57 protein-coding genes and 3 pseudogenes (1 of these 60 only partly in view) are annotated in these 55,758 nt (G+C 59.1%); 36 read left to right on the top strand and 24 right to left on the bottom strand.

Annotation, left to right across the window (positions count from 1 at the left end; genetic code table 11):
* The first annotated feature begins 21 nt into the window (after positions 1-21).
* From BB934_RS41705 to BB934_RS41685, 4 genes are all read left to right on the top strand, one after another.
* The gene (locus BB934_RS41705) at positions 22-219 is read left to right on the top strand and encodes a hypothetical protein (protein WP_175608906.1); all 198 of its coding nucleotides are present in this window, start codon (positions 22-24) and stop codon (positions 217-219) included.
* Positions 220-761: 542 nt separating this feature from the next.
* Complete coding sequence (locus BB934_RS41695; RefSeq protein ID WP_099515443.1) at positions 762-1,742, top strand: P-loop NTPase family protein; 981 nt, start codon at positions 762-764, stop codon at positions 1,740-1,742.
* Between the two features lie 4 nt (positions 1,743-1,746).
* Positions 1,747-2,241, top strand: coding sequence for a hypothetical protein (locus BB934_RS41690; RefSeq protein ID WP_175608905.1), 495 nt, complete (start codon positions 1,747-1,749; stop codon positions 2,239-2,241).
* A 520-nt stretch (positions 2,242-2,761) separates the two neighbouring features.
* Positions 2,762-3,346 carry an IS630 transposase-related protein gene (locus tag BB934_RS41685; protein WP_237050678.1) on the top strand — a complete coding sequence of 195 codons (585 nt, stop codon included), beginning with the start codon at positions 2,762-2,764 and terminating at the stop codon, positions 3,344-3,346.
* Here the strand turns inward: BB934_RS41685 and BB934_RS41680 are convergent.
* Positions 3,341-4,087 carry a hypothetical protein gene (locus BB934_RS41680; RefSeq protein WP_099515442.1) on the bottom strand — a complete coding sequence of 249 codons (747 nt, stop codon included), beginning with the start codon at positions 4,085-4,087 and terminating at the stop codon, positions 3,341-3,343. The genes BB934_RS41685 and BB934_RS41680 overlap by 6 nt on opposite strands.
* Before the next feature lie 99 nt (positions 4,088-4,186).
* Here BB934_RS41680 and BB934_RS51510 point away from each other — a divergent pair, with 99 nt between their 5' ends.
* The 3 genes from BB934_RS51510 (at position 4,187) to BB934_RS41670 (ending at position 5,819) form a co-directional block, all read left to right on the top strand.
* Positions 4,187-4,432, top strand: a complete 246-nt coding sequence (locus tag BB934_RS51510; RefSeq protein ID WP_472436450.1) for a sunset domain-containing protein — start codon at positions 4,187-4,189, stop codon at positions 4,430-4,432.
* Between the two features lie 10 nt (positions 4,433-4,442).
* Complete coding sequence (locus BB934_RS41675) at positions 4,443-4,730, top strand: excalibur calcium-binding domain-containing protein (protein ID WP_099515670.1); 288 nt, start codon at positions 4,443-4,445, stop codon at positions 4,728-4,730.
* Between the two features lie 276 nt (positions 4,731-5,006).
* The gene (locus BB934_RS41670; protein ID WP_157934655.1) at positions 5,007-5,819 is read left to right on the top strand and encodes a calcium-binding protein; all 813 of its coding nucleotides are present in this window, start codon (positions 5,007-5,009) and stop codon (positions 5,817-5,819) included.
* Positions 5,820-6,090: 271 nt separating this feature from the next.
* On the opposite strand, the pseudogene BB934_RS49935 reads toward BB934_RS41670, so the two are convergent.
* The 4 genes and pseudogenes from BB934_RS49935 to BB934_RS48095 form a co-directional block, all read right to left on the bottom strand.
* A pseudogene (locus BB934_RS49935) lies at positions 6,091-6,156 on the bottom strand (hypothetical protein); the annotation flags it as partial.
* A 38-nt stretch (positions 6,157-6,194) separates the two neighbouring features.
* Positions 6,195-6,386 carry a hypothetical protein gene (locus BB934_RS49930; RefSeq protein ID WP_099515440.1) on the bottom strand — a complete coding sequence of 64 codons (192 nt, stop codon included), beginning with the start codon at positions 6,384-6,386 and terminating at the stop codon, positions 6,195-6,197.
* A gap of 1 nt (position 6,387) precedes the next feature.
* A complete protein-coding gene (locus BB934_RS41660) occupies positions 6,388-7,038 on the bottom strand; it encodes an SOS response-associated peptidase (RefSeq protein WP_099515439.1) in 651 nt (216 codons plus the stop codon).
* Positions 7,039-7,112: 74 nt separating this feature from the next.
* Positions 7,113-7,484 carry a hypothetical protein gene (locus BB934_RS48095; RefSeq protein WP_157934654.1) on the bottom strand — a complete coding sequence of 124 codons (372 nt, stop codon included), beginning with the start codon at positions 7,482-7,484 and terminating at the stop codon, positions 7,113-7,115.
* Between the two features lie 58 nt (positions 7,485-7,542).
* Between BB934_RS48095 and BB934_RS48500 the strand changes: the two are divergent.
* The 3 genes and pseudogenes from BB934_RS48500 to BB934_RS41650 form a co-directional block, all read left to right on the top strand.
* Positions 7,543-7,857 (top strand): annotated as a pseudogene (locus BB934_RS48500) (transposase); the annotation flags it as partial.
* Positions 7,858-7,929: 72 nt separating this feature from the next.
* Complete coding sequence (locus BB934_RS41655; RefSeq protein WP_162299261.1) at positions 7,930-8,388, top strand: hypothetical protein; 459 nt, start codon at positions 7,930-7,932, stop codon at positions 8,386-8,388.
* A gap of 552 nt (positions 8,389-8,940) precedes the next feature.
* Positions 8,941-10,104 carry a Fic family protein gene (locus tag BB934_RS41650; RefSeq protein ID WP_099515438.1) on the top strand — a complete coding sequence of 388 codons (1,164 nt, stop codon included), beginning with the start codon at positions 8,941-8,943 and terminating at the stop codon, positions 10,102-10,104.
* A gap of 320 nt (positions 10,105-10,424) precedes the next feature.
* Here BB934_RS41650 and BB934_RS41645 read toward each other — a convergent pair whose 3' ends face one another.
* Genes BB934_RS41645 through BB934_RS41635 form a run of 3 tightly spaced genes read right to left on the bottom strand, consistent with a single transcriptional unit; the run spans position 10,425 to position 12,431 of the window.
* Complete coding sequence (locus tag BB934_RS41645) at positions 10,425-11,084, bottom strand: hypothetical protein (protein ID WP_099515437.1); 660 nt, start codon at positions 11,082-11,084, stop codon at positions 10,425-10,427.
* Positions 11,085-11,143: 59 nt separating this feature from the next.
* Positions 11,144-11,977: a P-loop NTPase family protein gene (locus tag BB934_RS41640; protein ID WP_099515436.1), complete on the bottom strand. Its 834-nt coding sequence runs from the start codon at positions 11,975-11,977 to the stop codon at positions 11,144-11,146.
* A 37-nt stretch (positions 11,978-12,014) separates the two neighbouring features.
* Complete coding sequence (locus tag BB934_RS41635) at positions 12,015-12,431, bottom strand: hypothetical protein (RefSeq protein WP_099515435.1); 417 nt, start codon at positions 12,429-12,431, stop codon at positions 12,015-12,017.
* A 253-nt stretch (positions 12,432-12,684) separates the two neighbouring features.
* Between BB934_RS41635 and BB934_RS41630 the strand changes: the two genes are divergently transcribed.
* The 4 genes from BB934_RS41630 to BB934_RS48090 all read left to right on the top strand — a co-directional run bounded on the left by BB934_RS41630 (position 12,685) and on the right by BB934_RS48090 (position 18,836).
* Positions 12,685-12,975, top strand: a complete 291-nt coding sequence (locus tag BB934_RS41630; RefSeq protein ID WP_099515434.1) for a hypothetical protein — start codon at positions 12,685-12,687, stop codon at positions 12,973-12,975.
* A 123-nt stretch (positions 12,976-13,098) separates the two neighbouring features.
* Positions 13,099-16,779 carry a MobF family relaxase gene (mobF, locus tag BB934_RS41625; RefSeq protein ID WP_162299277.1) on the top strand — a complete coding sequence of 1,227 codons (3,681 nt, stop codon included), beginning with the start codon at positions 13,099-13,101 and terminating at the stop codon, positions 16,777-16,779.
* Positions 16,780-16,924: 145 nt separating this feature from the next.
* Positions 16,925-18,079 (top strand): hypothetical protein, encoded by a 1,155-nt coding sequence (locus tag BB934_RS41620; RefSeq protein WP_099515432.1) that lies wholly within the window; start codon positions 16,925-16,927, stop codon positions 18,077-18,079.
* 613 nt (positions 18,080-18,692) lie between these two features.
* A complete protein-coding gene (locus tag BB934_RS48090) occupies positions 18,693-18,836 on the top strand; it encodes a hypothetical protein (RefSeq protein WP_157934653.1) in 144 nt (47 codons plus the stop codon).
* A 500-nt stretch (positions 18,837-19,336) separates the two neighbouring features.
* Here BB934_RS48090 and BB934_RS41605 read toward each other — a convergent pair whose 3' ends face one another.
* The 3 genes from BB934_RS41605 to BB934_RS41595 form a co-directional block, all read right to left on the bottom strand.
* Entirely contained in the window at positions 19,337-19,888 is a 552-nt protein-coding gene (locus BB934_RS41605; protein ID WP_099515430.1) for a hypothetical protein, read from the bottom strand.
* Positions 19,889-20,116: 228 nt separating this feature from the next.
* On the bottom strand, positions 20,117-21,415 hold the full coding sequence (locus tag BB934_RS41600; RefSeq protein WP_099515429.1) for an ISNCY family transposase: 1,299 nt from the start codon (positions 21,413-21,415) through the stop codon (positions 20,117-20,119).
* Positions 21,416-21,707: 292 nt separating this feature from the next.
* Positions 21,708-22,055 carry a hypothetical protein gene (locus BB934_RS41595; RefSeq protein ID WP_099515428.1) on the bottom strand — a complete coding sequence of 116 codons (348 nt, stop codon included), beginning with the start codon at positions 22,053-22,055 and terminating at the stop codon, positions 21,708-21,710.
* 45 nt (positions 22,056-22,100) lie between these two features.
* Between BB934_RS41595 and BB934_RS48085 the strand changes: the two genes are divergently transcribed.
* The gene (locus BB934_RS48085) at positions 22,101-22,952 is read left to right on the top strand and encodes a hypothetical protein (protein WP_157934652.1); all 852 of its coding nucleotides are present in this window, start codon (positions 22,101-22,103) and stop codon (positions 22,950-22,952) included.
* A 334-nt stretch (positions 22,953-23,286) separates the two neighbouring features.
* Here BB934_RS48085 and BB934_RS48080 read toward each other — a convergent pair whose 3' ends face one another.
* Entirely contained in the window at positions 23,287-23,469 is a 183-nt protein-coding gene (locus tag BB934_RS48080) for a hypothetical protein (protein WP_157934651.1), read from the bottom strand.
* Positions 23,470-23,888: 419 nt separating this feature from the next.
* On the opposite strand from BB934_RS48080, the gene BB934_RS41585 reads away from it, so the two are divergent.
* On the top strand, positions 23,889-24,098 hold the full coding sequence (locus tag BB934_RS41585; RefSeq protein WP_099515426.1) for a cold-shock protein: 210 nt from the start codon (positions 23,889-23,891) through the stop codon (positions 24,096-24,098).
* Between the two features lie 99 nt (positions 24,099-24,197).
* Here the strand turns inward: BB934_RS41585 and BB934_RS41580 are convergent, their stop codons facing one another.
* Positions 24,198-24,410 (bottom strand): hypothetical protein, encoded by a 213-nt coding sequence (locus tag BB934_RS41580; protein WP_099515425.1) that lies wholly within the window; start codon positions 24,408-24,410, stop codon positions 24,198-24,200.
* 159 nt (positions 24,411-24,569) lie between these two features.
* On the opposite strand from BB934_RS41580, the gene BB934_RS41575 reads away from it, so the two are divergent.
* The 3 genes from BB934_RS41575 to BB934_RS41565 all read left to right on the top strand — a co-directional run bounded on the left by BB934_RS41575 (position 24,570) and on the right by BB934_RS41565 (position 26,071).
* The gene (locus BB934_RS41575; RefSeq protein ID WP_237050677.1) at positions 24,570-24,818 is read left to right on the top strand and encodes a hypothetical protein; all 249 of its coding nucleotides are present in this window, start codon (positions 24,570-24,572) and stop codon (positions 24,816-24,818) included.
* A gap of 47 nt (positions 24,819-24,865) precedes the next feature.
* A complete protein-coding gene (locus tag BB934_RS41570; RefSeq protein ID WP_099515423.1) occupies positions 24,866-25,684 on the top strand; it encodes a transglutaminase-like domain-containing protein in 819 nt (272 codons plus the stop codon).
* Positions 25,685-25,867: 183 nt separating this feature from the next.
* Entirely contained in the window at positions 25,868-26,071 is a 204-nt protein-coding gene (locus BB934_RS41565) for a hypothetical protein (protein WP_036349065.1), read from the top strand.
* A gap of 336 nt (positions 26,072-26,407) precedes the next feature.
* On the opposite strand, the gene BB934_RS41560 is transcribed toward BB934_RS41565, so the two are convergent.
* Complete coding sequence (locus BB934_RS41560; protein ID WP_237050676.1) at positions 26,408-27,406, bottom strand: PQQ-dependent sugar dehydrogenase; 999 nt, start codon at positions 27,404-27,406, stop codon at positions 26,408-26,410.
* 330 nt (positions 27,407-27,736) lie between these two features.
* Between BB934_RS41560 and BB934_RS41555 the strand changes: the two genes are divergently transcribed.
* Entirely contained in the window at positions 27,737-28,558 is an 822-nt protein-coding gene (locus tag BB934_RS41555; RefSeq protein ID WP_099515654.1) for an SHOCT domain-containing protein, read from the top strand.
* Between the two features lie 229 nt (positions 28,559-28,787).
* On the opposite strand, the gene BB934_RS41550 is transcribed toward BB934_RS41555, so the two are convergent.
* Positions 28,788-29,036, bottom strand: a complete 249-nt coding sequence (locus BB934_RS41550) for a ParB N-terminal domain-containing protein (protein ID WP_099515249.1) — start codon at positions 29,034-29,036, stop codon at positions 28,788-28,790.
* A gap of 156 nt (positions 29,037-29,192) precedes the next feature.
* On the opposite strand from BB934_RS41550, the gene BB934_RS41545 reads away from it, so the two are divergent.
* A complete protein-coding gene (locus tag BB934_RS41545) occupies positions 29,193-29,396 on the top strand; it encodes a hypothetical protein (protein WP_099515248.1) in 204 nt (67 codons plus the stop codon).
* Between the two features lie 127 nt (positions 29,397-29,523).
* Here BB934_RS41545 and BB934_RS41540 read toward each other — a convergent pair whose 3' ends face one another.
* Positions 29,524-29,793: a DUF6894 family protein gene (locus BB934_RS41540; RefSeq protein ID WP_099515247.1), complete on the bottom strand. Its 270-nt coding sequence runs from the start codon at positions 29,791-29,793 to the stop codon at positions 29,524-29,526.
* A 423-nt stretch (positions 29,794-30,216) separates the two neighbouring features.
* Between BB934_RS41540 and BB934_RS51345 the strand changes: the two genes are divergently transcribed.
* Complete coding sequence (locus BB934_RS51345) at positions 30,217-30,507, top strand: hypothetical protein (protein WP_418294840.1); 291 nt, start codon at positions 30,217-30,219, stop codon at positions 30,505-30,507.
* Between the two features lie 153 nt (positions 30,508-30,660).
* On the opposite strand, the gene BB934_RS41530 is transcribed toward BB934_RS51345, so the two are convergent.
* Entirely contained in the window at positions 30,661-31,956 is a 1,296-nt protein-coding gene (locus BB934_RS41530; protein ID WP_099515422.1) for an ISNCY family transposase, read from the bottom strand.
* Between the two features lie 329 nt (positions 31,957-32,285).
* Between BB934_RS41530 and BB934_RS41525 the strand changes: the two genes are divergently transcribed.
* Positions 32,286-32,951, top strand: coding sequence for a ParA family protein (locus tag BB934_RS41525; protein WP_099515421.1), 666 nt, complete (start codon positions 32,286-32,288; stop codon positions 32,949-32,951).
* Between the two features lie 243 nt (positions 32,952-33,194).
* Positions 33,195-33,422: a DUF6504 family protein gene (locus BB934_RS41520; RefSeq protein ID WP_099515420.1), complete on the top strand. Its 228-nt coding sequence runs from the start codon at positions 33,195-33,197 to the stop codon at positions 33,420-33,422.
* A gap of 107 nt (positions 33,423-33,529) precedes the next feature.
* Here BB934_RS41520 and BB934_RS41515 read toward each other — a convergent pair whose 3' ends face one another.
* Positions 33,530-34,561, bottom strand: coding sequence for a Gfo/Idh/MocA family protein (locus BB934_RS41515; RefSeq protein ID WP_099515419.1), 1,032 nt, complete (start codon positions 34,559-34,561; stop codon positions 33,530-33,532).
* A gap of 372 nt (positions 34,562-34,933) precedes the next feature.
* Here BB934_RS41515 and BB934_RS41510 point away from each other — a divergent pair, with 372 nt between their 5' ends.
* The 4 genes from BB934_RS41510 to BB934_RS41495 all read left to right on the top strand — a co-directional run bounded on the left by BB934_RS41510 (position 34,934) and on the right by BB934_RS41495 (position 39,332).
* Positions 34,934-35,152 carry a hypothetical protein gene (locus BB934_RS41510; protein WP_099515418.1) on the top strand — a complete coding sequence of 73 codons (219 nt, stop codon included), beginning with the start codon at positions 34,934-34,936 and terminating at the stop codon, positions 35,150-35,152.
* Positions 35,153-35,319: 167 nt separating this feature from the next.
* Positions 35,320-36,507, top strand: a complete 1,188-nt coding sequence (locus BB934_RS41505; protein WP_099515417.1) for a D-alanyl-D-alanine carboxypeptidase/D-alanyl-D-alanine-endopeptidase — start codon at positions 35,320-35,322, stop codon at positions 36,505-36,507.
* 543 nt (positions 36,508-37,050) lie between these two features.
* A complete protein-coding gene (locus BB934_RS41500) occupies positions 37,051-37,557 on the top strand; it encodes a 3'-5' exonuclease (protein WP_099515416.1) in 507 nt (168 codons plus the stop codon).
* 1,085 nt (positions 37,558-38,642) lie between these two features.
* Positions 38,643-39,332, top strand: coding sequence for a site-2 protease family protein (locus tag BB934_RS41495; protein ID WP_099515415.1), 690 nt, complete (start codon positions 38,643-38,645; stop codon positions 39,330-39,332).
* 266 nt (positions 39,333-39,598) lie between these two features.
* Here the strand turns inward: BB934_RS41495 and BB934_RS41490 are convergent, their stop codons facing one another.
* Complete coding sequence (locus BB934_RS41490) at positions 39,599-40,483, bottom strand: lytic transglycosylase domain-containing protein (protein WP_237050675.1); 885 nt, start codon at positions 40,481-40,483, stop codon at positions 39,599-39,601.
* Positions 40,484-40,712: 229 nt separating this feature from the next.
* Between BB934_RS41490 and BB934_RS41485 the strand changes: the two genes are divergently transcribed.
* Together BB934_RS41485 and BB934_RS41480 are read left to right on the top strand one after the other, a co-directional pair.
* Positions 40,713-41,330 (top strand): hypothetical protein, encoded by a 618-nt coding sequence (locus BB934_RS41485; RefSeq protein WP_099515414.1) that lies wholly within the window; start codon positions 40,713-40,715, stop codon positions 41,328-41,330.
* Positions 41,331-41,683: 353 nt separating this feature from the next.
* The gene (locus tag BB934_RS41480) at positions 41,684-42,124 is read left to right on the top strand and encodes a hypothetical protein (RefSeq protein WP_099515413.1); all 441 of its coding nucleotides are present in this window, start codon (positions 41,684-41,686) and stop codon (positions 42,122-42,124) included.
* Between the two features lie 417 nt (positions 42,125-42,541).
* On the opposite strand, the gene BB934_RS41475 is transcribed toward BB934_RS41480, so the two are convergent.
* On the bottom strand, positions 42,542-45,286 hold the full coding sequence (locus BB934_RS41475) for a DNA translocase FtsK (protein ID WP_237050671.1): 2,745 nt from the start codon (positions 45,284-45,286) through the stop codon (positions 42,542-42,544).
* A gap of 597 nt (positions 45,287-45,883) precedes the next feature.
* Here BB934_RS41475 and BB934_RS41465 point away from each other — a divergent pair.
* The 4 genes and pseudogenes from BB934_RS41465 to BB934_RS41450 form a co-directional block, all read left to right on the top strand.
* Positions 45,884-46,654: an outer membrane protein gene (locus BB934_RS41465; protein ID WP_099515411.1), complete on the top strand. Its 771-nt coding sequence runs from the start codon at positions 45,884-45,886 to the stop codon at positions 46,652-46,654.
* 147 nt (positions 46,655-46,801) lie between these two features.
* The gene (locus BB934_RS41460; protein ID WP_099515410.1) at positions 46,802-47,086 is read left to right on the top strand and encodes a DUF6894 family protein; all 285 of its coding nucleotides are present in this window, start codon (positions 46,802-46,804) and stop codon (positions 47,084-47,086) included.
* A 1,095-nt stretch (positions 47,087-48,181) separates the two neighbouring features.
* The gene (locus BB934_RS41455; protein WP_099515409.1) at positions 48,182-48,814 is read left to right on the top strand and encodes a S24 family peptidase; all 633 of its coding nucleotides are present in this window, start codon (positions 48,182-48,184) and stop codon (positions 48,812-48,814) included.
* A gap of 414 nt (positions 48,815-49,228) precedes the next feature.
* Positions 49,229-49,808 (top strand): annotated as a pseudogene (locus BB934_RS41450) (transposase); the annotation flags it as partial.
* Between the two features lie 141 nt (positions 49,809-49,949).
* Here BB934_RS41450 and BB934_RS41445 read toward each other — a convergent pair.
* The gene (locus tag BB934_RS41445) at positions 49,950-51,515 is read right to left on the bottom strand and encodes a hypothetical protein (protein ID WP_099515408.1); all 1,566 of its coding nucleotides are present in this window, start codon (positions 51,513-51,515) and stop codon (positions 49,950-49,952) included.
* A gap of 817 nt (positions 51,516-52,332) precedes the next feature.
* Positions 52,333-52,539 (bottom strand): hypothetical protein, encoded by a 207-nt coding sequence (locus BB934_RS41440; RefSeq protein ID WP_099515407.1) that lies wholly within the window; start codon positions 52,537-52,539, stop codon positions 52,333-52,335.
* Between the two features lie 480 nt (positions 52,540-53,019).
* Here BB934_RS41440 and hfq point away from each other — a divergent pair, with 480 nt between their 5' ends.
* On the top strand, positions 53,020-53,262 hold the full coding sequence (gene hfq, locus BB934_RS41435; RefSeq protein ID WP_099515406.1) for an RNA chaperone Hfq: 243 nt from the start codon (positions 53,020-53,022) through the stop codon (positions 53,260-53,262).
* A gap of 542 nt (positions 53,263-53,804) precedes the next feature.
* Here hfq and BB934_RS41430 read toward each other — a convergent pair.
* Positions 53,805-55,073 (bottom strand): IS701 family transposase, encoded by a 1,269-nt coding sequence (locus BB934_RS41430; RefSeq protein ID WP_237050059.1) that lies wholly within the window; start codon positions 55,071-55,073, stop codon positions 53,805-53,807.
* A 278-nt stretch (positions 55,074-55,351) separates the two neighbouring features.
* On the bottom strand, positions 55,352-55,516 hold the full coding sequence (locus tag BB934_RS41425) for a hypothetical protein (RefSeq protein ID WP_157934650.1): 165 nt from the start codon (positions 55,514-55,516) through the stop codon (positions 55,352-55,354).
* Between the two features lie 201 nt (positions 55,517-55,717).
* Here BB934_RS41425 and BB934_RS41420 point away from each other — a divergent pair, with 201 nt between their 5' ends.
* Positions 55,718-55,758, top strand: the beginning of a protein-coding gene (locus BB934_RS41420; RefSeq protein ID WP_099515404.1) for a Crp/Fnr family transcriptional regulator. Its footprint extends 712 nt past the window's final position; the window shows 41 of its 753 coding nt (coding positions 1-41); its start codon is at positions 55,718-55,720; its stop codon lies beyond the right edge, outside the window.

Here is a 55,758-nt window from a genome sequence, read left to right as displayed (position 1 = left end):
AAGCCGGGGCGCTCCGAGCGTTTGCTGCTGACGACAGCGCTCGGGGAGGCGTTGCTGTTCGATATCGCCGCCGCTGACGTCGTCGTTGCCGCCGTGCCCGATACGCCTGTCTTCCGTACGCTCGCCGAGACTTGGCGGCGCCGACCACTGGTCAGGCGTGTCAGTGTCCGGATTGCCCTCGTCGCGCGCGACGGCGCAGTAACGGGATTGGGCCCCTAGGCCGTCCCTATTTGCAGAGGATCATCACACTCATCGCCGTCGCGTGATCCACAGAGTCCGCTGACGCGAGAGCCGCATTGGCGCCTTTCGTTTCCACGCGAGGAAACTTGTGGTGAGCGTCTCTTCGCCCGACCAGAGCCGGGGTCCGCAGCTGAGCCACTGATGCGGCTGCGGTCATCGTAACCCTGAGATCCAGCGGCGCGGCCATCCTCAGCAACTCGCGAGGATCTCAAAGAGCAACGCACTGTCGCATGTCCCTGCCGATCATCGGACCGGCGGCTTGCCTTCGACTGGGTCGGTGTGTGCCGGGCACGTCACGAGGAAAGGTGAAACAATCCCAGGAGAGAATGACGGGAAGAGTATCGGACGGGTGAAGGATAGAAGGGAAAAATCCCAAAAAGGACCCCTCACGCCTTGCTGAAAGGCCGGCCCGAAGCGGCGCAGCGCCTGAGACGAGAGTGACATTGTCGATCCTTCGACGGGCGGCCCGCACAACGCAGGCCATCCCACACTCATCATCAACCCTCATTGAGACCTATTCCATGTCCACACCACAAGAAGATCCTGCACAAGTCAAACGCGGCCTCGTCGCACTCACCAGGAAACGTATCCTCGGCCAGGATGCCGCTGTCGAGGTCTTCGCCCTGGAGGCCTACAGCCACATCGCGCTCGGCCCCCTGCAGCGCCGGCCTGGCGTCTTCCTTATTGCCGGCCCGAATGTCGAAGGAGACCATCTCGATCTGGTCGTTGGCCTCGTTCAATCCCTGAAGAGAATGGGCGGCCTGTACAAGCTGGCTGGCAATCCAGGCGAGGATATCGCTCATATCTTCTCGTCTTCCCCCGCAACAGAAGGGTCCTCGTTGCTGCAGGTCCTGAAGGACAGCCCTGACGGCGTGTTCGTGCTTCAGGATATCGATCGAGCCCACCCGAACCTGCGCACGCACCTCGAGCAGATGTGGAGCTATGGTTACATTGTCGATGAAGCCGGCAAGTTGTGTTCCCTGGCTGATGCGATCTTCATCCTGACGACGGAAGTGGCTCAGGACGAAATCGGTGAGATCGCCCGCACCGACCCGGATCCGGCCCGCTTGCATGTCGAGTGCCTCAAGGCGCTCGTCGATGCCGGCTTTCCAGCCTCGCTCCTCAGACACGTCGACTTCACCATTAGCCTGAAGCGTCTCACGGGAGGTGAACTGGCGCGTGCGTACTACAATCGCCTTGCCGCTCTGGTGGCTTCGCATGGGCTGGTTCTGGAGGAGGGCGGGCTCGACGCGCGCATCCTTCTCCAGGTCATAGACCCGACGGCTGAGCCCACCGTCCCGGATATCATGTTGCCGTGGGATACCCTCTCTGATCGCCTGGCGCAGGCCAAAGCCGCCGGCGTTGGTACGGTCAGGCTCATCCTGGACGATGAGCTGATCCGCATCGTGCCGGTCGAAAGGGGGACGCCGCAGTGGCTGATAGACGCGTTCGCCGCTGTCGATCCGGGGCCCTCCGCTGACGGGGAGGCCACCGATGAGTAAGGGCATGAGCGATCAAGACCTTCCGATGGAGGCGCGGCTCGAGGCGCATGCATTGCTCGATCGCCTGACGAGGGATGGGCAGACCTTCGCCCGTGATGACGCCCGGCGCTTAATCGCTCTGATCCCGGTCACGCCGCGGCGGCGCTTCACGTTCACGGGCCTGTTCCAGGGCCGTGGGCCTGGCTTTCGCGGCCGAGCGGCGGGAATCGGTGATGTGGAGCTGGACGGCGAGGGCAGGCAAAAGCAGGTGACCTGGAACGCTCCACCGGTTCACCGGATCGGCGGCTACCTGGTGACTCATACGCCGGGGCAGGTTGTGATCGACCTCCTGTGGATCGCGACACGTGAGGACCTAACCGGGCAATCCTGCCAGTTGCTCTATGATAGCGAGACGGACGAACCGCGAGCGATGGAAATTTCCGTTCAGAAAACTCTGACGCTGCTGTTCATCCGTCTGGCCTACATCTCCTATGCGCCCTGGAAGGTGCCAGAGGGGTGACGAGCAGGGGAGGGTTGACCGCTCCGGCGACGGCGGGCCAGATTCTTGACAAAAGACAGCTGGGCCCGCGGATCCAACGATTAGAAAGCTCTTACTGATCTTGGCTCTGTCAAACGGGGCGGCGTTCTTGCTGCGCCGCCCTAAAGCCTTACTCGCCGGATTTCTTAGACAGCCTGCCGCGCTTCGGCTTTGTTACCTCAACTGGCATCATGACTTGCTGATCCAAAACGCCAACGAACGGCAGCGGTGGGCAAGTTGTGCGGTCATTGGTCGAAGGCCAAAGCTGGACGAGCGGAAGCTATTATCGCAATAGACGGGATCCGATTTGGTCTGTAGACAGCGAGTCGAATTCTGCTTTCTGCTTCCACCCACCACTGATGAATCTTCCTAGAATGAAGCCTTTCGTTGGCGCCTTTGCGCTGTGCATTTCCGTGACCACTAGAGCATCGGACAGGAACGCGGATTCAACGGGTTCACTTTGGGCGGGAGCTATGATTCCCTTCTGACCAGGAGGTGGATCATGACCCAGAGCTACTCTCTCGATCTACGCGTGCGCGTGGTGGCGTTTGTGGAAGCGGGTCACTCTTGCCGGGCCGCGGCGCGCCACTTTGGGGTCAGCGACAGCTTCGCCATCAAGCTGCTTCAGCGCCAGAAGACGTCCGGATCGCCCACTCCGGCGCGACAGGGCCGTCCACCCGGACGCCGGAGGCTTTCGCCCTACGAGACGTTTCTGATCCAAGCCGTCGAGGCCAAGCCGGACATCACCATGCCCGAACTCGCGGCTCGGCTGCTGGAGGAGCATGGGATCGTCGCCGCCCCGGCCACTCTCTCGCGGCTGCTGTGCCGGCACGGCTTCACCTATAAAAAAGCCCAGTTGGCCGCGGAATGCGCACGCGCCGACGTGCGTGAGGAGCGCCGGGTCTGGCACACGCAGCGTCAGCCGCGGATGCGCCAGCAGCCATATCGGTTGGTGTTCTTGGATGAGACCTACGTCAATACCAAGATGACGCGCCTGCGAGGCCGGAGCCGCAGAGGTCAGCGCTTGCGCGCTGCAGCCCCCTTTGGCCACTGGAAGACCCACACCTTTCTGAAGGTGCTTTCATGATGCCTCCTTTTTTGGTCGTCTGGTGCGTTGCAGCCGAGCCCGCAGGTCACGGATCTGATCGTCTGCCAGATCAATCTGCCAAGGCTGTCCTTTGCGTAACTGGCGGCCGGTCAGCAACCCATCGGCCAGATACGTGAGGACCGTTTGCGTCGTCACGTCCAAGGCTACGGCCGCACCCTGAACCGAGAAGCTCCCATCCGGCCAGCGCGGCGGATTGGCCGCAATGCCATTGATCTTCGCCGGAGCGATGCCCCAACGGGTGCGCAATAGCCAGACAGTCTCACCTTGGAAGCGACAGCCACACGCCGCTGTGAAGCCTTCCTGATTGAGAACCTGCGCAACCTCCTTGTCCATCGTGCCGGCGGCATTCAGCTGCGTGATCCGCTGCCGCAGCTGATCGAGATCGGCGTAGTCGTTGTAGGTGTGAACACGGCGCTGCACAGTATGCTCGCTGGTTGCACCGGGTTGCCAGACGATCTTGAGCCAGACATGACCTTTGAGCTTCGTCTGGTCGAGGATCACCTCGCGCATGATGAAGCGCAGCATGCGCTTGCGGTCGGCGGCCGTCGTCGTGATGGCGTGCCACACCTGCGGCAGGTTCTGGCCGAGAGCCCAAAGGGCATCGCGATCGTCGTCACCTAACACCAGGGGCTGCTCACGGCACCAACGGTCGTAATCCTGCTCGACCTGCTCCACGACGCGCAACTTCTCCTCCCAGGCCCGCTCCAGGGAGCGCGCCACCAGCCGGTTCTCGGGCTCGACGGTATCGTATTGGCGCCGGGCGCGCTCGGCCTCATAGCGGGCGTCGATGAGGCTGAGGCGCGCAAAGCCAAGCGAGGAATGTGGGCCGGAAAGTTCGTGGAACCCTGGGATTGGCGCCGAGGTGAACGCCTAACATCTGAGGCGTCCACGGGTTCTGACCGCAAGTGTGCCATCAAAGGCAACATCTCGAGCTCAGGCAAGATCTATCACATGCCGGGCAGCAGGAGCTACGCGAAGACCAACGTCGACGAGTCCAGCGGTGAGCGCTGGTTCTGTACTGAAGAAGAAGCAAGAGCGGCCGGCTGGCGCGCTGCAAGAAGCTAAGGGGCCTTTCATGAGAAAAGTACTGATCGCGGCATTTGCCGCAATGATGATCACTGGACCAGTAGGCGCAGCGGGAGTCCTCTCGGATCCGCCGGCGAAGGCGAGCGTCGAGCAGGTGAAGGAGTTCATGGTAGCTCAGCGTCAGAGCTGCAAGGCAGCCAGCTCGTGCCAAGAGGCTGTGGAGATGTGGTGCGGCGGGTACAGCCGGGCAGATGGTGATGGCGACGGCGTCCCGTGCGAGAATGTCTGCCGGTCCAAGTCTCAGGTCGATACGATCAAGCAGCGGATTGGCTGCTGATTCCATCCTGCGACGCTTGTTTCTCGCGGGCTTGGGTCCGCCATTGCACGCAAACACACGCGTGCGCGCCTAGCGTCGGTTGGCCCGAGCGCCCTCAAGCTTCTGCATGGGTGCCTTGATCTGTTCGGCAGCCTTGGGCTCTTGGATCCCAACCGGCCCGCGGCTTTTTGGTCTTACCTCGCTTCATCAGAGGTATTGTGATCGTAAGCCGCTCAAAGATATATGCTCACTCCACCATCAGTCATTCCGCCCCCACCCTTCACCAGGACACCAGCCATGGCCACGTTCATCCTTCCGGTCTACGGAACCCCAATGGCTGACTACATCATTGGAGATGACGCCCTGGATTTCATCCATGGCGAGGGAGGGAATGACACGATTTACGGAGCTGGAGGGAGAGACCGGCTTTTCGGGGGAGATGGAAACGACAGGCTATGGGGCGGCGTTGACAGAGACCTGCTCTATGGCAGCATCGGGAACGACGTCCTGCGAGGCGGGAATGGAGCCGATTCCATTCATGGGGGAGAGGGGAACGACATCCTGTATGGAGATGCTGGCAAGGATGTTCTGTACGGCGACGCTGGCGACGATGTCCTCTACGGCGGAAACGAGAACGGAATTCTCAACGGCGGATCCGGAAACGATAAACTCTACGGGAGCTGGAACGAGGATAACCTTATCGGCGGATCTGGGAACGATTTTCTCTCTGGGAAGACAGGCAACGATACCTTGTCAGGCGGAGAGGGCAACGACAGGCTCGTCAGCGGTGAAGGCTACGATAACTTCGTCTTCAAAACGGCGCTTGATGCTAACACAAACGTAGACAAATTGACTGACTTCAATCCATGGGCAGATCGCATCAGCCTTGAATCGGATATTTTCAGGAAGATCGGTGGCCGCGGCAAGCTCAAGGACGATGCGTTTTGGATCGGCTCGAAGGCGCATGATGCCTCGGACCGGATCATCTACAACAAAACACATGGCGCATTGTATTTCGACCAAGATGGCACTGGGTCAGCGTATCAGCCGATAAAGTTCGCTGTTATCGGCAAGGTGGATCTGAGCGCCGCTGCAATCTGGGTCATCTGAACCAAGCTATCGATGTGACTAGCAGTCCACCCGGCCAATCGGGCAGACTTTCCAGGCTGAAGGTGATTACCTGCTATCGTTATTGTCTATCGAGACGGCCGGTGCGGTATCCATCCGCGCCGGAAGAACTGACCCGTTAATTGGGCAGGCGCGCCCAAGGTCCACACCACGTCTTCAGCCGGCGCTCCTTGGCCTCCCGGCCGTCCTGCCAGGGCAGGGCAAGTCGCTCGCGAACCAAGATGGCTCCTACATCGCCTTTACAGACAGTCAAAGTGGCGAGAGTGCGCCGATAGCGGTCTCGGCCATGACGGCTGACCTCGACCCGCCCGGCGCGCAGCAGTTCGGCGAGCCGCTCCTTGGTCCGAAGGGCCAGCCTCAGTTCGGCCTCGCATCTCGAGCGAAAGCTCTCCGGGCGTCGATGTTCAGGATCCGGATCCGCTTGCCTCGAACATCGATGGTGTCGCCGTCAATGATAACGATGCGCCGACCGTCGAGGGTTTCGGCGATGGCGGGAAGAGGCGCCGCGCCGAATGACAGGGCGACCAGCACAAATCTAAGAAACTTCAACTCAAGCCGCCTCCGGCTGGTCTGATCGCTGGCCTTCAGCAACTATCTCGAGCATGTCGTCAGGAAGGGGCCGCTGCAGCTTCAAAGCTTCCTCCGTCGGCGCGGTCAGCCAGGTCTCGTATTCCTCAGGCGTCGTCAGGATCACCGGCATCGCCTTGGGATGGATCGGCCCAACAATGCCGTTCGGCTCTGAGGTCAGAAATGAATAGAGCAGGTGCTCGCCCTCGGCCGGATCGGCCTTGGTGCCGCGCACGCCCGTCCACGGCCGCCAGATCCCCGCAAAGGCCACCAGTGGCCGTTCCCTCGACAGGGCGAACCAGATCGGCGTCTTGCGGGGCTTGGTGTCCTTGTACTCGCTGAAGGAGGTCAGCGGCACGAGACAGCGGTATTGCGGCTTGAGCCACGCCCGCCAGAACGGGGAGACGACGTTGCGCACATTCGTGACCGGTTGGTTGCCGACATTCGGAGGCGGCGGAAAGCCCCAGCGCATCTGCAGCAGTTCACGCTCTCCGTCATGCACCCGCACCACCGGTGCCATCTGGTCCGGGAAAACGCCAGGCAGGGGAGGCATGTTGCCGGCATTGTCCCGGTTGACGTTGAAGGTCTTCCGGATCATCGCCTGGGTGGTGTGGACGCTGTAGAGATTGCACACGCGAGGGCTCCGTCCTGCTTCCGGCTCGGATCTGAGCCGTTTCAAGCGCTCTTATCCTAGCTTGCGCACCATTCTTATGGCGACGTCCAAGCTTTTGCCCACTGGCGTATTTCCGCCTTTGCGCGTTCTGGCCAAGCACCAATGACTGGGCTTACAGCAATCTTACGGTCCCGGAGCTTCCAAGCCGCATAGAGTGTGCGCTTCGACAGGTCAGCCACAACGAGCAATCCCTGATCATTGCAGGCATGTGCTTGGCAGACTGCGGCAACAACGGTCTCGCCAGCATGCTCGATTGTTCCTGGCCCCGTCGTTATCCTGGGGAATTCACTCCAGTCCTTTCCAGCCATTTGCTTCAGGACATCAGCAAAATCTTTGTAATCAAGTAGGTCTCGTTGGGTAGCGTCCCTGGACGTGGTGTAGGAGAGCGCCACCGATGAGGTGGTCATCGCCAGTCTTCGGTTAGAGTTCGGGTAGCGACACCTGACCCTGACCCCGGAGACGACGATGACCGACGAGAGAATGGCCCTGATCGAGCTGATCGAAAAGGGGGCTGATGCCGATCTCATCCGCGACATGCTCGCTTTTGCCGCCGAGCGCCTGATGAGCCTCGAGGTGGAGGCCCTGACCGGAGCCCCGGCCGGCGTGCGCAGCCCGGATCGGCTCAACCAGCGCAACGGCTATCGCGAGCGCGCCTGGGACACCCGCGCCGGCCGGATCGATCTGTCCATCCCTAAGCTACGCAAGGGCTCGTACTTTCCTGTCTTTCTCGAGCCGCGCCGCACCGCCGAGAAGGCGCTCACGGCTGTGATCCAGGAGGCTTAGGCCAGCGTCGCAATCGACGCGGCCAGCATCAAGGTCCGCGAGGCCGTCGCCTTTGACATCGGCCGCTTCATGGCGGTCACCAGATGGGAGCCGACCAAGGAGCCGCAGGTCGGCTGGAGCGCCTGGACCGGCGCTTACTGGCGCGGTGACAAGACCATCCGGGTGCACTCGCGGCCGGGCGAAGGTGACGTGGTCGCCACGGTCGACGGTCGCTGGATCATCGCGGAATGCACGAAGGGCCGGCTGGTCCACAAGGCCGGACGCACAGAGCACTCGCTTCTCACCACGGCGCTTGGCCAGGCGCTCCTGTTTGACGATTCCGCCGACGATATCGTGGTCGCCGCGGTGCCGGACACCCCCGTCTCCCGCCGGCTAGCTGAGGTCTGGCGGGAACGCCCGCTCGTCAGACGGGCCGATATCAGGACTGCCCGCGAGGATCGCGAGTATGGAACTACGCATTGTTGCCCCCAGGGAAGCGGCTTCCGCTCGGGCATGTGCGCCCTGCGGAAACTCGCAATGAAATCGTGAGGTGGCTGCGGCGGTGCTCGGGCACTAACATACATTGGTGAGTTGAGCTCACACGTGCAGACTGTGCTCTTGGGGAGACACCGAGCATGGGTGGCAGAAGCGGATGTTCGCGTTCCTGGGGGAATAAGGTGACGATGTCCGTGCCGGCTTATGGATTCGTGTCGGCCATATCGACACAGGCCTGCCGGGTGAATAACGAGACGGTCCGTGATGGCACTACAAGCACTCCGGAGGACTTCTGAATCGTTGGGTTCAACGGGGCTGGGCCGTGCGCTAATTTTCTGAGTGCATCACCCAAAGGGCAACGCAAGTAAATCCGTAGGCCCTTTATTTCTGTTATAACTTTGCATTTCGCTACTATGCGGCGGCGTTAATAAGGCCCTATTGAGTTTCTCTTATTATCGCTAATCGGAAACATGAGCGTAGCCGTACGGCTATGCTATCGAGCAGGTTCAATATAGAAAACTCGGAAGGTCCTTATTATCGTCCGTCGATAGTATGGACAAAGGGACAGCCTCTTGTTATCGCAAGCCAATAACAAGGACATCATTTATGGCCGCAGACTACGTTGTGCATGAGGGGCGTTCAGGCCGGTACATCAAGCAACCTACTGGATACAGGGCCTTTATTCCGGCCCCGCTGCCCCCAGACCCACACATTGAAATTGATCACGAGATGCAACGTATCCTGATCGAGGCGCATCGTGAGCTAGGCCGGCTTGAGGGTTCAATCCAGACGCTTCCGAACCCTGATCTCTTTGTATTCATGTACGTTCGCAAAGAAGCGGTACTGTCTAGCCAAATTGAAGGCACGCAAGCCTCGATCAACGATCTCCTGAAGGCGGAGGCTAAGGTTTTTGATCCTGAGACTCCTCAAGACGTAGATGAGGTTCTCAATTACGTAAAAGCAATGAACTATGGCCTCGCGCGCTTGAAAGATCTGCCCCTTTCCATGCGGCTCATCCGCGAAATTCATGGCCATCTTCTGAATGGCGTTCGTGGCGGCCAGCTTCAGCCAGGAGAGATACGCCGTAGCCAAAACTGGATCGGGCCCCAAGGCAGCACCCTCCTGAATGCTACCTTCGTGCCACCTCCCTATCAGGATGCTGAAATTGCTCTTAGCGATCTGGAAAAGTTTCTGCATGCAGAGGACCACATCGCACCGCTCGTCCGAATTGGCTTGGCACATGCACAATTTGAAACGATCCATCCGTTCTTGGACGGAAATGGCCGTGTAGGACGTCTTTTGATCACTTTCTTCTTGTGTGAGCAGGGCATTCTTGAGAAGCCAGTTCTATATCTGTCACATTATTTCAAGCAAAATCGCTTGGAGTACTATGATCGCCTCCAAGCTATTAGAGACAAAGGAGACTGGGAGGGCTGGCTGAAGTTCTTCCTACGTGGGGTCGCCTCGGTTGCATCGCAAGCTACTCGCACCGCGCGAGAAATCGTCGATCTGCGCGAGAATCACAGAGTTCTAATCGCGGAGCACTTTGGCGCTTCAGGTGGTAAGGCCATGCAGGTTCTGGAGCATCTATACACCCGGCCGACCGTAACTGTTAACCAGGTGCGGGAACTCCTCGGAGTAAGTTTCCCCAATGCGAACAATCTCGTTGAGCGCCTGACAGAACACAAGATTCTCAGCGAGATCACCGGCCAAGCGAGAAACCGTGTCTTCCTGTATGAGCCCTATATCGAGCTCTTCCGGAAAATTTGAAATGAACCCGCGGAGGGCCTAATTCTTTAGGTGCTCGAGGCTGCCCTGAGATGCAAACTTCTATAGCCGAGTAAGCGATCCCAAGTGCTATCCATCCCCCTTGATCACTTCGCGTTTTCAAAAGAGGGGACGCATACAGGTGGCGTAGGAGCGTTACTGACGTGAGCCCCCGGGTTCCTCCGCTCAAAGGAGATCCCATTGGCACCTCGTGCTCGTCCGAGCGGGTAAAGCTATGGAAATTAGTTACATCGGCCGGCATTCTTCAACCAAATGGGGGAAGCTATTCCAACGACACCACGCCAGCGCAGGTCGCTTCCCGTCTATTTGAGGGCAACTTTCGGCGCAGCATCGAACCACAGCGGAATAGTGCAGCCGACGCGTCCCTGAATTTCGAAGGCGCGCGTACTGCCCTTCTTGCAATAACTGTTGCGCGTCTCCGTCAAGTTGGGATTGTTACGCATGAGGGTCACCCACTCCTCTCTATCCGGCCGCGATAGAATTGCAGCGATCTCGGTCGCCTGCCCCGCGAGGGTCGCCTGTCCCAGGAACCATCCAGTCCATCCGACGGCCAAAGCCAGAAGGAGGGCACCTACCAAGAAGGATGCCGAGACTTGGAGCTTGCGTGAGGCCAACGCTGCGGCGAAGTATTTCACCGCCTCGTCCGCAACCCTTTCGCCCATCGTCTCGGCAAGGTTTGCGTGTGCCTCGGCCACTCGCTTCGTGGCAGCTTCAGCGACAGGGCCCACAGCCTGTCGCGAGGCCTCTTCTATTCTTGCGGGAAGGGTCTCATTGGCCTGAAGTACGAGGTCTGCCACCTTCTCGAGGACACCTGCAGCTCCCAGAAAATAGGTGTTGACGTCATCAGGCGACAGGCTGTTTTGCACCATTATTGTCCAAAGACGGTCCCGGCGTTCGCCTTCAATTTCAAAAGCGTTGCACCAGCGGTCGAAGGCAAGTTTTTGATCGACGCGAGTCGACATTCGACAATCCATTGCAGAGGGAGTTGGAGTTGGCGGATCGGACGATCCGCCAGGTGGTCCTAGAACCCAAGGAGACTACGGGCTGGCGCGAGCGCGTTCGCGAAGTCCTTGATAAACTTTTGAACGTGCGCCTTCTCGGTGATGGTAAGGGATGCGTCGTTGATCGCCTTTGAGAACGGCAGGTTGCTTGCATCCACTTTGGCGAAGGTGCCAGCCGGAAGGGCTGGCAGGTCGATTTCGACGCCGCCGAGTTCCAATAGCCTTTCGCGGGTTTTGCCGCCCTTTGAAACGTTATTACTGTCTACAAAGCCATGCCAGAAGGGAAAATCGCTCGCGGCTTTGCCCCAACGGGTATTGCGAACGGCAACATGGTCGGCCTGGTCGCCAACCAAATCAATCCAGCTACCGACTGACTGAGAGGCACCGATCTCTGACGAAATCACATGTACGACGGTCAGACGGTAACCATGTTGCACGAATGCTGACACGAGGCCGTCAAGCCCCTCGCCTCCGTCGACTATTCGCATCAAATCGGCGAGAGAGCCTCCCGCGAGGTCGTGGACGATCAGCGGCTCACCAGAGGCCACAGCATCAAGGAGCATATTGCGCTCATTGTCCGCACGGACGTTATAGTAGCCGATACCCTCAATCGGATCCTGCTCTTTGATCAGTCGTCCGTCGCTACCCCGAGTGCCGAGAACACGTACTAGGCCTCCGACGCCGCCATCCGCATCATAGGCTGCAACTCTTACACCGTTCGACCGCAAGACCTCGTCCGACCGCAAGTGGTCAATCAAGGCTCGAGCCGCAACGGTCTTGCCGACACCACCCTTCTCATTTGCTACGACAACAGCACGTTTAGCAGCATCACTTTGTTTAGCATTCTTTGCCATATTCGCTTGTTATTCCCTATTGATAAAGCTCTTTGGTCTACACATCGTCGTCGCCGAGTTTGTGGCTTAATACCTTCCTGCCTTCCATTGATTTGATAGGGGATTGGCCCAGGGCTTCAGATGGCCTGAGCATGCCATTGCCACCAACGTTCCCGTTCATGTCAGCGGTGCGTGAAACCATTGTCGCGGTTCGTTTCCCTTCCGTTCGGAACTCATTCGCCGCTTCCTTCGACGCACGTTGAATATACTGTCGGAGCGTACCCAGCGAGACCTTCTCACCTTTCGACAGGAACATCTGGTGGATCTCGCTATCGGTGTAGCCGTTCTTTTTCAGCTCGAGAATTTCTGGATAGAGTGAACGGACCTTTGAATAAAGAGATTCTCCCCGGGCCGGTGGCTTTCGCGCTGCTGACCTTAGAAGCGATCTCAGTTCGGCGGTGCTGTCTTTAGCCATTCATCGATCCCTCAAATGCTAGATGCAGTTCGCTCTATAATAGCATTCCCGGTGAATTGCAAAGCTTCTGTGGATTTCCTCTCCATGATCTGGCATTGCGAGTGACAGCGCCCTCGCATCCAGTTTACTCGACGGAGTACAGTGCGTGCGAGATCTGAAATTCGGACACATGACGCACTCATCGAGCTGAAAAGCAGCCACGACGCCGTGTAAGCCATTGCAATATAATGTATTAGCGTGGATCGGAGGAGTGATGAATTCTCAGGACAAAGTGCGGGTCTCCATTGATGCGAAGCTCTGGGGCGCTGTTAAGGCTGTCGCTGCAATCAAAGGGATTGCGCCCCAACTTTATCTTGAGAAGGCACTCAAGGCATCCCTCGATGGTGTCGAATCGCTCAATCGCGTCGCCGCCCATGCGGCCAATCTTGATGCCAATGCGGTTCAAATTGCCGACCAGATCAATGTAATTGCAGACTTCATTGTGGATATGTATCGCGAGCAAGCACAGAAGAAACCCAATTCCAGCGCTACTGATAACCCTTAGGACAACGGCGCGACTGCAATGATGACATGCACGAGAATCCTAACCGTTGAGTATTACGAGTCGATGGCGCGCCAGATCAGACGGGAGGCTGGAATACTCTCAACCGAGGCCAGCGTAGATGACATGGCGGCTGCCTACGCAGAGGCCGAAGCTTCCGAAAAGGCGAGGGAAGGGGGGGAGTCCTATGAGGACGTTTATGCCGCTGCGTACGATCGGGCGTTGGGGGCCCTTACACAAGATCATGTCGCGGGCCGCGACCAGGTAGCATACTATGTTGATAACGGGTCTGGCGAATCCGCTGGAATTTGGTGGACTGGTCGCCGCCTGTCTGGAGAGATGCCTGCATTCTCTTCGACCCCCTTTCGAAAGTGCTCTGATCAAGGTGAGGTCGACGGCCGGATCTTGCGCGATCTTGCCAGAGGGCGTGACCCGGGGACTCGTGAGCCTCTTGTGAGGCTCTCCGGCACTGGGGTGCGCAGTGTTGGCTACGATCTCCAATGCGCGGCCCCGAAATCGGTCAGCGTTCTGGCAGCATTTGCCTCCCCCGAAGGTCGGTCGAAGATCTTCGCTTCCCATGATCGAGCCGTGCGCCGCGCTCTCGATCATGCCTTGACCGAGGGGCTGATTGTTACCCGGGTTGGCCCGCAGGGTATTCACAGGCTTCCGGCGCAGGAGGCGAGTGCCGCAGTCTATCGGCATTTTACATCCCGAGCCCAGGATCCACACCTCCACTCGCATGCTGTGCTGTTGAATCTTTGTGTCCGGGAGGATGGGACGACTGGCGCGATCGACAACCGGGACGTTCTTCGGCATCTCGGCGCCCTCGCCGCCCTCTACCGCAGTGAGCTCGCGAGCGGGTTGCGAAACGACTTCGGGTTCGAATCCATCCGGGATGGCCGTAATTTTCAAGTCGCAGGCGTTCCACCCGACATCATCAAACTGTTTTCGAAGCGGCGTGCGCAGATCATGCAGGCGGCCGGGGAGGCGGGCTTCGATCCATCTTCGAATCGACGTGCAGCGCAGATTGCAGCCTTCGGCACACGCGATGCGAAGGACCGTGAAACGCCGCTTGCCATGCTTGAGCAACGATGGGCGAATGAATTGTCGAATGTCGGTTGGAGTGGAGTTGCCTTATTCCGGATGGCCGCGATCGAAGCCGCCAGAGTGCGGAAGGAGCGCGACAAGAAGGGCAGTCGCTTGGAGCGTGCCAGAATTCTTGCACGGGAGGCTGTCCGCGAACTCGAGGCGAGTGGAGCTGTCTTCGAGCAACGGGTTTTGCTGCGCCACCTCCATGAGGCCGTGCAGTGTGAATGCGACGCAAACGAGACGTTAGCCGTCATCAGAGAACTCGTGGTGTCGAAACAGGTCGTCCGGCTCGGAAGCAATAGGTCTGGAGAGGTTATCTATTCAACCGCCGCGATGATCGAGGCAGAGAAAGCCATGCTGCGGACAGCCCTGGAGGGGCGGAATGAGCGTGATTTTGTATCGAGTGAGACGCTTGAAAGAGCGTTGTCCACATCGCCGGCTTGGCCCGAGGGGCACCACCAGGCAATGCGGCATGCCCTGAGACGGAACGGCGTTTCGATTATCAGCGGCCAGACAGAGGCCGAAAATTCTCGGATCGGAGAAGCCCTTGCTGCGGTTGCCGAGAGCTGCGGCAAAGAGGTGTGGAGGATCAATCGCATCAAAACTGACCCGGAGGCCACAGAGGGCATGGCGCCGGCCGTTCAAGCCTTCATCAGGCGGGTCAAGAAAGGTGACGTGGGACTGGGGCACCATTCCGTCGTCATCTGTGACGAGGCCGATCGGGTCGGAACGTCTGACATGGCGGCCCTGATCGATGTCTTCAGTCAGGGGGACACCGGCACAAAGCTGATTTTGCTCGGCGACATTGCCCGCCCCCGACGGGACATTGCAGGCGCACCCATGGCTGCGCTCGCCCGAGCCTTGGGGGTGTGCCGTACGGCGGATGTCCAGCATCAACGTCAAGATTGGCACCGGTCGGCATCGCGTGATTTTGCGAGTGGCGATCCTGTGAGGGCCCTGGAAGCTTATGACAGGGCGGGGGCAATCTGTTGGGCGTCCGACCGGCAGACCGCCTTGGAAAGGCTCGTGCGCGACTACCTAAGGACGCGGTCCGCTTCTGCGCAGTCTGTTCCCGGCCAGAGCATCGGACAGGCAATCGTGACCCCCCGGCGCAAGGATGTGGATGAAATCAACCGGCGTGTCCGGTCTGCGATGAAGAGTAACACCTTGCTTGGCGAGGACATCACGGTTCGGGTTATTCCACAGGGCAGCCGTGATTCTGTTGCTCTGACCCTGGCCGCAGGGGATGATCTGCTGTTTGGCGAAGACCTTCAGGTTCGAGGCCTTGCGATCCGGATGGGCGATCGCGCCCGTATTCAGCGCATTCAAGGCGATGCTCTCGACCCAACATTGGACCTTGTTCTGGCCCCGAGCGCAGCACCTCTCACGACGAGGGTATCGGAGCTTATAGGAAATCGTGAAGAGGGGCTGCCGCGCATTCCTAGGCTGCAGCACGGTTATTGCCTATCGGTTCGGGACGCAGAAGGGCTGGTTGTGGATGACTGCTTCGTTGCAAATCTGCGGGGCATGGGACGGGAGAGCATTTCCACTGCCATGACCCGGCATCGTCAAAATGTGCGGCTCTATGTCGATACCTCGCGTGTTGCAGTCGCGCCGGATGCCGGACTGGGAGATATCACGCAGTCCGGGCTTGGAACAGCCAGGCCCCCACGAGCCGATCGTGTTTACAGTCGCGCCAAGGCAGCCTTGGTCAAGCGGGCCGTCATGGACGAGGCACGAGCCAGTGAATGGAAGCGAAATCCCAGCGACTTTGCTTTGAGCGTCGCTGCCTTCGCTAGTCAGAGCCCGATGCATTCGTCGGGTTCTGATTTGAGGACGTCGGCGAGGAGCAATGAAGAACTCTTCCCTCGTTCGGTCAATTCCAACAGCACTGCACAATCGCTTCGTGACCGCATGGTCGAGCGCCTGTCGGGCCCACATTACCCACCTCGCATAAGCAAGGTCGTCAGCAGTTCCCACGTTGCCGCACGTTTTTCGAGCGCGACACGTCACAGGCGAGCTGCACATCAATGGATCACCCTGCGCCAAGGGATCAATGAACATCTTCAGGTTCAGCTTGGGATTGCACCCGACGTCCTCTACCGTTTTCGATCCCATATTCGAACGATGCGTGATGGTCGCCCGGCGTTTGCTCATAGAGATCTGGATGGTCAGATCATCGGCTTTGAGTATCAGGGGACTGGCACGGGAGGGGAGGGCAAGGATGCGATCTTAGGGATCACCGGGGAGGGCGATCTTAATTTCACCCTGATGGGCGACACTCACAATCCAACGAGAATCTATTTCACACAATCGGGTGGGGATGGTCTATCGCTGTATCAAATTGACCAAATGCCTGATCAGGCCTTGATTGTGTCATTTGGAGGAAGGCCGAGTAGAACTGTTCTTGGTCGGTTGCGGGAACTTGTCCAGCGCTATCCTGACGCCGAGAAGCATATCGCGAGCCGTTACGGAGAGGCAAGCGGAGACGTCTTCAATGTGATCAAGGGGGAGATAATTGACGCGTGCGGTGGGAATGCCAATCTCCAAAAGCGCGAACTGGGTGTGTTATCCACCTTCGTAAATCATCCGATTAATGATTTAGCCCACGAACCGGACATGGGGCCAACGGAACAACAGCAGCCTCAAGAGGATACAAGGTTGGAGCGCGACCATCCTCGGCGTCCAATTCCGGAGAGGGAGCGTGATCGTTTCTGAGATGGCTCGCTTTTGAGCGTTTGGCAGCTGGCGTTCCGTGAAGAACTGCTTTGCCAAGGTACAATCCATCTGTATAATATAGGGCAAGGCAGAAAGCATAAAAGCTGCCTACAATCTGACATAGCATGCTGGGCGCCTAGTATCAATGACTTTCTTCAAGAAAATCTACAATGATCTCTTCTCGGACAACAACGTAATCAGCAAACTGCTGTTGAATCCTGTCGAGTTGCCGGAACTGCCGGATGTGCGATCTATGAGATTGCCACAAGTTGTAGAAGGTATGCTGGACGCCTATCCCGACTTTGCCCGCGCGATTGCTGTTTCTCCTGGCCTTATAGACCGTCTCTGCCGTACCCCGCGCCTAGTACATCCCCTAGAGGCTGCATTGAAGGAAATTGCCGAGGGCTATCGGCGTGCAATTGAGGAAACGAATAGGGTCATTCGGACCAGGATCGAGCAAAACGAGTCGCTGAGACTAGGAGATTGTGCGCCAACGTGGCTCAAAGGATATCGGGCCCGGCAATATAATGATGTCTTTCTGCGTCACGACAAGATGAAGTCGCTCCTAGCTAATAGCGAGAATGATCTGACTGCAGGATCGGAGTTTAAGGGGCAACACCCTGATATGTCCTATGACAGGTGCTACTATGTGGTGCTTGACGGCGGGATCGGATGGTTGGTTCTGTCAGGTTCACCAATTGGTGTAGAAGGCAAAATTGATATTTGTTTGGGCACGAAGTGGTTGGAACTCAAAACGGAGCTTCCAGAAACCCCATTCTTTCGAGCCGAAACAAAGACCTTATTCAAGAGTGAGGTCAATCAGAACATTGTCGATACCTTAAGGCAATATTGGGATGGGATCAGAATTGGCTTTATGCCAGAAGCTCCGAAGGAACCCAATCAACTGCCTGAGACTTTGCCTCTGTCACGAAAAGGCTGTATCCAGGAATATAAAGAGCGCAAGATCCCATACTATTCTGGGGCCGCTCATTCTGGTCCAGAATTTTGGATTGATGTCCATTCTAACATGCTTGCGTGGGTTCCTTCCGAGTGGCAGCACATGCGAAATTACCCTGGGTCGCAGGTCATGGGGGTTGTCCAGATGTTGAGCCCAATGTCCGGCGATGGCTCAACGAGGTCCCTTCAGCACCGTTTGCGCGAATTGAGTTGCGAGAGGTGGACGCGTTGGTTTCTTAGTTGGAAAAAGCGGGCGCCTGCACCGCCTGCACGGCTTGATCGTATCCCCGGATGGGCTGACGTGGAACTGCATATTAACCGCCCGATGAATGAAGCTCAGTAATGACATAGGCCCATCAAGGCGATCGGCCACCAATAAGTGAGCCCACGGACCTCTGGGATTATCCAAGCTCACTTGTTATGCGTGAAGGGTAGAATTCCAGGCACCGCTCAGTCAGAAGTATCGGGCGCCAACTTTCCCCCAGCGAGTTGGTAAAATCCCGCGAGTTGCCGTGCGAGCATCCCTGCGAGAAGGTCCTCCATCTCTGAGATGTCGACCCTACCTTCAGCCCACGCCTCATCAGCAGAATCCAGGGCATCAAAATAGGGGTTACGATTCTCGACAATCTGATCCGGAATAGTGGGTGTTCCAGGGAGTACGGTTTGAGCGCGGATCGACATCACTACGTATGAGAGAATGACGCCATTCTCGAAGGTAATACTGTGGATTAGGGTGGACCTTCAATTTTCTGAGCGAGGGATTTCAAGCTCTTAGCATACTCGAGCTTCGGCAGCCTGCATGAGCCCAAAATTTATGGCACAGTGAAACTTTACCGGCTGTTGGATGGTAAAACTCTTTGCTCGAGAGATGATTATCCAGTCTCGTTTCGTACGCTACACGCACCAGCACTTGAGACGGAAAATTCATTCAGCTGAAAATTTTGGCGAGATCCGAGATGAAAGATGAAACGGGAGTTTCGACATTTGATCTGAGCAAAGTGAAAATCAGCCCTGATTTTTCCCTTTTTTTCGGTGACGGCGCCTTGGGCTCGAGAGCGCTATGGATTTTCAGGCTTGAGGCGAGCAGCCAGATTTTTTAGCTGAGAGGAAGGGGAGGGCAGGTAGTGATTATGTGCCCACGCGGCTGAGCTGATCTGACTTTTATTAATAAGCCCAAAAGGGAGTACGAAGCGTCCGCTCATGTTTCGTGTTCGCATGAAGTCGGAGAGAGCTGCTACCGGGTGTTTGAGAAGGCCAGGGAACTGCTCCGGCGACTATCCAGCTTTGGGAGATCGATGTTGTAAACCGTGAGCACCGGCTTGAGGGAGAGTTTGACCAGACGCTGGCGCCGTGCGAGCGCCTGCATATCGGTGACCACATGGTAGTATCTGCGGCACAGCGGCTCTTCAGCGTAACCCCAATTCCGTTTGATCTCGCGCCGGTCGCCAACTCAGGTGGGCATAGGGGAGGGGCATTCAGGGTCCACCGATTTCAGTCTGTTATTTATAACGAGTTTCGCACCTCAGAATAAAAATCACCTGGCTTTGACGCTTAATCAGTGACGTGAGATTGTGCTTGCCCAGTTCCTTGCGGAACATAATCAGATCGCCATCCCGTTGCCCGCAGCTAGTGCGAGCTGCGACCTCCGGTGGACACTGCTCGAAGGTGGTGCTCGCCGGATGGCGAGGCCACGGGGCTTGCACTGGTAGCGCGCTCGCCGCCGGCGCCGTGCCATTGGCATATCCTGGTACAGCCCGAGCTTTTGCCCTTGAGAGCTGTAGACGAACCGGTAGATCGTCTCATGCGACAGCCGTTCAGGCGCTCTGGATGTCCGCAGCCGGCCAGCGATCTGCTCTGGCGACCATCCAGCTTTGAGGCGATCCACGACGTAGGTTACCAGCACCGGTTTGCGGGAGAGTTTGCCCAGACGCTGACGCCCGGCGTGAGCTTGCATGTCGGCGGCCACATGGAAATAGTCGCGATACAACGGCTCTTCATCGTGAACCCAGTTCCGTTTGATCTCGCGGTAGATGGTCGACCGAAGCCGATGCAGGCGGTCGGCGATCCCACGGATCTCGGTGACGATGGCGTCGCCGTCATAGGCGGTCCAGGTCACATGGCCGCTCGGGAGGACGATGCGCTGCAGGTGCATGGGCCGTCATCCGCGTCGTTGACACCTGATGGTACGACTGTCAGGGACCGGCGCCAAGCCCTCGAAGGGGTAGGTCGATCACGTCGGTGACATGGCCAAGCGACCTATAGTCTCGGCGCAATCCAGAAATGGCACTTAGCGTGCAAAGTTGACATGACACCCTGGGTCTAAAACCGGTTGGGGAGGGCGCCCCGGCGGAGCTGGTCGGGGTTGCTCCGCCGGGGCGCCTTACGGTGTCTTGAACATGTGACGCTCGCCCTGCCCCCGCCGGCGCGGCGCCTTGGCCGAGCGCTGCTCGTCCCGCTCCTGCTGACGCTGCGCCACATAGGCCAGCACCTCACTCAGGCGCTTGTTCTCGACAATCGCCGCATGCGTCACCCGCCGCAGCTTGTCATAGGTGCGGTATGGCAGGTCGACCCCGTTGTGCCGGATCGCCAGCCGTCCGTCCGGATAGTCGATCACCGTCACACGCTGGCGGGCGAGAGGGCGCGTCAGCTCAGTGGGCTCGAGCAGGAACAGCACCTTGTCGTACTGGAGCGTCAGATTGCGGGTGACGGTGCGCTCCTCTTTCCAGGCGAAGATATCCTCCAGCACCATGTCCTGCGGCACCGGACGGTGCGCATCCGAGGGGCTGATGGGCTCCTTGGCGAAACGCCGGTTATGATCGGCCAGGAACCCCGGCAGGAAGGCGTTGGCTGCCTCGATCGTCGATATGCCGGCAAGCCGCATCTCCTTGACCAGGCGATCCTGGAGCGTGCCGAACGAGCGCTCGATGCGGCCCTTGGCAGCCGGCGTGTTGGCGCAGAGGATGTCGATGTTGAGCTCATGCAGGGCGCGTCCGAACTGGGTCATGCCGTCGCCGCCGTCCGCCGCTGTGTTGCTGACCCGGAAGATGGCGTGCTTGTCGGAATAGAAGGCGATCGGGCGGCCATGGGCTGCGACGTATCGATGGGTCTCACGCAGATAATCGAAGGTGGATTCCGAGGGCACGAAAGCCGCATGCATGAGCTGGCTGGTGGCATCATCGATATAAGCCAGAAGCGTGCATTGTGGGCCACGGTTCTCGAACCACCAATGCTTGGAGCCGTCGATCTGGATCAGTTCGCCCCTGCGCTCCCGGCGATTGCGTGGCTGATGAACCGAAGGAAGCCGTCGGCGGCGATCCAGCCACAGACCGTCTTCGATCATCCATTTGCGGACCGTCTCTCGGGACACGGGACAACCATGGGTCTCCCGCAGCTTCTCAGTAGCCAGCGTCGGACCGAAGTCTGGATAGCGCTCCTTGATGATCGTCATGACCAGATCACGGACCGGTTGCGGCAGGCGGTTGTTGCCAGGTTTGCCACGCCGCTTGGAGATCAGACTGGCCGCACCACGAGCGCGAAAGTCCTTCAACAGCCGGAAGACCTGTCGGCGTTTGAGCCGGAGCAGGCCGCAAGCGTCCCGAACGGTCACCCGACGGGCTTCTAAATCCATCAGCACATCCAGCCGGGAAAACTCCTTGGCGCTCATCGACACCACCGTCATGCGGCACGTCCTCCTGCAACCCCGAAAAGCAGGAGAGTGCCATTTGAACTTTGCAGAGGGGTGTCATCTCTATATTGCGTCTACAATAGTATTCGCATAAGGATAATTTTGACAAGAAGTTGGCAGCCTGATCCGTGGCAAGCTCCTCTCACAGGAGAATCTCATACTGCTACTTTGTCTGGCTGGATGAGAACAGCTTCTGCCTGAACGATATCGGGTTAGAGCAGATATGGCTTCCCATTCCATTCTTAAGGAAGATCGGGCGCTGGAATGATCCCAGGGACATATTTGATCATCGATCCCGGCACTTTGGGCATGGGCAACCGATCATATCTTGCGCCACGTCATCCCCATTGTCATCGAAGGCGGAAGCCTGGATCACATAGCCTTCCGCTTCCACCCAGGCAATCATGAACAAGGGTGTCAGCGGGGAGCCGGAGCGGTCGAACATGGCGACACGGTCCTTATGCAGGGTGAAAGCGATCTTTCTGATCCGCGGCAGATCCGCCACGACGTTGTTCTTGGGATAGCGCGGAATGAAATCGACCGGCTCACGCAGATACTCCGTGTCGCCATAGGTCCAGTCGAATTTCGCGTTGTTCAGCAGCAGCTGCATCAGGGCGAAGCGCTCCGGCGTCATGCCGCCTGCTCCATCTGGTCGATGTTGCACTGGTAGATAGTAAAGGTGACCGCGATGATCGACGGGTACTTCGATACCTACTGCGGTCAGGCTATGCGGTCGAACCTAGGGCACATACCAGAACGGCCACTCGGCGGTCTCATATTCGACCCCTTCTGCCCCAGCATCAGTCCCGTTGATGTCCTGCAGTTGCTTCAACTTCACATCGGATATGAGCAGCGTCAAGCGCGAGGCCCAGTGGGGCATGTGGATAGAGGGACGCGGCTTCTCGCTGTCCAGATCCGCGACGTTGCTACTGGGCATGGTGCCGCCGATCATGCGTCTGATGGGGCCGGAAATTTCGTTGCCATTGATTTTGACAAGAAGTCTGCAACGGGTGCTGTGGCATGGTGCGCCTCTTCAGGAGGTCGCGATGCGCACCAATCGAGATCTGCGAGGGTCTTTGGCGAGCAGCTACCACAGAAGATAGGTGGCAGAGATGCCGATGCCGATGCCGATGAAGTGGCCTGCGGTCACAAGGAGGCAGTCCCTGATATCTTCTTCGTTGTCGTCAAGTTCCATCTACAGGACTTCCTTCCAATGGCAGCGCCAGATGCACCGAAGCCGCTGATGAAAGCCTCGGTGCATCTGCTGAACATCTACATCAGTGATCTCACCAGCATATGTCAGGAAAGTTTCTCTTTGGTTTCTCTGCTGATTGCGCAAGCAAATGGCGAACAGCCATGTGCTGGTGGCCTTGGCGCAATCGACTGGCCGCGTTGCGCATCGGGCTCAGAGACCACAGATCTCTTTGGTGCCCAGCCGGGCGGAGTTTCTCTTAAACGGCTGTTAACCATATCCCAGCGACCATGCTCTGGCTGGTCTGCTGATGCGGGTCAGATCAGCCCTCTCCTCTAAAGAAGGCAGGACTCTGATGTCCCGTTTCGGGCTGCTTTGGGACAGGAGTGCAAGGACTGCCTCAGGGCGCGAACAGGGTCATGACCATGATGGATCTAGGGAATGCAGTGCGATGGCTTGAAGGAAGCTTCAACCATCGGCAATCTGTCTGGACGTCTCCTGTGATCCTCCCTTGGTCTGCATCGATGGCGTTCCTGCTGACTCTCGCAGTCGCCTTACCGGTTATGAGACGGCGCAGACAGGCTGCTGCCCTTGAATGGCGCAGGACATTAGCAGCTCGCGCCAGAGCCTGATTTTGCTCATAGCTGTTTATGAAACTGCGTCGGTTGAAAGGTCAGCGCCGCTTCTCAGCCACTTCCCTCGCCTCTCGTGCCCTGACCCGTCGGGAAGGTGCGGAAGGGTCATAGCCAGAGCGTTTTAGAAACGCCTCCAACGTCTGCTCTCTGGCAAGGATTTGCCGCAGTTCTTCTAAAGCAGGATGCAGGGAATGATTGATGTCGGGCTTCGTCTTGCTCATGCGCGTTGCCTTTTGCTGGAGGCGCAAGCTCTACTGCGAAGATAAGGCGAATTGGTTCGTCACGACGGCAATCAAACTCTCTCCAAAACCCTAACAAATTCTTCATCTTCTTTGTTGTCGTTCTCCGTTATCAGGACCTAGAGGATCGACCTCTGTGCGCATGAGACATCCGTCCGCGAAAGCGACGCGGAACAGGTATGTGACAAAAAGCCTGCAACCGGCGCCGTGGTAGAGTCCTTGCATGGGAGAATTCCATGTTGCAATCGGCGCCAGAGCAGTCGAAGCCGCGGTGGCCTCATGCTGGGCGCATGATGCAGGATTTAAGTTGTGATCCAGCAGTAACCAAGTGCTTGACCTCTCGGCCAGACGCGGCAGGATGACTTGGCGGAAGCGCAACTGACGGACTTGAGGAATATTCAATGGCGACTGGTACTGTGAAGTGGTATAACGAGACTAAGGGCTATGGTTTCATCCAGCCGGACAATGGCGGCAAGGATGTGTTCGTCCATGCCTCAGCGCTTGAGCGCGCCGGCATGCGCGGTCTCGTCGAAGGCCAGAAGATTTCTTATGAGGTGGAAGCTGATCGCCGTTCCGGCAAAGAGTCCGCAACCAACCTCCAGAAGGCTTGATGGAGCCTATCTAACGCCAGCTCAGTGCTGGCTCTTCAAGCCGCTCCTGACGGGGCGGCTTATTCTTTGGACAGGCCAGACAAAGGAGTGCCGGGAAAGCTATGGACCCGGCCTCCTTGTCCCGCGGCTGCCCCCATAAAGCTTTTCATTGTGCCACTCGGCCAGGTCGGCGGCGAAATCCGCATCCTGATCCAGGCGGACCAGGAGAGCCGAGGCCAGGAAGGAGTGGAACGGAAAGCCTGAGTGATCGTCGAGCATGGCGTCGACCTCCAGACTGGCGAAAAGCTGGCGGCTGATCAGACCGTCTTCCATGTCCAGGACGACTCCGTAGCCGCAAGCGGCTGGGGTGTCGCCGATCCGCCCGATACAAAGAAGCTGAGAGCGAACGGGAACACAGCGCGGTTGCAGGCCTTAGTAGTGAGACCGACAGCTCATCCCGTTTCCTGGGCCGTGCGCGAACCGGAGGCACGCTTGGATATCACCGTGACCCCAACCGATGACGGCAAAGGTTGGAGCCTGACGGACCTGCTCGGCCGCCCCATGGGCCGGATCACCGAAGCACCCACTGAGCAGTTCACAATCCTCCCGGATGGCCATGCTCTGGAGACCATGGCCGGCATCGACCATAGACCGTTCGCTTCCCTTGACGCCGCCTTGGCGGCCATCGAGAGGCATACCCGGGGCGTCTGCCGGCACCATCCAGGCGAGGTTCGGCCTTGATCGAAAGTAGTCCAAATCTCGCCCTCCTCCGTGGATGAGGAGACACCATGCGGATCCGTGTCGGCTGCGAGATGACGTACGAGCTCGGGCAAGTCACGCCCATGATCGCGATCCTCAATGTGCACTCGTCGCGAGTGTCCGACCTGGAGCGGCCAGACTACCTGATCACAACCCCATCCGTGCCTGTGGAGGGATACCGGGACAGCTTCGGGAACTGGTGCAACCGACTCGTTGCCCCGGCTGGTACGATCACCCTCAAAACCGAAACCGTGGTCCGCGACAGCGGTCGTTGGGATTCAGCAGATCCAGGTGCCGAGCAGGTCCAAATCCAGAACCTTCCCGCAGAGACCCTGCTTTACCTGTTGGGCAGCCGCTACTGCGAGACGGATCGTCTCTCCGACGTCGCCTGGAGCCTCTTTGGATCAGCTCCGTTGGGCTGGCCCCGCGTCCAGGCCATCTGCGACTACGTGCACGATCATATCACCTTCGGCTACGAGCACTCGCGCGCGACACGTACGGCATTCGAGGCGTTTGAGGAGAAGCAAGGCGTATGTCGTGATTATGCTCATCTGGCGCTCACGTTCTGCCGATGCCTCAACATTCCGGCGCGCTATTGTACTGGTTACATCAGCGACATCGGCCTGCCGCCGCCGCATGCGCCTCAGGACTTTGCCGCCTGGATCGAGGTCTTTCTGGGTGGGCGGTGGCACACGTTCGATCCCCGCAACAATGATCCTCGCATCGGCCGGATCCTGATCGCCCGCGGCCGCGATGCTGCCGACGTGCCGCTGACCCTCACCTTTGGTCCCAGCACTCTGGTGGATTTTCGTGTGACCACCGAGGAAGTGATGGGATCAGATTTCTGAGCTCCTGGTGTTCGCACAATGTGGTCGGCGCCTGGGCCAGTTCAGTCGAGCGATTAAGCCCGTGGTGCTGGATCAAGCAGGTAAGGGCTGTTTTGGGCTGTTGCCCAGCCGGTGTGGCCTGACGAGGACTGGCTGGAATGGAACTGTGCTGGTAAGCTGCGGCAGCAGAATGTGAGATCCAGCATGACCCCCGAAGTCGAGCTGATCCGAGCCTTGGCGGAAGATCTGGCGCTTGAGATCTTGGCCTCGTACACGCCAGAGGATTTTCAGCAGGCCGACTTCACGAGCTTGGGGAAAGCGGCTGTCTATCTGACCCAACATGACGAGGGACCTGGTCCTGCGCTTGAAGAACTCATCAAGAAAGTGCAGCACGCCCAGGGGACATAAAACGCAGTCAGATCAGGGAGCATGAGACATTGTGCGGCATCCTGCAGCGTGTTGTCTTGAATGCCGTTCGGTCACGCGGTTGATCAGGCTCAGGATCGGCCTTCGACACCAGTCCTAGCACCGCTGCCCCAAAGATCCTTAAGCTCCCCATCTGGCAGAAGACAGGTAAGACGTTAGGACTCACCTCATCCCAGAGAGCGAATTCCGTTGAAGACCTTTTCCGACAAGAAGTCTGTGGCGGCGGGACATCTCCGAATGCTATCGATGCTTCCGTCGTATTCCGCGTTCTTGTGGTTGGCTCAGCGACTTACGCGCCAGATCCGGTCGCCCGCGTCATCAGAGACGACAATCGATCCATCCGGCAAGTTCCTTGACGTCAACCGGACGTCCAACACCGCTCAGGAAGCTCTGCCCGTTGCCGGAGCGGCTGCTGCCCACACGCAGCCGCACAACCTGGTACCCGACCGGGATGCTGCGGTTCCAGCTCCCGTGTTCGGCAATCAGCGCTTCGCCGCGCAACTCCGGAAACATGGCACCGCGATAGAAGTGAACCCCAAGCGTGGCCACATGGGCCTGGAACTCATACGCGGGTGGGGATTGTGGCGCGGGCGGAGCCGCCGCCTCGAAGCCGCGCAACCGCACCCGACCGCCGAAATACGGAAAGCCATAGAAGGCGCCCGGCTGCAGTTCGTTGAGCTCGTCAGGCGGTGTGTCGTCGCCCATCCCGTCCGCGCCATTGTCGGTGAAATACATAATCCCGCCATTCCAGTCGAAGCCGACCGAGTTGCGGATGCCCCAGGCCATGCGCCGGAGGTCCCCACCGTTTGGGCTGATGCTGATGATCGTCCCCTGCAGACCCTCGGGCTGGCAAATGTTGCACGGTGAGCCGATCGAAATGTACAGCCGACCGTCTGGCCCGGCTTGAATGTAGCGCAAGCCGTGGTGGGCTTGGTTCGGCAGCCTGATCGGCAAGTCGGCTCGGTTGGCCAGTCTGCCGCCAGGCACGGGTGTGAAAGTCGAGACGCGGTCGCGCGAAGCAACATAGAGTCTGTTCCCCAAGCAAGCGACGCCGTTGGGCGCGACGAGCCCGGACGCGGCCCGCACGGCAGGCCCACCTGCCAGAGGGACGCCATAGTCCGTGTTGCCTTTGGTGCCGATGTAAAGCGCATCACCGCAGACGGCCATGGCGCGGGCGGTCGGCACACGGGCGAACGCCGCAACGCGGGCTCCTGGTGCGGTGTGGGCGATTTGGCCAAGGCACGGCGACGGGACCAGACCGGCGGTGGCAAGGCCGACAAGAGCTAAGGACCGGAACGGCTTTCCGAGGTGCATCATTCCCGCGAACGGATCGAACAGCTCATTTATGCGCCGACCGCTGAGGTTGGAAACTCACGAGTTCGCGGGGACTGGCGAGATCAGGGGTCGAGACAAGTAAGGCCTGTTGATGGGAACAAGGCCCCAGGCCGAGCCGAGGCCTGCGATGAGGTGTCAAAGTGCAACCCGCGCTATGCCGCCTGGATCCGCCGGTCAGGAGGATCCCACGCCCGCCGATAGACGCCTGAGCCAGCCCCCAATGCAGGCTGGCGAGCCCCTTCAGGTGCCGGTATGTTCACTGGGAGCCGTGTGCTCATCTTTGCCGCCACCCAACCTCGGGCACGTCCTGTGATGCATGAACTCACCCCTGAAGGTCAGCAGATTGTCACGGACGCCGCCCAGCGGCATAGGGTCAGTGTCGATGCTGTTCTAACCTTGCTTCGTGCGCTGGTGGTGGGTCACGGCACCATGGCGCAGTTCAACCATCCTGAGCTCGGCGGGATGGGTCAGTGGACGCAGGGTGGCATGACAATGGTGGGCAGCCTGTTCGACCATGGCCTGAAGGCCCGCGTGGATGCCCTTTGCACCGAGCTGGCCGCACTCCTGCGCCAGCAGCCATCCATTATGGCGGCGACCAGCTCGCAGGCACACCCGCAGCCGAGCGCGCCGGGTGTGAGCCTGTTCGTGGCAGGAGCAGCCTCCCCGTCGGGGATGTGGTGGCCACCGGAGCTGGGCCAACCATCGTCTGCCGGATCTCAGGACGACCTGCGCTACGCGATCTTCCCGGCAGCGCACCGGCTTGCGATCGAGCGGAGCGGGCAGATCACCCTCTACGACACTCGGGATCACCTTATTGCTGGAGTGTCCCAGCAACAGGGTGCGGACCAATCTCTGCGGTTCGTGAGCCAGCACGGTCTCGTTCGGCTTCATGACCTGCCGGTGGTGGAAGCGGGGCGCCGCTCATCCACCCCTGACACAACCCGGGGAGGATTAGCATCCGAGCCCGAGCGTGTGGCTTCGATGACGGCCGGCGCCGCGCCGCTGAAGTCGTCCCAATTTTCCTCAGAGGACATCTTTGCCACGCTCGAGCGCCTTGCCGAGCTGCACAAGAACGGTGTGCTGACGGATGAGGAGTTTGCCGCCAAGAAAGCGGAACTGCTGGCCCGGATCTGAAGGGCGAAGGCCAGTTCACCGTAACGTTCAGCCGCTCATTTGCCAGACTGCAACGAGGGAGGACCAGGGATTCTGATTCTGTCGCCATGGGCAATGGCGGGACCGCAGGAGGATATCCTCATCACCGATCCCGGCAGCCTGTCTTGCGCTTCGCTCGGACAAGGGCTCCAGCGCCGCCCCGTCCGCGTCGCGGGGGAATATTCCTCAAGCCTCTCCGGCCTCCTGCGGATCAACGCTGACGGGCCTGAACGAAGTAGGCAGCGATCGTCGCCTCGCCGAGAGCCTTGCAGGCTTCCAGCCGATGCAAGCCTTCGACCAGAACAAACCGCGTGCCATCGGGTCGCACGAGAATGGGCGCCTGCTGCCCCTTCTCCATGATGCTCTCGGCAAGGGCTGCAACCTTGTGCGGATCAAGCGTTTGCCGCCGCCGCACCGGCACATAGACATCTGCGATGGCAAGCGTCTGCCTCTTCATCATCCCGGCGGCTCCGGTTGCTGGTCAGAGTGATCCAAGCTTAGGCGCCGCGGATCGGCTTGCCCAGGAACATGCGGTCCCACACGGCGTTGCCTGAGAAGGCCAGCTTGGCAGGAGGGTGGCGTCGCTGTGCTGGGCCTCCTCACACGGAGACATCTCATGAGCAAACTCACAGCCTCGATGGGCTTTCTCTTCCTGGCTGTTTCGTCGGCCTGGGCGCAGACCCCTGCCCCGTCCCCCGCGCCCGGCGCTCCTCCCGCTGCAACTGTCCGAGGGATCGCAGACTACTGGTGGATCATCCTGCTGGTGATCATTGTCGCCGCCGCGATCTGGTATTTCTCCCGCAGCCGCAGGGGCGTGTAACCGGGTATCCGGCAGGAACGGACCCAGGGCGTCAGGCGTTGATCAGCAGCCCTTTTGATGCTCCTGTCCCATCGACACGAACCCGGCTCTGCGCCGGGTTCCTTTTGACATCGGCTGACTTGCGCCACTAGGCGCTCCAGGGATGCGGTCCCTGAGGCCGTGAGACGTGCCAGTCGATTTCCATCGAAGCTCTGATGGTGCAGACCCGCTGGCTGCGCTCGTCCCGCACCTCAATGACAACATTGCTGGTCTCGCCCCTTGCGAGCCGGCCTTGGCCGATCTCAGTGGCCGCGCGGACTGCTGCTTGCACGGCAGCGTCCGGGCTGTCGAACTCGGAGCCCTCATCGTCGCGCACGAACTGTGCGCCATCCAAGATGTCAAAATAGTAGCGGGCCACGGCAGTCTCCTCTTGGCCAGCACCGATGCATCAGACGTGGGTTGATTGCGGACAGTCCGCGCCCCGGCTGAGGGTGCTGTCTGAAACCCTCAGCCAGGACATCAGTGGAGAGGAAGCTCTCCGACACCTCCAGTGCCATTCACCACTGACACCAGAGTCTCTGTTCGGGCAGAGACACCACGCGCTCGGTGCACAGATCCTGTCTCGGTGAGGGTAAACAATTCGTGGATGCCCAGATCGCAAGGTGCTCCTCCGGCTGCATCCGCCATAGGCAGTGAAACCAATCCCCTTTGCCGGTTAGGCTGACTTGTCTTGCCGGAGGTCGACGTGAGCATTGCCTACGTCATCACCCACCCTGAGGTTGTCGTTGAGGCAACGACACCGGTCCCACAGTGGCATCTCTCGGATAAGGGTGTCCACCGCATGCGGGCTTTCGCCTCCCAGGCGGATCTGGGCAACCTCTCGGCCGTGTGGGCGAGCACCGAAACCAAAGCCATTGAAGCGGTTGGTATCCTGGCTGGCCGCTTCGGCCTTCCTGTTCACGTTCATCGTGGGCTGCATGAGAATGACCGCCGGGCGACCGGGTTTCTGCCGCCTCCGGAGTTTGACCGGATGGCGGATGCCTTCGACCGACGACGTTGCGCTGGCAGAGATGTTGGACGGCTGAGCCAGCCAGCAGGTCAACTTCCGAATGACCCAGCGTCTGGTTCCTGATAGATGCAAGCCAAAATGTCAGCCTTGAGCCTCCCCATCCTGCGAACAGCGACATTTCAACTTGGTTGGCACACGCGAATGTCAGAACTCGTTAGACAAGTCTCTGATTGTCCTCATTAGAGATGTCACCTCCGGGGAGTGACTGCTGAGAGCTCAACCCACCTTGAACAGGCTCTTGCCTTGGCCGCGCCGCCGCGGGGCGCTGTTGCTCCGGCTCATGTCGAGCTCCTTCTGCCGCTCGGCAATGTAGGCCAGAACCGGACCCAGCCGCTTGTTCTCGACGACCGCCGCCTGATCCACCTGCTGGCGTCGGTCAAAGGGCCTGTAGGGCAGCTCCAGGCCCTTGTGCTTGATGGCAAAGCGCCCATCCGGATAGTCGTAGACGGTCACCCGCTGGCGGGCGAGGGACAGCGTGATCGCGTTCGGCTCGAGAATGAACAGCACCTGGTCGTACTGCAGGGTCAGATTGCGCGAGACCGTCCGCTCCTCCCGCCAGGCGAACACGTCATCCAGCTCATCGTCCTCGCTGAGCGGGCGATGCAGGTCCTTGTCGCTGTAGGGCGCCTTGGCAAAGCGGCGGTTGAAGTCCGCCATGAATGCCGGCAGGAAGGCATTGCCCGCCTCAAGGGTCGAGATCCCAGCCAGTCGCATCTCCTTGACCAGGCGGTCCTGCAAGGTGCCGTTGGCGCGCTCGACGCGGCCTTTGGCTTGGGGCGAGTTGGCGCAGATGATGTCGATGTTGAGCTGATGCAGGGCTCGCCCGAACTGGGTCATGCCGTCACCGCCCACCGCTCCTTTGCCGTTGACGCGGAAGACGGCATGCTTGTCGGAGTAGAACGCCACCGGCTTGCCGTAGGCCTCCAGGTACTCCCGGGTCGATCGGAAATAATCAAAGGTCGACTCGGTCTCGACGAACTTCAGGTGCATCAGCCGGCTGGTGGCATCGTCAATGTAGACCAGAAGCGTGCAGGGTGGGCCGCGATCCTCGAACCAGTAGTGCTCGGAGCCGTCGATCTGGACGAGTTCGCCGACGCAGTCGCGCCGATAGCGCGGCTGGTGCACCCCTTTGAGCTTCTGCCGGCGCTCCTGCCAGAGACCCGCCGCGATCATCCAGCGCCGGATCGTCTCGACACCCAGAGCGATGCCGTGCCGCTCGGCGAGCTTCTCGCAGGCGAGCGTCGGGCCGAAATCGGCATAGTTGGCTGTGATCAGCGCCAGCACCTCGGTCCGCAGCGCCGCCGGGTAGGAGCGGTTGCTGGGCTTGCCGCGCCGGCGCGACACCAAGGCCGTGGGACCACCGGTCTGATAGGCCTTGAGTAATCGGAACACTTGGCGCCGTGTGATCCGCAGCAGTTGGGCAGCTTCGCGCACCGTAATTCGCTCCGCCACGACGTCCCGCAGAATGTGAACCCGATCGATCTCCGGCCGGCTCATCCCGATCACCGTCATCAGACCCAATCTCCCCAGCACCATCACCCAGGGAGAGTGACATTTGTAACGGGGAGAGGAGTGACCTTTCTAACGGGGTTCTACACGCGAATGTCAGGGTGAGCGCGGTTATGGAATGAGATCGTCAATCCGCTGCCGTGAGCAATACTCTGTTAACCATATTCGCGCGACTATGCATGGCCTGATCGATCCGGGACAACGAGCAGGTCTTTCCACGATAGCAAGCGAGCCGAGCACATGCGCCTCGTTTGTGTTCGGAAAGTTTTGAAACGAAATTACTGCCTCGTAATCACGATCACCATCGATCTGCCCAGATTGGGAGAACTGGCATGAATGTCTTGGTTTTTGCTTCCCGCAAGGGCGGTTCTGGAAAGAGCACCCTTGCCGCGCATTTGGGGAGCTATATGGCCGAGCATTCCCGGCCGACGCTCCTGATTGACGCAGACCCTCAGGGCTCCTTGGCCCTTTGGCACCAGGTTCGGGGCGCAGGGAATCTTCCGCTCCACATTGGCACCAAGCATCTCGCGGCCACGTTAGCGAAGGCGAGGCAAGACGGAGTCGAATGGGTCTTGATCGACACGCCGCCCAACGCCGAAGCCTCGGTGGCCGAGGCGATCTGGCACGCGGATCTTGTCGTGATCCCCATGCGTCCGGGGCTGTTCGATGTCGACGCGGTTCAGGCAACGATCCAGGTCTGCCGTGAGCTGAAAAAGCCTTATGCGGCAGTGATCAACGCTGCGCCGGCCAAGAATGGCTCAGATGACGCGATGGTGACGGACGCACGAGGGGCGATGCAGGCGCTCGATGTTCCGACATGGGCGGGTCAGATTACACATAGCCCTGAATTGTCGCTCTCCCTTGCCTATGGAGCCGGCGTTAACGAGTTCAGCTCTGGCTCGCCTGGATCGGAGGAGATTGGCAACCTTTGGCGAGCGCTCACAAGGAGCTTTGAGGCGATTGAGGCTGTGACGGGCAAACACGCTCAATCCGCCTAAGCGTATTCGGTCGATGCTTGGCTCCCAGTCCGTTGTGGTTATCCGCGTGATCCTGGGCGGCACTGACATGACCCACCTAATGCACAAGTAACAGGCGATATAGGTCTGCAGTCGGCGGACACCATTGGCCGAGCAGTTATACCTGCTCACTGCACGAGAGCGACACGACTGACCTATTGCTTTCTTGTCCTTGATCCGGATCTGCGACAAAACCGGAGACCAGAGACCGTAGCGACCGCCCTCTTGCCGGATCATCCGCCGGCGCGCTTCATTTGGCGCCATGTCAACCACAAGGTCATCCGCGCCGACGGGCCGGAACGCATCACGTTTGAGTGGCGGCATGGCGACGAGAAGAAGACTGTCCGCGACTACTACCGCCTAGAGACGGATCAAGGCGATCGCTATTGGATCTTCCGTGATGTCCCCGCCAACGATGGCGGCCGATGGTGGCTCCATGGAATGCTTGGGTGACTCGAGTTCAATAGCCGCCTCCTGACCGCCAACAATGTATGATCGGGGCTGTGCCACGCCAGAGGCGGTGGCCCTGCTCATCCACGAGATGACCTGAGGCGTCGGGCTCAGGCATTTGCTCGCACAGCTCGATGGGCTTTGGCACTCTCGTAAGCCGCCTCGACCAGCGCATAGGTTTTCAGGTTGTCGCGCCCGGATGTCTCCGGTTCGCGCCCCGACCTCAGGCACTCGACCCAATGCCTCTGGGTATGGAGCACGCTCTCCTGGCTCACGTGCCAGGGCTCGGACGTCCAGGGCAGAAGCGGCGTGCGGAGTGAATGCACCGTCGTTGTCCCATCGCTCGTGACGCGCAGCTCCAGACCCGGTGACAGGATCAGGCTGCCGCGTCGGCCCTCAATCTCGAGCAAAACCTCCGGGAACGGATCCGGGTCGCGCCTGGCCGCATAACTGCAATCCACCACGCTCACGGCCCCGTTGACGTGCCTCAGCATGATCGTGGCTGCATCCTCGCCTGCGATGCCGGGCCTGACGCTCTGCGTCTCGCAGAAGACCCGATCGACCTCACCGAGCAACACGCGGGCAAGATCGAGCACGTGCACGCCGATATCGAGCAGGATGAACCGCTCCTCTGATGCCAGGTACGGCTGGCCGGCATAGATGTCGTAACCCGTGCGCCAGGTGATGCGTCCCCAGGTGAGCTCACCAATGGTTCCCTCCTCCAGAATGCGCCGCACCGCGCGGATCGGGGACTGGAAGCGGAAGTTCTCGTGCACCATGAGGGGCACACCGGCATCCCCGCAGGCATCGACCATGTCGAGGCATTCCTGCCACGTCGGCGCGAAGGGCTTCTGCACGATGGCCGGCACCTTGTGAGAGGCAGCCAGCAGGACCAGCGACTTGTGTGACGGCATCGTGGTGACGATGTCCACGAAGTCGAGGGACTCGGTCGCGAACATTCGAGCCGCGTCGCCGTACCAGCGCGGCACATCGAAGGCTACTGCCGCCGCCTTGGCCCTGTGTTCATCGCGGTCGCAGACTGCCACCAGCTCAACGTCGGCTGCCAGGTCACGCCAGGCATGAAGATGATTTCTCGAGTAGAACCCGCACCCGATCAGTCCAGCGCGAAACCGTAAGGACATCCGATCTCCCGCTAGCGATTGTGGGATGAATTGATCATCGGCCTTAGCCTACGAGATCCAAGTACAAAGTCGAGCGCCCTTCCGTTCTCCCTCATGGGAGGCCAGGGTCCGACACTAGGGCAAACCAGGAGGCTCCCCTTCCCTTCGGTAAGGTCTGCCTAGCCGAGGATAGCTGCCTTGGGCTCATGTCCCAGGTACTAACCCAAGGTATGCCAGATCTTGACCTTGCAGTGGAACACTTGATCGTCTTGGCCCGGCTCCACTGGCGTCGTGCATTGCACAAATTTGTCGCGGCTTCCCTGGCTCGCAAGCGGCGCCATATGCGTTAATCGTTCTTCCCCAGCAGAAATCGTTGGGGAATGAGGGAGCCACATGGGCCAGAGGTTCTGTCCACAGTGTTCGTGCGACGCAGCATCCGTCCTGAGCTTCGCCACGCATGATGGTGGCTTTGCCGATGTTGTTCAGTGCCACGTCTGCGGCTTCGAGACGATCACCGATCACGATTTCCAGGACGAGCGGGCCGCCCGCGAGGCGGCAACCCATGCCTGGTTGGCGGGAACGGAGACCCTCCCCTTAACCCCTCGCATTTGATTTTCGCTTACGTCCGGGATGTGCGACGGGCGACATTCCCAACCATCAGGTCAGCAAATACAATCTTCCATGTAGGTACAATCTTCCATGTAGGCCAATGAGACCATAGCGCGATGTTGAGCCAATTACCGCAAACGACGCATTGGAGGGCACGGGCTGGCGGCCTCATGGGGCCTCCCCTGCTCGCCTTCGCCTGCGCCCTGCTCCTGATGCCTGCCCAAGCCCTGGCCGGTGCCAGGGAGAAGCTCGCAGCGCTCGCTCCGTCGGGGCTGGTGCTCGTGATGGACGAAAAGGGCAACGAGCTGGTCGCTCAGAACGCCGACAAGCCCTTTGTGCCTGCCTCCGTCGCCAAGGTCGTCACCGCCTGGCTGGCGATGGAAGTCCTGGGTGCCGACTACCGCTTCAAGACCCGCTTCTACCTGGACGGCGACCGGGTGCTCTACATTCGCGGTGGCGGCGATCCCTTTCTGATCTCCGAAGAGCTGGCTCAGCTCGCGCCGGCGCTGGTCGCCGCAATCGGTAAGCAGCCGCTCAGCGGCATCGTGCTGGACGCGAGCTACTACCCCTCCGACATCCGTATCCCGGGCATTGAGGCCACCGACGAGGCCTACGATGCGCTGAACTCCGCGCTCGCGGTGAACTTCAACACGATCCACGCCGTGCGCAAGGGCAAGACGGTCCGCTCCGCCGAGGAGCAGACCCCGATCACGCCGTTCGCTATAAGCCAGTTCCTGGCACGGCGCGCCCAGGGTCACGGTCGCATCAGCCTGACCCAGAACCCTACGGTGGGCCTGCAATATGCCGGCGAGCTGATCGCTGCATTCATCGAGCGGGCCGGCGGCAGCGTCAAGGGCAAGATCTCGACTGGAGTCGTGCCTGAGGGCCTGGAGCCGGTCTACGTTCACTACCAATCACGCCCCCTTTCGACGATCCTTGCCGGTCTGCTCCTAGGCTCGAACAACTACATCGCTAACCAAGTCTTCCTGGAGATTGGCGGGCATCGCCTGGGCGGGCCCGTCAGCCTCAACAAGTCGCTCCAGGTTGCGAACGAGATGCTCGTCAGGCACGACCTCGCCGAGTCCATCCAACTCGAGGAAGGCTCGGGCATCAGCCGCGGCAACCGCTTCACGGCCCGCGGCCTTGCCCAATTGCTGCACCTCTTCGAGCCCCATGCCAGCCTGCTCCGCAGCGGCGACGGCGCCCACTTTAAGACTGGCACCTTTTCCGGCGTCAGCACCTTGGCGGGCTATGCCGACAGTTCGAAGCATGGGCGTGTGCGCTTCGTGATCGCACTCGAAAGCAATGACGGCGCAATGCGCTTCCGGCTACTCAATGCCATCCAGTCCGGGTTGTAGCCGCGAGGCGGGGCCGGAACAAGAATTGCTCCCAAACACAAGGTAACGGAGTACGTAGCAAGAACGTACCCCATCGACCGACCGGGAGACCGCCGCTTGGATTTTGACGTCTGCGCCATGATTCAGGGCCCAACAACTGATGGAGAAGGATACTGCTCCCAATGTGACGTCTATGGGAAGGTGTCGTTGTCCGGACAGGTTCGAGAAAGCGGGTTAATATAATAGTTTCAGACAGGTACCCGATCGACGCGAGTATCAACTTGCTCTTGTTCTGAGCCCAGGGTGCGCCGCACTCGACGAGGTCCTCGGGCTGGCCAGAACGTCGCTGGACTGATTTCGGTTGTTATCCAACATGGCCTGGTGTGAGCACATGATCCTGATTAGTGGTGCACCAACTGGCGACAGGACACCATTGCTGGTCGCATGCTCTGCGACGTTAGAACCTTGGAGCCCCAGTACCATTCATAACGGGCTTGCGGTATCCCGTGAGCAACAAGCGACTCAGCCCCCGATTTTCCAGCCAACTATCGACGATACTGCCCTATGAAGCCCGAAGACAGGTACGTTGTCATTGACGTCGAAACTGCGCAATCTTACGATCATATCATCGAAATTGCCGCTGTTGAGGTCATCGGCGGGACGATCTCCCCCCGCTCGTTTGTCCGACGGGTCAAGCCCCGGTCAGTGATGAGCCCCTTCTGCTATGCAGTGCATCGCATTTCGCTGGCTGATGTGAAGGACGAACCGCACTTTGAGCATGTCGTTTCCGATCTGATTGATTTCGTAGGCGATGTCACAATCGTTGCTCACAACTATGCCTACGAATACAACACGTTAAGACGCGAGTTCGAGCGTGCAGAACAGCCGATTTATCCCAGAGATCGCTTCTTTTGCACCATGGCTTTGGCCAAGCGATCCGGACTTCCCGGCAAGCTCCGTCAGGCTTGCTCGCAAGCAGGTATCAATATTGCTCATCTGCGTGCCCAGCACGACGCCTTAAACGACGCGCTATTGGCAGCTCATCTGTTTCTGAAGCTTAGTCCGATCTAAAGGTGCCGGCCCGTTCGTGTCTTGGTCAGCCCGCGATAACCCGGTTTAAGCCAATCCACTCTCCCCGTCCCCACCTGTCGTGCGGCTAAGAGACCTTTTTTGACAAGAAGTCGATGACTTGATGCGGGCGATGATACGCGGTGAACCTTGAGCCTCTGACCAGCCGTCCACACGAGCAACACTGCGAAAAGCCGAGGCCATGGTCGCGTCGCGCAGAATGCAATTAATAATTAAGTCACTAGAGCAACCTTATGCTCAGCGTCTCTAGGGCCAGTGTGCTGAGCATATCGGCTCGTCTATTCTGACCAATGAAGGCTGTCGCCCCAGCCGTCGCAGTTTCCTTATTACAGGAGTTCTAATGATCCGGACCTTGGCACCGTTGCTCGGCAACTGGCAGAGGGCTGTGACTGTGATCCTCGGGTTGGGAGCCGCTGCAGGATGGAGCTTGCTTGCGGTCTCAAGCCAGTCCAGCGCTGAAACTGAACGTCAGTTGCAGGATCGTATCACCACACTTCAAGACAGCCAAAAGCAGCTTCTGCGGGAGCGGGAACAATCCCAAGATGCAACCGCGGAGCTTGCTCGGCTGCGCAACCAGCTCGGTAATGCCCAGGATGAGATCGCGCGTCTTGCCCAAACCCGAACCCAGGCTCAGCTGAAGGTGCCTGCGGACCGGCTGCCGCTTGATGCAAGCTCATCCCCGGCACGTCTGTCGCAGACCGGAGTTTCCCAAACAGGCTCCATCCGGAGCTTGCCTCCAACTCCGCCACGAGCGCCAACACGTCCGGCTCAAGCAGTGCTCCCCAAACTGGAAAATGGTGTAATGGTCGCTCAGACTGGTGGCAGTAAGCGTCAGGCACCAGAACAGGCGTCGGCTCTAAAGCCTGGACGATAGGCACTCAGGCTGTGTGGAGAACCAGCGCTGAGATTGCCGGTGCTCTTGAGACTCGTCAGGGCTACGAAGGGTTGCATCTGACTTAGACAGACATCGAGGCGGAGGTCGCATGAGCATGCGGCCATGATCGACGGACGAACTCGGGTCGAGCCTCATCAATGATTAACACGGGCGTAACGGTGAGGATGATTGGTTGGACTTTCCTGGCACCATCTATTCGGCCTCGACTTGGATCGTCCCAATCCTCCTCGCGATTACTTTCCATGAAGCGGCACACGCCTATGCCGCCTGGAAGCTTGGGGACGACACGGCCTATCGTCTGGGCCGCGTCACATTTAATCCGCTGAAGCATGTGGATCTTTTCGGAACAATCCTGCTTCCGGCGCTGCTCTTCCTGACCAAGGCTCCTTTCCTGTTTGGATGGGCGAAGCCTGTTCCCGTGGCGTTCGGGCGTCTGGGCCATCCACGCCGCGACATGGCGATTGTCGCCATGGCCGGGCCGCTGACGAATGTGTTGCTGGCCTTTGCCTCGGCGGGTTTCCTTCGGATCGTCTGGGTGCTGCCGGAGGCGATTGCACCCTGGGTGGTTCAGACACTCTATCAGTCGATCCTGCTGAACCTGATACTGGCGATCTTCAACATGTTTCCCCTGCCGCCTCTAGACGGGGGCCGCGTCGCCCTGAGCATTCTGCCGAACGCATTGGCGAGGCCATTTGCCGAGCTGGAGCGGTTCGGCTTCCTGGTTCTGCTCGGGATCATCTTTCTGCTGCCGATGCTTGACAGATCGCTGGGGACCGACTTGAACATTTTCCGGTGGTTTGTTGCGATCCCGCTAGCATGGCTAATGCCGGTCTTTCGGGCAATCGCTGGAGCACCGCAGTAATGGCTGAAGGTGCAAGGCACCCCTACCCTGTCCTTCGCAGAGCGCGGCGAGAAGCAATCCACGCGGAAATCTTGGCTGCGCCAGAGCAGACACAATCAGCTGAACCGTCGAAGCAAATGGCCATAGTGCAGGGGCACTATCGGTATCGCTCGTGACCCTCTCGCACTGAGCAACGAATGTCATTGACGTAGGAGGCAATGCCTCGGCACTGGCGTGCGATCAATCCGGTGCCATATGCCAGACTGACCGTCGAGATTGCCGTTGCGCTAACGCGAAGCAACCCGACCCTTCGGCATTGCCAGTTTCCATTGGATCGTTCGAGATGACGTCCGGGGCACAAGCCGGGTGAGGCGAGTTTTCTGACGTGCCAGTTCGCCAACTCGATGTTTTTTGCTCCATACTCTGTTGGCTCTTGCAGCCTCGTAGAGTGGACTGAGGCGGATCCGCTCTCTCACATGGGGACGAGAAGCTTTGGAAGCGCTGAACGTACGCTTTGCCGAGCGCACGCGCTGAATGTTGCCGCGCGTGCGGATCACCGGCTGTTCAAGCGCCCCAGTTGAAGTTCCAATCTCTGTTCCAACAGCGGCAAGATGCTGGCGAGCCCTTCTACAGTACTCGATGCTGAGGGCGCTCATCTTGTCTGAGCCGTGTCCGGCACGGTACTTCATCAGCGCACGACACAGGTCACCGTCGGCCAACCGCCAGGCTTTGGCCAGATACCCCACGCCATAGCGAAGATTGGTCCTCGGCTCGGCCAGTTCGGCGGAGGTTCCTTGGAACCCCAACAGTGCGGCAGTCTTGGGTCGCACCTGCATGAGACCAATTTCGCCGATGCTGCCAACGGCAGTCGGATCGTACCGGCTTTCGATCCGCACCACCGCGTCGACAAGGGCCGGCGGCACCCCGCTGGCTGCGGCCTCCTCAGCGATGGCAGGCAAATGCGCGGAGCGATTTTTCAGAGCACGAGAAGGAGAAGCAAGGTCCAGAATGGCGGATGTTGTGATCGGCTCAAGATCAGGCGGCAGGGGGAGCGACGCAAGCTGCCAATCCACATCGATTTCGAATACATTGAAGTCAGGCTCGGCTGATCCTGAACCTGGAAACAGCACGAGGAACATTGTCGCGCAGGCAACAAGACGTCCGCTGAACATAGGCCAAGATCCCTTGAGGGTGGCGCTCTACTCAGCTTTTCGCAAATGTGTTGATGGACCGTTTATAGGCGACGGTTTCCGAAACGTGGCGGATGCGGCGGATCAGCAGAGGTTCAGACAGCTTTCATGTTTCAGCAGTAACAATAAAGGATGTCTGCTCCAATCGTAACAAGAAAGCCACTCCAAGGCTGGAGAAGAGCAAGACACACTTTAGAAGTGGCTGGGAAATATGCTTAAGAGAACTGAAGATATACCTATTGACCTGAGCAGGGAACTGGACACGTTTGAGCGGCTGATCGCGCAAGCTCAAAAACCACTTCCACCTCAAGAGTTCACCCTCACCGAAAGCTTCACTGACCTGATCAAGGAAAGCCTGATACGGGGATGGATCTATTCGGCCTCCTTGCAGGAGCTGATTGCCGCCATGGATCCGCGGCTTGCCGGCCTTTCCATCGACGCGTTGGCACAGGTCTTCGACTTCGAGGAGGTGCCGGTCTGGGCCAACGCTACCCGATCGATGCCAACGCGATCGCACGGCGCCGTTGCCATGCGCAACGCCGCCTTTCTGCTCATCCAGCTCAAGGCGATGGGCTTCCGGGTCGACGATGCACCGCTCAGCTCCCAGATGAGGCCATTGCTGGCCAGCAAGAAGGTTCTCGTGGGCCGAGAGTTCTACGTCTTCTGGCAGCAGGAGCTTGAAGCCAAGCGCGAGGCATTCGTTCTCTATAACGCGCCCTCCCCGCAGAACGTGACAATGCAGGACGTGATCTTGCCTCTGGGACACACCATGCGGATCATCTCCGATGGAACGCGCCCGATCGGCATCGAGGTCACGCCGCCCCGGTGACGCAAATCAGCCCAGTTTAGTGCGCTGGCCGACCTGATCCAAGATCAACCGGGGCCTGCCGGAGCCAGCACAGCCGGACCAAAGCGGAGGTAACCACAGGGCAGTCCTTCTCTTTCGGCTCATCGAAGCTCTGAAGAGATGCCAACCCCTGTGAATCCCGTGGAGAACGGGGACAAGCAGGAGAATTGTCACCAGCCGGTGCTCGCAAAGGCCCAGAACTCGTTCTTGGCTCTGTGAAGCAAAACCTAAGCAGGTCCAGGGTGCAGGAGCGCGGTGATGCGCCATCGCTTTCTCGGTCGGCTGGTGGATGATTTTGGATCTCCGCGGCCGACTGATGACGAAAGGAGAAGGCCATGAGTCCGTCGTCACAATGGACGCTGTTCCTCGCCCGACCCGGAAGAGATCGGCAGCACGTCATCCGGGATCCGCAAGGCGAGCCCCGGCTCATCTTTGGCGAAGATGACGGCACGCGGATCAACGATCGTCTCGCCCGGTATCTTGTTGAGAGCCTGAACGCAGGTGTCAACCCAAACGACCCAAACCCGGACGAGGGCTGGTTTTTGGATAGTTCGGAAGACCGCGCCGAGCAGGATCCCGTCCTTCTCATCTGCGATCCGGATTTTGAAGTCAGGCTCGAGATCCTCGAGACAGGCAACCTCAAAGAGGATCAGGCGCTGGGCCGCAGAATTGCAGCGTTCATCAACACCTATTTCGTCCAGGAGGAGAGTTCTAATCCAAGCTCGTCCTCTTCGAACTCTCGGGCGGAACGGGACCAAATCAAGCCCAGACTCTGAGTGCCTTGGGGCCGGTCGCGCTTGCGTGCGATCGGCCAAGTCGCCTCGAGCAGTTCCAGCGCCACGTACCGTTCCAGGCTGATCCGAGGCGATTCCAAGGCGAATAGTTGGCCCCTGCAGCCTATCGAGTTCTCCTGTCAGGTTAGGAGCATCCCTTCCTGCAAGACCGAACGCGGTCTACACGCGAAATTGCGCAATCAGGCCCTTGCATCTTGGATTCAGACAAGACGTCTGCCTCCTGATGTTGTGAGGGATTTGTGCGTGCGGCGAGAGAGCTCCTTGAAGGCAAGCCCCCAGGGAGCGCTGAGGCTCCCCAGGGGCACGGTGTGGAGATGAGATGACGCTGGCAGGCTGCACCGACTGCTAGAGGCTGAGCCAATGCTCGTTCGCGTGTGCCAGTCCGGTCTGCTGCCAGCCTCAGTCCTCGTCTGCTCCACCCGTTCCGATGAGGATCTCGCGCTTGCCCGCATGGTTGGCGGGTCCGACGATCCCCTCCTTCTCCATTCGCTCCATCAGCGAAGCAGCCCGGTTGTAGCCGATCTGCAGCCGCCGCTGGATGTATGAGGTCGACGCCTTCTTGTGCCGCAGCACGATCGAGACCGCCTGGTCGAACAGCTCGCCCGATCCCAGACCCGTCTCGCTCTCATCGAAGACTGGCATGTCCTCCGGCTCCTGCTCCTCATCGTCCTCGGCTGTGACCGCCTCCAGGTAGACGGGTTTGGCCTGTCGCTTGAGGTGAGCAACGACCCGTTCGACCTCCATATCCGAAACAAAGGGGCCGTGTACACGAGCGATACGGCCGCCTCCCTGCATATGGAGCATGTCGCCCTGGCCGAGCAGCTGCTCGGCGCCCATCTCGCCGAGAATGGTGCGGCTGTCGATCTTCGAGGTCACCTGGAACGACATCCTTGTCGGGAAGTTCGCCTTGATCGTGCCGGTGATCACGTCCACGGAAGGCCGCTGCGTGGCCAGGATGACATGGATGCCGGCGGCGCGGGCCATCTGGGCCAGGCGCTGGATCGCGCCCTCGATCTCCTTGCCGGCCACCATCATCAGGTCGGCCATCTCGTCGACGATCACCACGATGTAGGGCAATGACGTGAGGTCCATGACCTCTTCCGCATACGTGAGCTCCCCCGTGGCCTTGTCAAAGCCCGTCTGGATGGATCGGGTGATGACTTCCCCCTTGGCCTTGGCCTCGCTCACACGGGCGTTGAAGCCGTCTATGTTGCGCACACCGAGCTTCGCCATCTTTTTATAGCGATCTTCCATCTCGCGCACCGCCCACCTCAGAGCAATGATCGCCTTCTTCGGGTCGGTGACGACGGGGGTAAGCAAGTGCGGGATTCCGTCATAGACGGACAGTTCCAGCATCTTCGGGTCGACCATGATGAGACGGCATTCTTCCGGCGTGAACCGATACAGCAAGGACAGGATCATGGTGTTGATCGCCACCGACTTGCCCGAGCCCGTGGTGCCGGCGACGAGAAGGTGCGGCATGCGGGCGAGGTCGGCAATCACCGCCTTGCCGCCGATCGTCTTGCCCAAGCAGAGAGGCAGCTTGTGCTTCGAAACTTCAAAATCCTCCGAGCCTAGGAGCTCGCGTAGGTACACGGTCTCGCGGGTCTCGTTCGGCAGCTCAATGCCGATCACATTGCGGCCAGGGATCACGGCGACGCGGGCCGAGACCGCGCTCATCGAGCGCGCGATGTCCTCAGACAACGCGATCACGCGAGATGACTTGATGCCAGGAGCGGGCTCGAATTCGTACAGAGTGACTACCGGGCCCGGATGGACGTGGATCACTTCACCTTTCACGCCGAAGTCGCGAATGACTTTCTCAAGCCGGCCTGCCGTTGCCTCCAGAATGTCCTCTGTCAGCTCTGGTCCCTCGCGCTCGGGGGGCTCGGCCAAGAACCCGATATCCGGCTTCTGGTAGGACCAGTTCTCGACGGCTGCCGGGTGCGAGATCGGATGCCCCCAGGTCGATGGAGCAACTTTGGGCAGATCGAAGATCGGGCCCGCCTCCTGAAGCGGTTCGGTGCGAGGAGCTGCTGCAAGATCCTGGCAGGCTGCGCTATCGGGCACCTGCTCACCTCGCTCCTGAACTGGCACAGTTGCCTCATCAGGTTCAGGATCAGCCAACGGTTCAGTCCAGAGCTGCAGTGCCACCTCCCCCATCGGCGGCTTCTTAACGGTGGTAGGCATCAAGTCATCGAACAAAGAGAGGTAGTTGAGATCCACCTCCTCGGTAGACCCCGACACGGAGGTCTCTGTCGCGGCATGAGGCGCTGCCTCCACGGTGATCGCGGCGATGTCAGTCGTGGTGATGCTCTCCGGAATCCCCTCCGATGGCCGTGAGGCTTCGACAGTAGTGGCATTCTCCGGCTCGATCACCTCACTTGGATCGCTCTCACCGCCATATGCTGCATCGCTCGCCACACCGCTGTCAGGAAATGCCAGCCCATCAGAAAGGCTGGCCGGCAGAGCGTCCGAAGTCTCCATCGGGCGGATACCAGCCAATCCGTAGGAGATGCCCTGCCACGAGAAGGACAGGGCTGCAGACACCAAGCTGAAGGACATGGCCGTCGGCTGTAACTGGATCTCTGGGCTTTGCTCCTGGTGGCGCAATCCATCCGGGGCTGGAGCTTGTAGTGTAAATGGCAAGCGTGTTGCCGTCTCGATCAGCCGGCGCTCCGCGCCGGCTGCCTCTCCGCCGCCGTCAGCGAGGGCAGCTTCCTTGTCGGCAAGGAGGGTCAGCCGTTCCGAGACCGAATCCTCGGCCGCCAAGGCCGACCGCAATTCGGCGATCTGGCTTCGGATTGTCGGCTCAGGAGCCTCAATGGCCTCCTCGCCGATGACGGAGTGAGCGGGTTTGCCGCCAGCCGCGTCGACTACTGGAGCGGAATCCTCAGGTCCGGTCGTCAGGGGCTCTGGATGGCCGTTGCGGGCCCGAATGACGCGATCGGGCGTGCGCGTGGCTTTCACTCCCTCGGCAAGAACGAAGGCCTGGCGCCACGGTGGCTCGTCGCTGTCCTGGGCGGGATCGCTTTCTGCGCTCCTTCGAGCCTGCCGCAGCCTCACGACGTTGGCGATCTCACGGGTATCTTCTTCTCCGGGGAGAGGCGGCGGGGCGAAGGGCGGTCTACGGGTCGAACGCATGATCTCTGACGCATCTGGAAGATGACCGGGTGAGCTGATTCCGGCGAAGTCTCGACTCTGCGAGAAAACCGTAAACAGAGGGTTAGACTTCGGATCGGATCGCTGTGCGATGCACCCTCACCCGGCTTGCGTGGTCGACGACGAAATCTGCGGCCCTGCGTTGCACAGCTTGAACACTTGCAGAAGCGGAGGCAGGCATGGACTGCGTGATTGCGCTTCGCAGCCAATCTCACAATTCAGCCTTCTGGAGAGACGAGGAGGCCATCCTTCCGCAGTGTACCTCAAGCGGCTTGAAGGACCTGACTGCGGCAGGCGTCGAGACGGAGCACGTCGAAAACAAAAACCCTGCCCCAGGGGTAAGGGGCAGGGTCAGTTCTCTCCTCGCCTTCGGGGTCCTCCGAGAACACCTAAAGTAGGACATGCAATCCGTGTAGTGTCGAACATGTCGACAGATTCATGAATATGTAGGATCGTATTCAGGTCAATAATACTGACCGTAATCAAGAATCCAGCCTCATGTTGCTTGAATGCAATAGTCAGATTTTACAGCTGCTCCATACTGCTTCTTGCAATTCCTCGCACAAGGGATCGAAGCCTATGAGAACACGACTTTTTGGCCTCTTGGCCGCAACGGCCATCACCACGGCCGGCATTACGGCCGCATCGGCGGCCGACCTTCCAGCACCGCCACCGACACCCTACATCGCGCCCGTTCCCATCTTCACCTGGACCGGCTTCTATGCCGGCGTTAATGCCGGCTGGGGTTGGCGTGACAGTGATCGTCAGACCGTCGTTCTCGGCGGTGCGGTTCCGGGCACTCTGTTCTTCCCGGACAATGGTGACGGCGGCTTCACCGGCGGCGGTCAGATCGGCTACAACTACCAGATCGGCTCCTTCGTGATCGGCCTCGAGACCGACATCCAATGGGCCGACACTGACCAGGATGAAACTGTTGCGTTCCTCCCGGCTGGCGTGCCCGGCACCTTCGTGCCCGGCGAGTTCCGCAGCAACCTGTCGGATTGGTTCGGAACGGTTCGGGCCCGCGCCGGTGTCGCGTTCGACCGCGTGTTGATCTACGCCACAGGCGGTCTCGCTTACACGGATGACACCACCGGCTGGGTGGTCGGTGGCGGTGTCGAATGGGCTTTGCCGGTGAACTGGTTCGGCTCCTCGGCGGTGACCTTCGGCCTCGAAGGCCTGTGGCTCAGCTTCGATGAGGACGACGACGACTTCGGCAACGGCTTCGTCGGCACCTTCACCCCGACAGGCGGAGTGCCGGTCGATATCTTCGCTCCCGCGGTTGGCAGCGACGACAACGAGTTCTTCGTCGCGCGCGCAAAGCTGAACTTCAAGTTCGGCACCTACTAAGCGCACACCACACCTCAATGAAAGGCCCGGAACCAGTCTGGGCCTTTTTATTGGCTTCAGCATCCTTGGCCAGGGCGCATTTACCTGCACCCAGCACGCAATTGAAGGACAGGATAGAACCGCGATCGGCCAGCAGGAGAGAGTGCCGTGGCCCGTTACTTTTTCGATGTCCAGAATGGGAAGCCGCTCCTGCACGATGACGAGGGCGCCGAGTTCGACAGCCTCGACGCGGCCGTACAGGTGGCCGCCCGCTCGGCGGCTGAGATCGGCACAAGCCGGCTGGCAAGAGGCGATGTCAGCGATGTTATCATCGCGGTGCGGGACGAGCAGAACCAGCGGGTCGCCACGGTGACGGCGTCGATGCGGATCGAGCGACATGACTCGCCGCATCAGAGACCGCATGCCTGGAGCGCGTCAGTCCCAAGTGGCTGACATAGGATGCTCTGATGAGAATTTCGGCCAATGAGCATTATCCGTCGGCGCAGGCATCAGGAGCAGCTTGGCCGTATTGGCAACCAACCGCAGGCCAGCTAAGTTCTTTTCGATGTGTGACGCACGGAGGGCTCTTGATGACCCGAAGGGATCGTGTTGCGCTGTAGGGACGCATTGGGCTTGTCCTGGTGTCTCTGGCTTTGATGGGCGGGGTTGTGGCTGAGCCGCTGCTCCGGCCCTTGTGGTCCCCGCACCTGACTGTTGCTCAGCGGTAGCAACACCAATCAATGAGATGTCCGACACTGAGGGCGCATCCAACGGTGAGTGATGATGCGGACGCCGTGGACACTTGACGGACATGCCCCTGCTCTGATGGGCACGATCCTGATCGACTTCGTCGAAGATGGTCATCCCGTGGAAGGATGTGTCACTGTGTCGTGGCTTCTTCGAGTACGCGCTCAACTATCTCCACCAATTCTCCGAAGCGGTAAGGTTTGGCGAGAAAAGGCACTCCTGCCAACTTGCACAGGCCGTGGCAGATCCGCGAGCGGCCTGAGGTAACGACAATCGACATGAGCGGTTGGGGTATCAGGGCAGCTTTTGCCAGCTCGAAGCCGTCCCGACTGGAGCTGACTGGCCGTAACGGGTGACCAATAGCCTCTGCGCCAACATCATCTCGCGGGTGAATTCGGCAATCCGGGCCTCAAGGGCCCTACGGCAATATCAACCTCGCCATGAGAATTGATTTTCACACCAACCCTGCCGTCAAGGCGGGGTTTTCTGCTATAGCCCAACTTTATCCATGCCGTTCGAACGAGACTTTAAGCGGCAAAAGGGAGGTACCTATACTAAGCTATTCCATGGGTGCGAGGCGAAATAATCAGTTCTATTGGCGCTTTGTTAGGACAAAGCAGAGCAGATTGCCGAAATAACCCTTTATGAAACCGCAACTAGAGATGCACCACCTCAAGAGCACCTCCCATTAGACCGATTGTCTCAATGGTTTCCTGGTAGTCGCCGCCACCAGCGGCCACACTTAATTCCTAATCAAAGGCTGAGTTTCATAGAGTCTCATCCCTCGCGAAGGCCACTAGAATGTTATCTCACGAGCGTGTTTGGGCTTCAATTGACTCTCTGGCATCGCGCCACGGGTTGAGCGCATCCGGCTTGGCACGCAGGTCCGGTCTCGATGCAACAAGCTTCAACAAGTCGAAGCGGTTGAGCCCGGAAGGGCGGCAGCGATGGCCTTCCACGGAGTCCATTTCCAAGGTCCTCAAAGCCACCGGGTCGACCTTGGAAGATTTTCTTCGGCTCATCGAACCATCCGGTTCCCTCCGACGCTCAGTGATCCCGATGATTGGCCTCGAAGAGGCAAAGTCGGCAGAGGCGTTCACAGATGAAGGCCTGCCAAACAAGGGACCAGGTTGGGACGAGATTGAATTTCCTGGTTTCGGACAAGAGAGTGTCTTTGCTCTCGAGATCACGGGCGACGGTCTTAGGCCGCTCTACCGTGACGGTGACATTCTCATCGTCTCGCCGACCGCCAGCACCAGGAGGGGCGACCGTATTGTCGTGTGCACCAGAGGCGGACAGATCTTCGCTCACGAACTCAGGCGACGTTCGGCCACGACTCTGGAAATGACGTCACTGACCAAAAGCCAAGAGGACGTGGTAATCCCAGCAGAGGAAATTTCCTGGTCCGCCCGTATCATGTGGGCGCGCCAGTAACGCGCTACTCCAGGAGATCAACGGTCTGTCCAACAGCACGGTGGACAGACATCCATTCACCTTTCACCCAAATGTCTCGTCAGCGCGCCAAGAGCCGTTCATCTTGCGCGGACAAAGCCGGACGCGCTTGCCCAACTCGGGTGCTTAAGCCCGAAGCCAGCGAAACAGGGTTGTGGGATCGACCGATACTTCGCGCTCCGCCAGCATGCACGCCTTCAAGACCACGGTCGCTGATTGGGACCCACGGCGCATAGGTCGGCGCCGTCCTGGTGACAGCGGGCTTTAAAAGTGGGCAACTCCGTGAACTTCAGGTTGCCACCTGCTGCGGGTCAATCCTGATCGGCAAATCGCACCAGGTTCATGAGCGGATCCATCACGGCAATCCGGTAGGTCGCGGTGGCGAAGCGGTGACCATTGGCGATCGAGACCACTTTGATGCTGGGCCTGGTGTTCGGCCTGCGGCTGCGTCAGACAGAGGGTCTGCTGGCATCGGTGCTGGAGTTGATAGCATTGGATCTTGCCGTGCCCGACCATGCCAGCTCGGCCGTCGGGCGTGGACTTGGCGATCGTCCGATGAGCGGCAGCCTCGCCGGATTCCAGGAGTAGGGCCCGTTCACGGCGTCATCGACAGCGCCGGGCTTGACGTCCACGGCGCTGGCCAATGGCTGGAGGAGAAGCACGGCGCCAGGTCGCGGCGAAGCTGGCGCTTGACGCTGACAGTGGCGAGATCATCGCTCACGTGATGACTGACCAGGACACCGGCGACGCCTCGCAGGTGGATCCACTGTTCGACCAGATCGAGGTCGCGATCGGCCAACTCACCGCCAACGGCGCCTATGACGGCAAACCGACCTACGACGCCGTCATCAAGCACGGCGCCAATGCTATGGTTGTCATTCCGCCGCGCGCCGCCGCCATGGAAAAGCCGGACACCGATCCCTCCAATCAACGAGATCGTCATGTCGCGACGATCAACACGGACGGCTGGATGAAATGACAAGCCGTCACCGGTTCATGCGCACGCCCGAAGTCTGTCCGCTCCAGGGTGGATGACACATGGGAAGCGGCATCAAAGACCATGATCCGCATATCTCTCGATCCATGCACCAATGCCCATGCTCTCCCCTAAGCATCACTACAAACGTGCGCCACCAGCCTCCAGAGTAGTGAAGACGATATCCTCCATGAGCGGGATGTCTTGCAAGGGATGCTTCTGCATCAGTGCGAAAGCCGCAGCCGTTAACGTCTTCGACTGATCCTTCTTCTTCGCCGATCTGAGGATAATCGCGGTCTGCAGAAAACGCCTCGCCCAGATTTCGCGCCGACCTTCAAGAAAGGCCCAGATTTTGGTTTCAAGCGTCCGTGCCGAGCGGGATCGTCGCATGATGTTGCGCGTCTCTCCGGTGTCTTCAAACCAACTGTCGATCAGTGGCAAAAGCGCATCCAGTGCCTTATCATCATTGAGCATCAGGTCTAGTTTCACCGGTGTGGCATTCTGGACCTCTCGCTGCGGATCAGCATAGTCCAACAGAGCCTGCAAATCTCTTTGCTGTGGACGCAGGCCGTTCAAATCGCAGGCTTCCATCACGTCGATAAAGCCCGGCGCCGGCATGTATCCATTGTCCATCCCATCCGCCAATGCCGCCTCCAGCAACAACTCGGCAGTCATCCGATCGATGCGAAGGCTATTTGCTTCCTGGCGAGTGTACGAGACAATGCTATTTGCCTCGCGCTTTGAGCGGCAGCGGATGACAAAAGCATCCTTGATACCATACCCTGTCTTCAAGAGAAGCATTGCGATGAATGTTTGGTTGTTCCGCTTTCCGACAATCGAAATGCTTTGCGCCCCGGCACCATCGGTAACACTGGCCATAATATCGCCGACGATGGGTTCCACCTTGTCATGTCCAAGAGCGTCAAAGAGATCTTTTCGTCGCGCCAGCTTGCCAATGTCATCGACAATTGCCCGAGTGTTGCTGGCTGGCAACCAGCCGCGGATGATTGGCAAATAGAACAGAATCTCCACCTGCAGGCTGGTGCGTTTGAGCTTCGAATGAAGGCCCACAGCCGCAGCCTCCTGTACCAACGACGGCCCCGACAACAGCCAGTACAAGGCGCAGCGCTCGAATATAGGATCGTCCAACGATGCAAGATGATTGACAAAGCCTGCCTGCATCTCCTCCGACATGCCGGCCGTCATCTCGTGCAGGCCGTTGAAAAACTCATGCGGGCCACCGCCTTCTGCCTTAATTTCCGCAGCCAAAGTGGCAAGAGTATCATCGAGGTCGGGCACCGGAACTTCGGCAGGCATATCCGCCCCAACAGGATCAATGATCAGTATATCCGGCACCGGCAGGCCGGCACGCCGATACAGAGCGGCGACTTTCATGAGGTGAAGCGGTCGACAGGCTCCGACGGCAATTTGAGCCTCGATGGCTCTCTCGGCATTTTTCAGGAACACCTCGCCGTACGGGCTGTCATTCTCGATACCCATCCTCGCCTCATCGAGCAGCAACCCGAATATATTGACTGCATCCGGGCGAACGTCCTTGGATTGCATGACATGCGTTACGATGGTGGCGGCAACGGCCTCATTAGTAAGCAGCTCCCGCTTCACTCCGGCAAAATAGATTTGGAACTCTATCGATGACAGTTCATGTCGATACAGTTCATCCAGGCTTGATGCAGAAAATTCGACCACTACTGTTCTCCAAAACTAGCCCGGAAAACTCGTGGAGGGCTGGCGGGTGTAACTTAATTGCGTGAGATAACTTAGGATTTGGGCGTCGAATCCACCCCGCGTCATTTCCGGGAGAACCCGCCCGGCACTGTCAACTTAACGCTTTTACTCGTCCTCTGCAGGGTTTCGGCACGGAGTGGGCTACGCATCATCAATGACTTAGACGTGTTGGGGGAGAGCTGAAAACAGCAAAAACGATCTCTACTTGGTTAAGTTGACGGTGCCCACGAGACGGCGTCGGCAACGTCGCGCATTGGGTGTGGAATGCCCCGCCAAGGCGGGGCATCGTATATGCAATGATCACCGGAATGTAGGCCAAGCTACTTCGCCGGAACAGGCTCTTTCACTGGGGCGGACGCTGCTTTCTGGGCCGCTGTGTCAGCCTCCTGCCTCAGCTTTTCGACCGCTTGAGTGCGTTTAGCCTCAAGCTCCCGTTGGCGATCAGCCTTAGCCCTGTCCTCGGACACATATGATCCTTGATAGTGGCACATGGTGTCCTCCGTTCATGCAGAACAAAAGACAACGCGATCCAGACTCCATAGTTTCGTTGAATTCTTCCCCTTCTGACCGGACTTGTAGGGCCCTGTGGCCTGCAAAGCCAAGCTTATCCATCCGCATCCCGACCAGAAGAACCTGGAGGTCGTTCATGCGGCAGAGAGCGCGTGGTTGGAGCATGCCCGAGGCTGACATTGTTTCGCTGTTGAGGCTGATCGACGAGAGGGTAAGCTCGCCCAGGGGCACCGTCAACTTAACCAAGTAGAGATCGTTTTTGCTGTTTTCAGCTCTCCCCCAACACGTCTAAGTCATTGATGATGCGTAGCCCACTCCGTGCCGAAACCCTGCAGAGGACGAGTAAAAGCGTTAAGTTGACAGTGTCGGCAGCGATCACAACAAGGGCCAGAAGGGCAGACTCCCCGGATGCGGCTGCATCAAAGGTACCGTGCTTCGGGTTGATCTTGATGGTGAGGGAGGAAACCTCGTCCACGGGCGCACTTCTCCTTAAAGAAAATTCTTTAAGGGCAAGGCAGCAAACTTATTGTTCCGACAGGATTAATCTATAGGCCCCATTTCTTGAACGTCCGTCAAGGCCGAGGCGTCGCCGTTTTTGTGTACGCAATCCAAGAGTCGTTTATTAGAACCAGAAATTCCAAAACTAAATCAAACTCTTATCCACGTTGTGCATCCGTTCATGTAGGGCGGATACTGGTGACTCCCTTCAGGATATCATCGGCCTTCGCGGCGTCGAAGATGGCAGAGGTGACTTCGATGTGCCGGTTGAAGGAATCCCCTTGTCGCTGAAATCGGCCATGGCCGCGTCCACTAAGGGAAGCTCGTTCCAACGGTATTGCTGCTCAAAAATGCTCGTCCTTCTATCACACCGCCTCGAAGGGCTGTTCCCGGCATTCAATACCTTTGACAGGGATGGTCTGCTCTGATGCAGTGCCTTTCCATCAGGAACAGTGCAATGCCAACACAGAACGCCTTAAGCCTTCAAGACACGTTCCTGAAGTATCTCCGCGACAAGAGGAGTGAGGTAACCATCTTTCTGGCGAACGGGATTCGGCTACAGGGTCAGATCAGATCGTTTGACAACTTCACAATCCAGCTTGTTCGGGGCAACGGTACGCAAATTGTCTACAAGCATGCTATCTCGACAATCCTCCCAGCAGAACCCGTCCAACTGGTAGACTCAGCTTCATTCGAGTGATGAAGCCTTCGTCCAAAGTTATCGAGGTGGACATATTACTGATCGAGCGGCGGCTCGTCCCATTTTTTGATCAGACTCATTCCGCAATCCCACGGAGTTTAAGGCTCCCTTGGAAAATGCTCCTGTGGGCTTGATCTTTGATGCCGAAATCGTAGGATGGGAACAATCCGAGAACATGAATCAGCAGGGCACATCGGACGAGCCTTGATGGAGGATCGGAGTGCTTGGTGAAGTGAACTTTCACAGCAAGTCGCAATGGTGCGCATGGGCTGAGTACAGCGTCCTTGCTGCTTCTCTCGTTGTTGCCATTGCCGTTCTCGCAACTGCTTAGAACGCGAGTGGAGCCTTGGCCCAGTGTGCTGCCGGCCGGCTCAGGTTGCCACCCAGACTTTGTGCACGATCAATGCGTGTCAGAGCAGCTTCAATCTTCGCGGGTAAGGGCTGGCGGATGATATCCGCGTAGCACTACAGTTGCACCTTTCGTTTGCGATGTGAGGCTTGCGCCATGGCCTGATGCGCTCGTCGCCACGCGGACCAGGCGATCACGAAGGCCGGCTCGATCCGGCGCTGCTGGAGACGTGTGGCGACCCGGCGGATTTCCTGGACAGACCAGCATACCAGCGCTGCAGTCGGGCTTCGTCGTTTCGTTTTTGGGGTGAGGTAAGGCGGTTGGCGTGCTCACGCACCACCGTCATCATGGCAAACGCCAGCATCACCAGCGACACATGCCGATGCCAACCGTGCCACGAACGCGTCTCATTGTGCGTCAGCCCCAACTCCGTCTTCGCGGTCTCGAACGCATCCTCAATCGCCCAGCGCTGGCCCTCCACCCGCACCAGGGTCTCCATCGGTGTGCCGGCCGGGCACCAGGTCGAGAAGAACGCCAGATCCTGATCGCTGATGCTGCGCCGGATCAGCAGGCCGCGCGTCCACAGGCCGGTCAGCGCCTCGTTGAATTCCTCGGCCTCGAGATCGGCCAACGCGACATAGGCCCAATCATACAGGCGCGGCCCCTTGGTGCCGATCCCGGCCGACAGACGCTGCCAGGTCTTGGGAGCAAGCCCCTGTGCAATCGTCGCGGCCGTGCCGGCCACCGGCGGGCTCTTGTCCCAGGAATTGAAGCGGTCTGTGGCTTGAACGCCCAGCACGTAACCCTTGCCAGCTCGGCGCAGCTGCATGGCCAGGGCCCCATAGATGGTGTCGGTGGCCACCCACTCAAACGGTACGCCGGCCGCCAGGGCCCGCTCGATCATCGCGGCGGCGATCTGCGGCTTGGTGACGAAGCGGATCGCATCGGGCACGTGAGCCGTGGCCAGGCGCTCGGGCTTCGTCGTCCAGTCCTTGGGCAGATAGAGCTGGCGGTCGATCAAGGCGCAGCCCTTGTCCGACGCGTAAGCGGCAAACACGCCGATCTGGCAGCTGGCAATCTTGCCGGCTGACCCAGTGTACTGGCGTCCCACCCCGCACGAGTTCTGCCCCTGCTTGAGAAAGCCGGTCTCATCGATCACCAGTACCGCTCCGGGAGAGGCGAGCGTCTCGAGCGCATAGTCGCGCACCATGTCCCGCAAAGCATCCGCGTCCCAGTGGCTGCGCCCGAGCACCGCCTGCTGGCGCCATGGTCCCGGATCACCGGCGGCTTCCGCCCGCATCCAGCCGGTCTTGCGCCGCTCCGGCCCGAGCAGACCGTCGAGGAAGGCGGCCGCAGAGGCCGCGACACTGGGATGAGCAAACTGGAGTTTGAGATCAGCTTTGACCTGACGCAACTCCACACACCAGAGTTCGAGCATCTGCTCGATGGCCACGCCTGACATGGCAGCCTCCTGTATCAGATCAGGAGGTAATTAGGGCGCCAGTGCAGCGTGCAACTGTAGTGGTAGAGGGTGCGGAGGTCCTGACCAATCGTTCGAAGAAGTTCCTCATCAGACATCATGGAAACCCGTCTCCCACCCTCGACGCTGCTTCCCATCTGCCGCCTCCAAATCACCATTCTATTAGAAATAGAGACGGGTTGAGGAAGCGTTAACCATCTAATTAGGAGGCTGTGGATAGCGGGTAGGAACCCGCGATTTTTGGCATTCGGGACTTGCTTTCAATCTTCATCTTCAATTGGCATTGACTCGATATCGATCATGCCCGAGGCGCGGTGGCCTAATCGCCGTTCCAGTGCCTCGACCTGTCGCAGAAGCTGGGTCGTGAGTGTCGCTTCGTGCCGGAAACCTTCGTCACCAGGATCGCTGCCCAGTCGCAGTTGCATGTCACGCGCTCTTGCTTCCAGGGCTCGCCTGAGAATACCCAACTGCTCGTTTTCCAATTCAAGCAACATCATAACTCACGAATTTGTGACGGCCGTGCGGAGATACTACTCTCAGCCTTTCGTATCGACTGCATTGCCAGCCAAGCTTAGGCGCGAAACAATGATCGGATCAGGTCTCCCCAAGGAGTGCGATCCTCGCGCATGCGGCAGGAGCGAACAGCGACAGACCATCGAACCAACTG

The sequence above is a fragment of the Microvirga ossetica genome (assembly GCF_002741015.1).
In the GTDB taxonomy this organism is placed as follows: Bacteria; Pseudomonadota; Alphaproteobacteria; order Rhizobiales; family Beijerinckiaceae; genus Microvirga; species Microvirga ossetica.
This window is presented reverse-complemented; position numbering and strand designations above follow the sequence as displayed.

What these genes read in the sequence shown, in the direction of transcription:
- BB934_RS41580 (WP_099515425.1), bottom strand. Translation starts at nt 24,410, where the DNA reads ATGGAAGACGGTCTGATCAGCCGCCAGCTTTTCGCCAGTCTGGAGGTC.
- BB934_RS41430 (WP_237050059.1), bottom strand. Translation starts at nt 55,073, where the DNA reads ATGTCAGGCGTGGCCATCGAGCAGATGCTCGAACTCTGGTGTGTGGAG.
- BB934_RS41425 (WP_157934650.1), bottom strand. Translation starts at nt 55,516, where the DNA reads ATGCAACTGCGACTGGGCAGCGATCCTGGTGACGAAGGTTTCCGGCAC.
- BB934_RS51510 (WP_472436450.1), top strand. Translation starts at nt 4,187, where the DNA reads ATGTGGGCCGGAAAGTTCGTGGAACCCTGGGATTGGCGCCGAGGTGAA.
- BB934_RS41570 (WP_099515423.1), top strand. Translation starts at nt 24,866, where the DNA reads ATGCGGATCCGTGTCGGCTGCGAGATGACGTACGAGCTCGGGCAAGTC.
- BB934_RS41565 (WP_036349065.1), top strand. Translation starts at nt 25,868, where the DNA reads ATGACCCCCGAAGTCGAGCTGATCCGAGCCTTGGCGGAAGATCTGGCG.
- BB934_RS41555 (WP_099515654.1), top strand. Translation starts at nt 27,737, where the DNA reads ATGCATGAACTCACCCCTGAAGGTCAGCAGATTGTCACGGACGCCGCC.
- BB934_RS41475 (WP_237050671.1), bottom strand. Translation starts at nt 45,286, where the DNA reads ATGCGTTCGACCCGTAGACCGCCCTTCGCCCCGCCGCCTCTCCCCGGA.
- BB934_RS51345 (WP_418294840.1), top strand. Translation starts at nt 30,217, where the DNA reads ATGCGGGCTTTCGCCTCCCAGGCGGATCTGGGCAACCTCTCGGCCGTG.
- BB934_RS41510 (WP_099515418.1), top strand. Translation starts at nt 34,934, where the DNA reads ATGGGCCAGAGGTTCTGTCCACAGTGTTCGTGCGACGCAGCATCCGTC.
- BB934_RS41465 (WP_099515411.1), top strand. Translation starts at nt 45,884, where the DNA reads ATGAGAACACGACTTTTTGGCCTCTTGGCCGCAACGGCCATCACCACG.
- BB934_RS41620 (WP_099515432.1), top strand. Translation starts at nt 16,925, where the DNA reads ATGACTTTCTTCAAGAAAATCTACAATGATCTCTTCTCGGACAACAAC.
- BB934_RS41505 (WP_099515417.1), top strand. Translation starts at nt 35,320, where the DNA reads ATGGGGCCTCCCCTGCTCGCCTTCGCCTGCGCCCTGCTCCTGATGCCT.
- BB934_RS48095 (WP_157934654.1), bottom strand. Translation starts at nt 7,484, where the DNA reads ATGACCACCTCATCGGTGGCGCTCTCCTACACCACGTCCAGGGACGCT.
- BB934_RS41645 (WP_099515437.1), bottom strand. Translation starts at nt 11,084, where the DNA reads ATGTCGACTCGCGTCGATCAAAAACTTGCCTTCGACCGCTGGTGCAAC.
- BB934_RS41515 (WP_099515419.1), bottom strand. Translation starts at nt 34,561, where the DNA reads ATGTCCTTACGGTTTCGCGCTGGACTGATCGGGTGCGGGTTCTACTCG.
- BB934_RS41545 (WP_099515248.1), top strand. Translation starts at nt 29,193, where the DNA reads ATGAGCAAACTCACAGCCTCGATGGGCTTTCTCTTCCTGGCTGTTTCG.
- BB934_RS41650 (WP_099515438.1), top strand. Translation starts at nt 8,941, where the DNA reads ATGGCCGCAGACTACGTTGTGCATGAGGGGCGTTCAGGCCGGTACATC.
- BB934_RS48090 (WP_157934653.1), top strand. Translation starts at nt 18,693, where the DNA reads ATGAAAGATGAAACGGGAGTTTCGACATTTGATCTGAGCAAAGTGAAA.
- BB934_RS41640 (WP_099515436.1), bottom strand. Translation starts at nt 11,977, where the DNA reads ATGGCAAAGAATGCTAAACAAAGTGATGCTGCTAAACGTGCTGTTGTC.
- BB934_RS41560 (WP_237050676.1), bottom strand. Translation starts at nt 27,406, where the DNA reads ATGATGCACCTCGGAAAGCCGTTCCGGTCCTTAGCTCTTGTCGGCCTT.
- BB934_RS41690 (WP_175608905.1), top strand. Translation starts at nt 1,747, where the DNA reads ATGAGCGATCAAGACCTTCCGATGGAGGCGCGGCTCGAGGCGCATGCA.
- BB934_RS41670 (WP_157934655.1), top strand. Translation starts at nt 5,007, where the DNA reads ATGGCCACGTTCATCCTTCCGGTCTACGGAACCCCAATGGCTGACTAC.
- BB934_RS41485 (WP_099515414.1), top strand. Translation starts at nt 40,713, where the DNA reads ATGCTTAAGAGAACTGAAGATATACCTATTGACCTGAGCAGGGAACTG.
- BB934_RS41550 (WP_099515249.1), bottom strand. Translation starts at nt 29,036, where the DNA reads ATGATGAAGAGGCAGACGCTTGCCATCGCAGATGTCTATGTGCCGGTG.
- BB934_RS41600 (WP_099515429.1), bottom strand. Translation starts at nt 21,415, where the DNA reads ATGACGGTGGTGTCGATGAGCGCCAAGGAGTTTTCCCGGCTGGATGTG.
- BB934_RS48080 (WP_157934651.1), bottom strand. Translation starts at nt 23,469, where the DNA reads ATGAGCAAGACGAAGCCCGACATCAATCATTCCCTGCATCCTGCTTTA.
- BB934_RS41490 (WP_237050675.1), bottom strand. Translation starts at nt 40,483, where the DNA reads ATGTTCAGCGGACGTCTTGTTGCCTGCGCGACAATGTTCCTCGTGCTG.
- BB934_RS41455 (WP_099515409.1), top strand. Translation starts at nt 48,182, where the DNA reads ATGTTATCTCACGAGCGTGTTTGGGCTTCAATTGACTCTCTGGCATCG.
- BB934_RS41500 (WP_099515416.1), top strand. Translation starts at nt 37,051, where the DNA reads ATGAAGCCCGAAGACAGGTACGTTGTCATTGACGTCGAAACTGCGCAA.
- BB934_RS41605 (WP_099515430.1), bottom strand. Translation starts at nt 19,888, where the DNA reads ATGCACCTGCAGCGCATCGTCCTCCCGAGCGGCCATGTGACCTGGACC.
- BB934_RS41525 (WP_099515421.1), top strand. Translation starts at nt 32,286, where the DNA reads ATGAATGTCTTGGTTTTTGCTTCCCGCAAGGGCGGTTCTGGAAAGAGC.
- BB934_RS41595 (WP_099515428.1), bottom strand. Translation starts at nt 22,055, where the DNA reads ATGACGCCGGAGCGCTTCGCCCTGATGCAGCTGCTGCTGAACAACGCG.
- BB934_RS41480 (WP_099515413.1), top strand. Translation starts at nt 41,684, where the DNA reads ATGAGTCCGTCGTCACAATGGACGCTGTTCCTCGCCCGACCCGGAAGA.
- mobF (WP_162299277.1), top strand. Translation starts at nt 13,099, where the DNA reads ATGGCGGCTGCCTACGCAGAGGCCGAAGCTTCCGAAAAGGCGAGGGAA.
- BB934_RS41530 (WP_099515422.1), bottom strand. Translation starts at nt 31,956, where the DNA reads ATGACGGTGATCGGGATGAGCCGGCCGGAGATCGATCGGGTTCACATT.
- BB934_RS41695 (WP_099515443.1), top strand. Translation starts at nt 762, where the DNA reads ATGTCCACACCACAAGAAGATCCTGCACAAGTCAAACGCGGCCTCGTC.
- hfq (WP_099515406.1), top strand. Translation starts at nt 53,020, where the DNA reads ATGCCAACACAGAACGCCTTAAGCCTTCAAGACACGTTCCTGAAGTAT.
- BB934_RS41585 (WP_099515426.1), top strand. Translation starts at nt 23,889, where the DNA reads ATGGCGACTGGTACTGTGAAGTGGTATAACGAGACTAAGGGCTATGGT.
- BB934_RS41675 (WP_099515670.1), top strand. Translation starts at nt 4,443, where the DNA reads ATGAGAAAAGTACTGATCGCGGCATTTGCCGCAATGATGATCACTGGA.
- BB934_RS41635 (WP_099515435.1), bottom strand. Translation starts at nt 12,431, where the DNA reads ATGGCTAAAGACAGCACCGCCGAACTGAGATCGCTTCTAAGGTCAGCA.
- BB934_RS41630 (WP_099515434.1), top strand. Translation starts at nt 12,685, where the DNA reads ATGAATTCTCAGGACAAAGTGCGGGTCTCCATTGATGCGAAGCTCTGG.
- BB934_RS41655 (WP_162299261.1), top strand. Translation starts at nt 7,930, where the DNA reads ATGGCGGTCACCAGATGGGAGCCGACCAAGGAGCCGCAGGTCGGCTGG.
- BB934_RS41685 (WP_237050678.1), top strand. Translation starts at nt 2,762, where the DNA reads ATGACCCAGAGCTACTCTCTCGATCTACGCGTGCGCGTGGTGGCGTTT.